Source organism: Streptomyces sp. NPDC048331 (assembly GCF_043201215.1).
Taxonomy (GTDB): Bacteria; Actinomycetota; Actinomycetes; order Streptomycetales; family Streptomycetaceae; genus Streptomyces.
Window position 1 is genome coordinate 1 of sequence record NZ_JBICYT010000026.1, and the last position, 57,671, is coordinate 57,671.

At 72.4% G+C, this 57,671-nt stretch carries 41 protein-coding genes (1 of these 41 running past the window's edge); 21 read left to right on the top strand and 20 right to left on the bottom strand.

Features of this window, described 5'->3' with window-relative positions; all coding sequences use genetic code 11:
• From ACGFYY_RS30210 to ACGFYY_RS30250, 9 genes are all read right to left on the bottom strand, one after another.
• The coding region (locus tag ACGFYY_RS30210; protein WP_393714206.1) for a phosphoenolpyruvate carboxylase at window positions 1–1,553 on the bottom strand (1,553 nt) is incomplete at its 3' end.
• Between the two features lie 80 nt (window positions 1,554–1,633).
• The gene (locus ACGFYY_RS30215) at window positions 1,634–2,491 is read right to left on the bottom strand and encodes a DUF6282 family protein (protein WP_393714208.1); all 858 of its coding nucleotides are present in this window, start codon (window positions 2,489–2,491) and stop codon (window positions 1,634–1,636) included.
• The gene (locus tag ACGFYY_RS30220) at window positions 2,484–4,307 is read right to left on the bottom strand and encodes an isocitrate/isopropylmalate family dehydrogenase (RefSeq protein WP_393714210.1); all 1,824 of its coding nucleotides are present in this window, start codon (window positions 4,305–4,307) and stop codon (window positions 2,484–2,486) included. The genes ACGFYY_RS30215 and ACGFYY_RS30220 overlap by 8 nt, the downstream gene beginning before the upstream one ends.
• Window positions 4,304–5,077: an alpha/beta fold hydrolase gene (locus ACGFYY_RS30225; RefSeq protein ID WP_393714212.1), complete on the bottom strand. Its 774-nt coding sequence runs from the start codon at window positions 5,075–5,077 to the stop codon at window positions 4,304–4,306. The genes ACGFYY_RS30220 and ACGFYY_RS30225 overlap by 4 nt, the downstream gene beginning before the upstream one ends.
• A 2-nt stretch (window positions 5,078–5,079) precedes the next feature.
• Window positions 5,080–6,012, bottom strand: a complete 933-nt coding sequence (locus ACGFYY_RS30230; RefSeq protein WP_393714214.1) for a hypothetical protein — start codon at window positions 6,010–6,012, stop codon at window positions 5,080–5,082.
• A 31-nt stretch (window positions 6,013–6,043) separates the two neighbouring features.
• On the bottom strand, window positions 6,044–7,477 hold the full coding sequence (locus tag ACGFYY_RS30235) for an FAD-binding protein (RefSeq protein WP_393714216.1): 1,434 nt from the start codon (window positions 7,475–7,477) through the stop codon (window positions 6,044–6,046).
• A gap of 47 nt (window positions 7,478–7,524) precedes the next feature.
• Window positions 7,525–8,115 (bottom strand): antibiotic biosynthesis monooxygenase, encoded by a 591-nt coding sequence (locus ACGFYY_RS30240; protein WP_365274200.1) that lies wholly within the window; start codon window positions 8,113–8,115, stop codon window positions 7,525–7,527.
• A 95-nt stretch (window positions 8,116–8,210) separates the two neighbouring features.
• Window positions 8,211–9,191, bottom strand: coding sequence for an NAD(P)H-dependent flavin oxidoreductase (locus ACGFYY_RS30245; protein ID WP_393714218.1), 981 nt, complete (start codon window positions 9,189–9,191; stop codon window positions 8,211–8,213).
• Between the two features lie 363 nt (window positions 9,192–9,554).
• The gene (locus ACGFYY_RS30250; protein WP_393714220.1) at window positions 9,555–10,580 is read right to left on the bottom strand and encodes a LysR family transcriptional regulator; all 1,026 of its coding nucleotides are present in this window, start codon (window positions 10,578–10,580) and stop codon (window positions 9,555–9,557) included.
• Window positions 10,581–10,991: 411 nt separating this feature from the next.
• On the opposite strand from ACGFYY_RS30250, the gene ACGFYY_RS30255 reads away from it, so the two are divergent.
• Entirely contained in the window at window positions 10,992–14,936 is a 3,945-nt protein-coding gene (locus tag ACGFYY_RS30255) for a type I polyketide synthase (RefSeq protein ID WP_393714222.1), read from the top strand.
• A gap of 190 nt (window positions 14,937–15,126) precedes the next feature.
• Window positions 15,127–15,771 carry a TetR/AcrR family transcriptional regulator gene (locus ACGFYY_RS30260; protein WP_393714224.1) on the top strand — a complete coding sequence of 215 codons (645 nt, stop codon included), beginning with the start codon at window positions 15,127–15,129 and terminating at the stop codon, window positions 15,769–15,771.
• Between the two features lie 213 nt (window positions 15,772–15,984).
• On the opposite strand, the gene ACGFYY_RS30265 is transcribed toward ACGFYY_RS30260, so the two are convergent.
• Window positions 15,985–17,265, bottom strand: a complete 1,281-nt coding sequence (locus ACGFYY_RS30265) for an MFS transporter (protein ID WP_393714225.1) — start codon at window positions 17,263–17,265, stop codon at window positions 15,985–15,987.
• Between the two features lie 96 nt (window positions 17,266–17,361).
• Here ACGFYY_RS30265 and ACGFYY_RS30270 point away from each other — a divergent pair, with 96 nt between their 5' ends.
• On the top strand, window positions 17,362–17,742 hold the full coding sequence (locus ACGFYY_RS30270) for an ArsR/SmtB family transcription factor (protein WP_393714227.1): 381 nt from the start codon (window positions 17,362–17,364) through the stop codon (window positions 17,740–17,742).
• Between the two features lie 31 nt (window positions 17,743–17,773).
• Here the strand turns inward: ACGFYY_RS30270 and ACGFYY_RS30275 are convergent, their stop codons facing one another.
• Complete coding sequence (locus ACGFYY_RS30275; RefSeq protein ID WP_393714229.1) at window positions 17,774–19,036, bottom strand: erythromycin esterase family protein; 1,263 nt, start codon at window positions 19,034–19,036, stop codon at window positions 17,774–17,776.
• 62 nt (window positions 19,037–19,098) lie between these two features.
• The gene (locus ACGFYY_RS30280) at window positions 19,099–21,243 is read right to left on the bottom strand and encodes a UvrD-helicase domain-containing protein (protein ID WP_393714231.1); all 2,145 of its coding nucleotides are present in this window, start codon (window positions 21,241–21,243) and stop codon (window positions 19,099–19,101) included.
• Window positions 21,244–21,345: 102 nt separating this feature from the next.
• Between ACGFYY_RS30280 and ACGFYY_RS30285 the strand changes: the two genes are divergently transcribed.
• The 5 genes from ACGFYY_RS30285 to ACGFYY_RS30305 all read left to right on the top strand — a co-directional run bounded on the left by ACGFYY_RS30285 (window position 21,346) and on the right by ACGFYY_RS30305 (window position 27,462).
• Window positions 21,346–23,937 (top strand): DUF262 domain-containing protein, encoded by a 2,592-nt coding sequence (locus ACGFYY_RS30285; protein WP_393714233.1) that lies wholly within the window; start codon window positions 21,346–21,348, stop codon window positions 23,935–23,937.
• A 150-nt stretch (window positions 23,938–24,087) separates the two neighbouring features.
• A complete protein-coding gene (locus ACGFYY_RS30290) occupies window positions 24,088–24,615 on the top strand; it encodes a toxin-antitoxin system HicB family antitoxin (protein WP_393714235.1) in 528 nt (175 codons plus the stop codon).
• 145 nt (window positions 24,616–24,760) lie between these two features.
• The gene (locus ACGFYY_RS30295) at window positions 24,761–25,609 is read left to right on the top strand and encodes a DUF4097 domain-containing protein (protein ID WP_393714237.1); all 849 of its coding nucleotides are present in this window, start codon (window positions 24,761–24,763) and stop codon (window positions 25,607–25,609) included.
• A 45-nt stretch (window positions 25,610–25,654) separates the two neighbouring features.
• Window positions 25,655–26,668, top strand: coding sequence for an ATP-binding cassette domain-containing protein (locus tag ACGFYY_RS30300; RefSeq protein WP_393714239.1), 1,014 nt, complete (start codon window positions 25,655–25,657; stop codon window positions 26,666–26,668).
• Window positions 26,665–27,462, top strand: coding sequence for an ABC transporter permease (locus tag ACGFYY_RS30305; RefSeq protein ID WP_393714241.1), 798 nt, complete (start codon window positions 26,665–26,667; stop codon window positions 27,460–27,462). Before ACGFYY_RS30300 ends, ACGFYY_RS30305 begins: the two co-directional genes overlap by 4 nt.
• A 375-nt stretch (window positions 27,463–27,837) precedes the next feature.
• On the opposite strand, the gene ACGFYY_RS30310 is transcribed toward ACGFYY_RS30305, so the two are convergent.
• Window positions 27,838–28,083 (bottom strand): MbtH family protein, encoded by a 246-nt coding sequence (locus tag ACGFYY_RS30310; RefSeq protein WP_393714243.1) that lies wholly within the window; start codon window positions 28,081–28,083, stop codon window positions 27,838–27,840.
• Between the two features lie 548 nt (window positions 28,084–28,631).
• Here ACGFYY_RS30310 and ACGFYY_RS30315 point away from each other — a divergent pair.
• Window positions 28,632–30,881 (top strand): MMPL family transporter, encoded by a 2,250-nt coding sequence (locus ACGFYY_RS30315; RefSeq protein WP_393714245.1) that lies wholly within the window; start codon window positions 28,632–28,634, stop codon window positions 30,879–30,881.
• 89 nt (window positions 30,882–30,970) lie between these two features.
• Here the strand turns inward: ACGFYY_RS30315 and ACGFYY_RS30320 are convergent, their stop codons facing one another.
• The 4 genes from ACGFYY_RS30320 to ACGFYY_RS30335 form a co-directional block, all read right to left on the bottom strand.
• Window positions 30,971–33,214: a protein kinase gene (locus ACGFYY_RS30320; protein WP_393714247.1), complete on the bottom strand. Its 2,244-nt coding sequence runs from the start codon at window positions 33,212–33,214 to the stop codon at window positions 30,971–30,973.
• Between the two features lie 5 nt (window positions 33,215–33,219).
• A complete protein-coding gene (locus ACGFYY_RS30325; RefSeq protein WP_393714249.1) occupies window positions 33,220–34,155 on the bottom strand; it encodes a serine/threonine protein kinase in 936 nt (311 codons plus the stop codon).
• A 102-nt stretch (window positions 34,156–34,257) separates the two neighbouring features.
• Window positions 34,258–36,357 carry a PQQ-binding-like beta-propeller repeat protein gene (locus tag ACGFYY_RS30330; protein WP_393714251.1) on the bottom strand — a complete coding sequence of 700 codons (2,100 nt, stop codon included), beginning with the start codon at window positions 36,355–36,357 and terminating at the stop codon, window positions 34,258–34,260.
• An 85-nt stretch (window positions 36,358–36,442) separates the two neighbouring features.
• Complete coding sequence (locus tag ACGFYY_RS30335) at window positions 36,443–36,898, bottom strand: Lrp/AsnC family transcriptional regulator (protein WP_365280138.1); 456 nt, start codon at window positions 36,896–36,898, stop codon at window positions 36,443–36,445.
• A 151-nt stretch (window positions 36,899–37,049) separates the two neighbouring features.
• Between ACGFYY_RS30335 and ACGFYY_RS30340 the strand changes: the two genes are divergently transcribed.
• The 10 genes from ACGFYY_RS30340 to ACGFYY_RS30385 all read left to right on the top strand — a co-directional run bounded on the left by ACGFYY_RS30340 (window position 37,050) and on the right by ACGFYY_RS30385 (window position 54,542).
• Complete coding sequence (locus ACGFYY_RS30340) at window positions 37,050–38,051, top strand: asparaginase (RefSeq protein WP_365280135.1); 1,002 nt, start codon at window positions 37,050–37,052, stop codon at window positions 38,049–38,051.
• Between the two features lie 135 nt (window positions 38,052–38,186).
• A complete protein-coding gene (locus ACGFYY_RS30345; RefSeq protein ID WP_393714254.1) occupies window positions 38,187–39,755 on the top strand; it encodes an argininosuccinate lyase in 1,569 nt (522 codons plus the stop codon).
• On the top strand, window positions 39,721–40,701 hold the full coding sequence (locus ACGFYY_RS30350) for a kinase (RefSeq protein ID WP_393714256.1): 981 nt from the start codon (window positions 39,721–39,723) through the stop codon (window positions 40,699–40,701). The genes ACGFYY_RS30345 and ACGFYY_RS30350 overlap by 35 nt, the downstream gene beginning before the upstream one ends.
• A 2-nt stretch (window positions 40,702–40,703) precedes the next feature.
• The gene (locus tag ACGFYY_RS30355; protein WP_393714258.1) at window positions 40,704–42,971 is read left to right on the top strand and encodes a pyridoxal-phosphate dependent enzyme; all 2,268 of its coding nucleotides are present in this window, start codon (window positions 40,704–40,706) and stop codon (window positions 42,969–42,971) included.
• 154 nt (window positions 42,972–43,125) lie between these two features.
• Entirely contained in the window at window positions 43,126–43,350 is a 225-nt protein-coding gene (locus ACGFYY_RS30360) for an MbtH family protein (RefSeq protein WP_365266837.1), read from the top strand.
• Entirely contained in the window at window positions 43,343–45,136 is a 1,794-nt protein-coding gene (locus ACGFYY_RS30365; RefSeq protein ID WP_393714260.1) for a condensation domain-containing protein, read from the top strand. The genes ACGFYY_RS30360 and ACGFYY_RS30365 overlap by 8 nt, the downstream gene beginning before the upstream one ends.
• Window positions 45,133–48,333, top strand: coding sequence for an amino acid adenylation domain-containing protein (locus ACGFYY_RS30370; protein ID WP_393714262.1), 3,201 nt, complete (start codon window positions 45,133–45,135; stop codon window positions 48,331–48,333). Before ACGFYY_RS30365 ends, ACGFYY_RS30370 begins: the two co-directional genes overlap by 4 nt.
• 19 nt (window positions 48,334–48,352) lie before the next feature.
• Entirely contained in the window at window positions 48,353–51,607 is a 3,255-nt protein-coding gene (locus tag ACGFYY_RS30375) for an amino acid adenylation domain-containing protein (protein WP_393714264.1), read from the top strand.
• A gap of 86 nt (window positions 51,608–51,693) precedes the next feature.
• Window positions 51,694–53,232, top strand: coding sequence for an amino acid adenylation domain-containing protein (locus ACGFYY_RS30380; protein WP_393714266.1), 1,539 nt, complete (start codon window positions 51,694–51,696; stop codon window positions 53,230–53,232).
• 47 nt (window positions 53,233–53,279) lie between these two features.
• Window positions 53,280–54,542, top strand: a complete 1,263-nt coding sequence (locus tag ACGFYY_RS30385) for an MFS transporter (RefSeq protein WP_393714268.1) — start codon at window positions 53,280–53,282, stop codon at window positions 54,540–54,542.
• On the opposite strand, the gene ACGFYY_RS30390 is transcribed toward ACGFYY_RS30385, so the two are convergent.
• Window positions 54,536–54,763, bottom strand: coding sequence for a response regulator transcription factor (locus tag ACGFYY_RS30390; RefSeq protein WP_030716619.1), 228 nt, complete (start codon window positions 54,761–54,763; stop codon window positions 54,536–54,538). The genes ACGFYY_RS30385 and ACGFYY_RS30390 overlap by 7 nt on opposite strands.
• Before the next feature lie 245 nt (window positions 54,764–55,008).
• Between ACGFYY_RS30390 and ACGFYY_RS30395 the strand changes: the two genes are divergently transcribed.
• A complete protein-coding gene (locus ACGFYY_RS30395) occupies window positions 55,009–56,043 on the top strand; it encodes a response regulator transcription factor (RefSeq protein ID WP_393714270.1) in 1,035 nt (344 codons plus the stop codon).
• Between the two features lie 97 nt (window positions 56,044–56,140).
• Window positions 56,141–56,758 (top strand): hypothetical protein, encoded by a 618-nt coding sequence (locus ACGFYY_RS30400; RefSeq protein ID WP_393714272.1) that lies wholly within the window; start codon window positions 56,141–56,143, stop codon window positions 56,756–56,758.
• 85 nt (window positions 56,759–56,843) lie between these two features.
• Here the strand turns inward: ACGFYY_RS30400 and ACGFYY_RS30405 are convergent, their stop codons facing one another.
• Both ACGFYY_RS30405 and ACGFYY_RS30410 read right to left on the bottom strand, forming a co-directional pair.
• Window positions 56,844–57,098 (bottom strand): hypothetical protein, encoded by a 255-nt coding sequence (locus ACGFYY_RS30405; RefSeq protein WP_393714274.1) that lies wholly within the window; start codon window positions 57,096–57,098, stop codon window positions 56,844–56,846.
• Between the two features lie 175 nt (window positions 57,099–57,273).
• Window positions 57,274–57,671, bottom strand: the final stretch of a protein-coding gene (locus ACGFYY_RS30410) for an MFS transporter (RefSeq protein WP_393714276.1). It continues 934 nt past the right edge of the window; 398 of the gene's 1,332 nt are visible here — the last part of the coding sequence; the start codon falls outside the window, past its right edge; it ends in the stop codon at window positions 57,274–57,276.

A 57,671-nucleotide genomic window follows, 5' to 3' on the forward strand; every position in this document is an offset into this window, starting at 1 on the left:
TCCAGGAGCGGGACGATACCGATCTTCGCCCAGCCGGTGTGGAGATCGATGAGCCCGGCCTCACGGGCCAGGACGGCGGCCGCGAACACGTCGTCGGCGCCCTGGCACATCGAGATGATGTACGACTCGATGACCTCGGGACCGAAGACGTCCAGGGCCCTGTCCACGGTGTGGAAGACGCCGAGCGTCCGCTCGCCCCAGGCGTCGAGCTCCGCGGGTCCGAGCAGTCGGCGCGAGGTCAGTTCCTTGGCGAGCAGACGCTGCCGGTAGTCGCGCGGCATGTCGGCGTAGCGCCAGGACTCCTCGCCGAGCCGGTCGAAGAGCTGGCCCAGCGCGTGGTGGTGGGCGTCCGCGTGCTCGCGCACGTCCATGGTGGCGAGCTGCAGGCCGAAGGCGGCCAGCGTGCGGATGGTGCGGTCCATGCGGCCGTCGGCGAAGAGCGCGCCGCGGTGTTCGCGCAGGGAGGTCTGGATGAGGGTGAGGTCGGTGAGCAGCTCGGCGGTGCCGAGGTAGTCGCGTCCTTCCTCGTGCGGGGCGCCTTCGGCGAGCCGGCGCTTGGTGTTCTCCAGTTTCTGCCGGACGCAGGTGGCCTTGAGGCGGTACGGCTCCTCGGCGTTCAGCCGCTTGTAGCGCGGGCTGATCTCAGGGAGGCGTTCCAGGTCGTGCTCCAGTGACGTGAGCAGGGCATCGGAAGCGCCGGTGCAGCGGATGGAGTGGGAGAGCAGTCCCCGCAGTTCGTCGATGAGCTCGAGGGCGTCGTTGATGCCGTGTTCGTGCTGGAGGATCAGCACGTCCCAGGTGACGGCGGGGGTGACGTTGGGGTTGCCGTCGCGGTCGCCGCCGATCCAGGTGCCGAAGGTCAGCGGGCGGGTGCCGGCGGGGATCTCGACGCCCACGCGCTCCAGCTCGGCCGCGAGGTCCTCCAGGACGTCGCCGACCGCGCCCGCGTGCAGCTCGTCCAGATAGTAGATCGCGTTGCGCGCCTCGTCGGCGGGCTCCGGCCGCACCACCCGCAGCTCGTCGGTCTGCCAGACGAGGTCGATGTTCTCGGCCAGGCGCAGATCGTGCCGGCGCCGGTCCGATGCGCCGACCGGCGTCTCCAGGAGCTCCGCGATCCGCCGCAGCTTGTTCAGCACGGAACGACGGGCCGCCTCCGTCGGATGCGCGGTGAACACCGGACGCACATGGAGGTTCTCGACCGCGGAGGCGAGGGATTCCGGCACCTCCCGCGCGGCCCGGCGCACGACGCGGGCGAGGGCGGCCCCCGAGCGTTCCCGCTCCGCGCGCAACTCACGCCCGCGGTGCACCTGTTCGGCGACGTTCGCCAGATGGAAGTAGGTGGAGAAGGCGCGGACCAGTCTGGCGGCGGTCTCCAGGTCGATGCCGCCGAGCAGCTCGGCGGCGGCTTCGCCGTCGCTGCGGGTCAACTCACGTACGGTGTCGACGAGTTCCAGGAGTCCAGCGCCCTCCTGCCGGACGAGTGTGTCGTCGAGGAGGTCGCGGAGGCGTCGGATGTCGTCGTGCAGGGCGGTGTGGGAGGTCGGGGCGTTCATCGCTGCTCCTGGGTGGGGTGGTGAAGGTCCGCTCACGGGGTCGACCGTCGACAGGTCCTGGCGTCGGTCGGCCCGTACGCTCACGGCGTCAGCAGATCCGCGGGGCCGGACCGGGTGATCGCCACGATCTGCCGGGCCGTCAGGCCCGCCTCGTCGAACCAGTGCGTGCTCGCGGCCAGCCACCCGGCCACGTCCGGCTGGTCCGGCTGGCCGAGGTCGGAGCTGAACACCACCCGAGGGTGGGCCCGCACGACCTCGCCCAGGTGTCGGGCGTCACGGTGGCCCAACAGCAAGGTGAGCGCCGTGATTTCGACATACAGCCCGGGTACGTCGGCCAGCTCCGTGAGATCAGCCGGCGTGAAGCCCGACATCGGGTGGGTCGCGTGGGTGAGCAACAGGCGTGGCGTGCCGACCCGTACCGCTTCGTCGATCACCCGCAGGGTCGCGTCCCGGTCGCAGTGTCCGGTCGCCACGACGACCGGCAGGTCGCGGGCCGCGCGGAGCACGTCGCTCGCGCCCCGGGCGAGGCGCCCCTCGGGGTCCACCACCGGCTCGCCGCGCCACTGATCGGCGTCGAGCCGGGGGTGGAACGAGGCCCGCCGCAGTCCGGAGGGATGGGCGGGGCCGACCAGCGTGGGCAGGTGTACGACGAGCCGGGCCGGACTGTCCGGTCCGTGTGCGAAGACGGCCTGCTCCACGACGCGCGGCACGACGCCCCCGGCCAGGTCGTTGAGTACGACCGAGCCGGAGACGGGGAGGCCGTCCTGGCGGGCTTCCCAGGCACGGGCGGCCGTGGAACTGAGGTGGCTCTTGAGCACCACCCAGCCCCCGGCCGCCGCGTACGCGAGACCGGCACCGGTGGAGGTCAGCCGCCGCCGGTAGAGGTCGGGCCCGGCGTGATAGTGGACGTCCACCACGCGGTGCGCGAGGTCAGGCATGAGACGGGGTGGGCCGCTCGGAGCGGTCGCTCCACGGGTCGGCGTACCCGAACCGCCGGCGGGCCTCGTCCAGGCGCAGTCCGCCGGCGACGGCCTCGGCGATCGCCGCCTCGGTCCGCTCGACGCGTTCCGCCCGGTCGGCGACCTCGGCGGCGTGCGCGGCCGGTACGACCAGCGCCCCGTTGTCGTCGGCCACGACGATGTCGCCGGGTCGCACGGTGACCTCGCCGACGGCGACGTCCCGGCCGGTCGCCGCCAGTTCCACGCGGTTCTTTCCGCTGACCATCGTGGCGCCCGTGCTGAACAGCGGGTAGCCGGCCGCGCGGATCTCGGAGATGTCGCGGGCCGAACCGTGCACGGCGGTGCCTCGTACGCCGCGCCGCTGGGCCAGCGCCGTCAGCAGCGAGCCCCAGTTGGTGCAGGTGGTGCTGCCCGCGTTGTCGACCACGACGAACGAGCCCGCGGGCACGTCGTCCAGGTAGTTGGCCGCGTTGCGGAATCCCCGGTCGGCACGGGTGTCGACCGGCCGGTAGGTGACGGTGAACGCGCGTCCCGCCGCCCTGGTTCCCGGCACGCGCGGAGCGATCCCCGCCAGGACACCGCCGACGCCGAGGCTGTCGAGCGCGTCCGAGACCGACGCGGTGTCCAGCCGGGCCAGCCGGTCCACGACGTCGTCGGGGACCTCGGGCGCCTCGCCCTCCGCCGCTCCGGTCTCCGATCCGGCCTGCTGTGAGGTCAGCCGGCGGGACACCGCCTCGGCCACCTGTCGGGTGCCGGCGCTGCCGCCCAGGTCGTAGGTGACCGTCGTACGGGCCCGGGCCACGGCCCGTACCGCATGGCGCAACTCCTCCGCCGGGACGGGGATGTCGAGGTGGTCGAGCATCTGGGAGACGGTCAGGAGCATGGCCATGGGGTTCGCCCTGCCCTGACCCGCCATGCCGGGCGCACTGCCGTGGACCGGCTCGAAGTAGCTGCCGTGGTCGCCGATGTTGCCGCTCGACGCGAGGCCGAGCCCGCCCATGACGCCCGCGCCGAGGTCGGAGAGGATGTCGCCGAACATGTTCTCGGCGACCACGACGCCGAACCGCTCCGGTCGGCGCACCATCCACAGGGCGACGGCGTCCACGTTGAGGATCTCGGTCTCGATCCCGGGGTGCTCCCGCGCGATGGCCTCGAGGCGCCGGCGCAGGTGGTCGCTGCTGTTGCGCAGGACGTTCGGCTTGTCCACGAGGGTGAGCAGCCGGTGCCCGTGGGCCTCGGCGTAGGCGAAGCCGTAGCGCAGCAGCCGGTCGATGCCGAACCGGGTCTGCAGCCGCAGCGTGACACTGGTGTCCTCGGCGCCGGACGCCTCGGCGTTGGGGTGGTGGCGGACCACGTTCCACAGTGCCGGGTCCAGCCCGTGGAAGTCGAGGCCGGCGTACAGCCCTTCGGTGTTCTCCCGGATGACGGTGAAGTCGAACCGTCCGTGGTCCAGGTCGGTGACGGGACGGATATTCGCGTACAGACCGAGCCGCTGGCGCAGCTGTACGACCGGCGATACGAACGTCAGTCCCCGGCCCCGCAGCGAGGGCGCGAGTTCGGCCTCGGCCTCGCGCAGCGGCTTGCTGGTGATCGCGCCGAGCAGGCAGGTGTCGGTCTCCTCCAGGAGCTTCCAGGTGCGCTGCGGCACCGGGTCGCCCTCCTGGCGCCAGCACTCCCAGCCGATCTCCCCGAAGCGCAGGTCGAGGGGCAGGCCGAGCCGTTCGACGGTGTCGAGGGCGGCGGAGACGACCTCGGGCCCGATCCCGTCGCCCGGAAGGACGGCGACGCTCTTCATTGGAGTCCCTTCTCCCGCAGGAACGCCCCGATCAGGGCGGACACATGTGCGGCTTGTTCGAAGTGGGGGCGCATGCCCGTCCCGGGGACGACGTGCACCTCGTGATGGGGCGCGGCGGCGGTGTGCCGCCGAGTGACGAGCTGGGACTGCTCTCCGACGATCTGCAGCAGTGGTCCGGGGTGGGCCAGTACGGCCGGCGAGAGGTTGATGCCGCGCAGCAGGCGCATCCCGGCGACCAGTCTCCGGCCGGCGGCCTCGTCGGCCTCCGGCGTCGGGCCGGCGTCCCGCTCGGAAGCCGAGCTGACGGGCAGTACACGCCGGTTGAGCAGGGCCAGGGCCTCGCCAGGGCGCCCCGAGGCGGCCAGGTCGGCGATCTCACCGAGCCGGGCCTCCAGGAGTGCGTCCGTACGCGTGGGACCCGACACGAGCAGGGCCGCGGTGGCCGGACCGACCTCGGGGAGCAGCGCCTGGGCCACGGCGCCACCGAGCGCGTTCCCGCAGAGCAGGTCGACGGGGCCGAAGCCCGGTAGCAGTTCCCGCCAGCGGGCGGTGAAGTCGGCCATCGACCCCACCGTCCCGTCCCACACCGACAGCGTGTCCGCCACCGTCACCCGGAGGCCGGCACCGGCCAGGACCTCGATGACGGGGGTGAAGAACGCGCCTTCGTCCCAGGTGGGCGTGACGGGGGCGAGGACGAGGGCGTGCCCCGTGGCGACGGCGGCCTCCGGTCCGAAGACCGCCGTCGCCACGGGCAGTGCGGTGTGCCTCACCGTCACTGGACCGCTGCGAGGGTCCGCGCGGTGGCGATGCCCTCCCGGTGGCCGCCCAGCAGGTTCTTGCGGTGCTCCACAGACAGGTCGTAGCGGCCGAGTACCAGGTCGGGCAGCGGGAGCGACGGTGCGCCCTCCGGGATGGTGCGGAGCAGCAGGTCCGCCAGTTCCAGGGCGGGCCCCAGGTGGAGCCGGCCCGCGGCCTCGGCGTCGGTCCGGTCGAGGTGCGCCAGCCACTGCTCGGCGATCAGGTTGCCCGGTCCCTTGCCCATGCCCTGGATCGAGGAGTCCATCCAGGTGGCGCCCGCCGCGACGGCGCTGATGGCGTTGGCGAGGGCGAGCCCCAGGTTGTTGTGGGCGTGCAGCCCCACCGGCCGGCCGGTGACCGACTTCGTCAGGGTCGTGAGGTCGGTGGTGTCGACGGGGGAAAGGCTCCCGTTGGAGTCGGCGAGGTAGACGAACTCGGCGCCTGCGTCCGTGGCCGCCGTCGCCACCTCGACCACGTCCCGCCCCGTCCACTGGCTGATCCGGGCGAAGTTGACGCCGACGGTGAAGCCGAGCTCCTTGGCCTGCCGGATGCGGGCCAGCCCCGCCTCGTACCCCTTGGCCGGCAGGATGATCCGTACGAGCCGGGCGCCCGCCGCGTACATCGCGGGCAGGTCGTCGTCCGTGATGTTCTTCGGGTGGAGGATCATCGCGATCCGCTCGGGACCGACCTCCCGTGCCATCGCGGCGATGTAGTCGTCGTCGCCACGGCCGGTGAGTCCCAGGTCCGGCGCCGGCAGCAACGAGCCCTTGCGGTAGGCGATCTCGATCCAGTCGAAGCCCGCCTCCACGCTCAGCTTGGCGTGCTGGAGGGCGTAGGAGAGCGGAAAGTTGAAGCCGTTGCGATATCCCCCGTCGCGCAGGGTGACATCGATGTTGACGGTACGCATGGATCCTCCGGGAAACTGATGAGAGTTCGGGTCAGAGGGACTGCTGGACGGCGGCGTGCGTGCCCGCGAGGCGCCCGAAGATCAAAGAGCGCAGGACGGACGTGGCCGGCGGGTAGGCGTGATAGAAGAGCCCGGTGGCCTCGCCGGCGGCGTACAGGCCGGGGATGGCGGTTCCCGACGGGGTGACGACACGTCCGTCGAGGTCGGTGCGGACGCCGCCGTAGGTGAAGCAGATGGCGGCGGTCACCGGGACGCCGATGAACGGCGGGGTGTCGAGGGCCGTGGCCCAGTTGGACTTCCGCGGCTCGATGCCGACGGTGCTCTTGCCGTCGAGGACGGACGGGTCGAACTCCCCGGGGCCGACGGCGGCGTTGAACTCGGCGACGGTCTTCTCCAGGCCTTCGGCGTCGATGCCGAGCTTGCCCGCGAGAGCCTCCAGGGTGTCCGCCTGCTCCGGCGGCACGTCGCTGAGCAGCGAGTTCATGATGCCGGGGATGGCGAGGGTCTTGCCGTCGGCGATCCAGTACGCCTCCTGGTCCTGGTTCTTCCAGATCTCGTAACCGACGTGCTCGAAGGTGTTGTCCCAGGTGTCGCGGCCCTCGTCGAAGAAGCGCCGCATCCGGCCGTTGACGAAGATGCCGGTGCTGAATCCGTAGAGCACCGCGTCGGCCTGCCGGGTGCGGCGGTCGACCGGCTCGGCGTGGATCCCGTCGAACTGGCCGGCGGTGTCCGCGCCGAGCTCCAGCGCCATGCGCAGCGCGTCGCCCCGGTTGTTCGCGATGCCGGGAGCGATCAGCGGCAGGTCGCAGGCGCGGTCGCCGACGTACCGGGTGAGCATCTCGGTGTTGCCCTGGAAGCCGCCGCAGGCCAGGACCACCGCACGGGCGCTCAGCCGCTGGGTGCGGCCGTCGGCGCCGCGCACCACGACACCGTCGACGGTGCCGTCCTCCCCCGTGGTCAGGCGCAGCGCCTCCGTCTCGTACCGGATGTCGACGCGCGGGTCGTTCTCCAGGGCCGAGCCGAGGTGCTCGACGATGGAGGCGCCGCCGCCCCGGGGGCTCGCGGGCGGTGTCATGGACGGGGTGCCGCCGTCGAAGGTGTGCGGGAGCGGGAAGTCCTCGAAGGCGATCTCGACGCCGTGCTTCTCCACGAAGCTCAGGGTCCTGGGGGTCTCCCGCTCGACGGTGCGGCAGTACTCCTGGTCGGCGAGGCCGGCGGAGACCCGGCCCATGTGCTCGGCCCAGTCGGTGTCCAGACGCCGGTCCTGGGTGATCCGCAGGAAGGCGCCGGTCCAGCGGGTCGCGCCACCGCGCTCCTCCTGGGTGGCGCGTTCGAGCACGGCTATGCGGGTGGGGGTGGCGCGGCCGTCGGTGGCCTCGGCGTAGGACAGGGCGGCGGAGAGGCCGGCGGCGCCGAAGCCGACGACGACGAGGTCGTAGGTACCGTGGGTGGTTGAGGTGGACAAGGTGGCTCCTGGCCGGTGGGAAGGCGGATGGGGAGGGGTGGGGGTGCTCAGCGGGCGGGCGTGATGACCCGGCTGGTGCGGTAGAGCCGGAACTTGGCTCCGGTCGTCGTCTCGGCGAAGGCCTTGTAGCGGCGGCTGAACTCGGAGTCGTCGAAGATGGCGGCGAACCGCTGCTCGTCCGACCACGCCGCGAGGTTGATCACCGCGTCGCCTTCGACGCTGGTCAGCAGGCGGGACCCGAGGAAGCCGTCCGCGGTGGCGGCGACGTGCTCGACGGCGGAGGCGAGCGTGTCCACGGTCTCGGCGGCGTTGTTCGTGGTGGCCACGTTGATGAGCAGGACGCCGGCGTCCGGTTCGGGCGACGTCACGACGCCCGGGCTGGTGCGGCGGGCCTCGAAGGCGGTCCGCTCGTAGGACACGAGACCCAGGACGTGCCACGGGTCGCTCTCGACGAGCTCGCGGACCTGGGTGTCGTCCAGGTCGGCCGTCACGATGACCGCGCCGCCATCCGGGCGGGGACCGCTCAGCAGGATGCGTCCCTTGTCCGCGTGGTCACGCAGCCAGGCCTTGTGCTCGGGCAGGTGCGCGGCGACCACGTCCGACGCGGCCAGGTAGGTGAGGGTCAGGATGTGAATCATGGGATCTCCGCGGGGAGTTGAGGAGGGGAGGGGGACGGGGTGTGGGGACGGGGTGTGGGGGGACGTGATGTGGGGGAAGCGGGGGCGGGGGACGGTCAGGAGGCGGTGAGGCCTGCGAGGCGCGCGAGCACCGCCTCGGCCTCGGCGACGGTGTCGCGCACCACGGCCGCGGCCGGCTGGATGTCCCGGACCAGGTCGAGCACCTCGCCGGCGAACATCGCGCGCTGGCTGGTGTCGTCGCGCGCCACGGCGGCGACCCACTCGGGCTCGACGTCCGCGCGCTGTGCGGCGAGTTCGGCGTCGCGGCCGGTCCAGGTGTGGGTGAAGTCGTTGCCCACCGACCGGGCCTGGTAGACGGTGTCCCAGGGGATACCGCGGACCACGTCGAAGGCACGGGTGTTGACGGTGTCGGTGGTCGACGCCGACACCAGCGTCGTCTTGAAGCCCGTGGTGGCCAGGGACTCCTCGGTGGCGGCGAACCGGGTGCCCATCATCACGCCGTCGGCGCCCAGCGCCAGCGCGGCCGCGAGGCCTCGGCCGTCCGCGAACCCACCGGCCGCCACCACCGGGACGGTGCCCTGGGTGATGTCGAGCACGGCCGGGACGAGCGGCAGCGTGGACTGTGTCTTGTGGTGGCCGCCCGCCTCGGACCCCTGCACGACGAGCACCGAGGCGCCGGCCTGGAGGGCCACGGTGGCCTGCTCGGTGTCGTGCACCTGCACCACCACCTGTGCCCCGGTCCGAGCGGCGGACTCGACGTAACGACGGACCTGCGCCGGGTCGCCGAAGGAGAGGGCTATCACCGGCGGTGCGTACCCGAGGACCTTGTCCCACAGGCCGGGCCGCTCGTCGAAGGTGAACATGACACAGCCGACGCCCCACACGCCGCCGCGCTCGGCGGCGTGGGCCACGTGCTCGTCGATGAAGGCCGGGTCTCCGTAACTGACGCCCACCAGGCCGAGACCCCCGGCCTGGGTGACGGCGGCCGCGAGGTGTCCGCCGGAGACGGAGCCCATCGGCGCGGACACGACCGGATGGTCGATTCCCAGGAGCTCCGTCAGCTTCGTCGAGATCACTTTTCCCCGATTCCTTTCGGTTCCTCCGGGTCGAAAGACCGGAGATGACTGGTTGATGCAGGCGATGTGCGTCCCGAATTATCGCGATGTTCACGCGATGAATTTTGGTCCCCGTCGTGACGGTGAAACCGGGCCGCTTTCACGTTCTGAAGACTAGATACCGAAGGCCGTCCGGGTCCAAGACGGAAAGCGCGTGGCTGCCATCACGCGGAGCCTATGACTCCGGATTTAATCGTTCCGTATAAAGGAAGACGCTTCTCGACGGCGGTGGCAGGCGGGCGCCCGGAGACAGCGGAAAAAGCGGATGGCCCGGAGCTGGGGGAGCTCCGGGCCATCCGCCGGTGTGTGGTGTGTCTACGGGTGTCAGGGGAGGTAGGGCCAGTCGTGTCGGGCGGCGACGCGGCTGAGGACGTGGGCCGCGCGACTGCCGCTGAGAGCCGTCACCGCGAGCCGCTCACGCGGGGCCGCGCCGGCCGGCAGGGGGCGCCAGGTGAGCTGGGGATCGCCCTGGACCGCGAGTCGGGGGCGCAGTGCCACGAGATCGGCGGTCGTCTGGAGCGCGTGCACGAACAGGGCCTGCTGGTCGTGGTCGATGGGGTGCAGCCGGGCGTTCCAGCCGAGACCGGCGAGCTGTGCCGGCACCGTTTCGGCGTAACCCGGGGCGCACCCGCGCTCGTACCAGAGCAGTCGCTGAGTGGCGAGGTCCGCCCAGGTCAGAGCGGTCTGCGCGGCCAAGGGGTGGTCCGGGCGCATGACGATCCCGAGCGGCTCGTCCCAGACGACGGCCCGCACCAGGTGGGGCGCCGGGCACGGCAGTCGGACGATGCCGAACTCGATCTCGCCGTGTCGCAGCAGTTCGAGCTGGTCCACCGTGCCGACGGAGCGCATCCGCAGGCGCGGCCGCCCCGGGTCCTGGCGGGTACGGGCGCAGCCGACCAGGCCGTTCTGCACCTGGGCGAGCACCTCGGCCGGCACTCCGCCGCACACGCCGACCGGCCACGCGCGGGGGGCCGGGGTGGCCGCCGCGATGGCGGTCCGCAACTGGCCCGGTATTCCCTGGATCTCCCGCAGGAACGCCCGACCGCCCGCCGTCAATTCGACACCGCGAGAACTCCTGATGAAAAGCGACGCACCGATTCTCCGCTCGAGCCGCCTGATCTGCTGACTGAGGCTCGGCTGGGATATGTGCAGCTCCTGCGCGGCGGCGGACACGGTCCCCGCACGCACCACGGTCAGGAAATACCGTAAGTGACGCATGTCGAAATCGTCGATGTCTTCGGCGTGGGTGACGGCCTGAATGAATTCGTTGTGCTCCGGGTCCGAGGAGCCCGTTTCGGCGGCCTGCTGTTCCAGCGGGAAGGAGGCGATCCCTTCGTCCAGCACGCTCATCGGCTTCACTTGCCCTTTCGCGATTCTTCCTGGGGTGGAACTGGCTGTCGTGATGCTGGGGGTGTGTGATGTGCCGCCCCGCGTGGGCATGCCGGTGCCGCCTGGTCCCGCGCTGGTCCGCCTTCCGGCGCTCGCCGCGTCGACGCACCTCCCCGCCCTGCTGGATCGCAGCGGCGACTGCCCCCTCTTCCGTCTACGCAAGACCAAAGTTATACCAGCAACCATTTTTGATCCATGATCTATGACGTACGCCACATCGAGCCCGGGGTGGAGGTGTGGGGCGTCAAAAAAAGTTGACCTTGAGTCCAATATTGGATCAGAATCTCGACTGCTGGACCCCTCATCCACGTCACTCGTGCCATCCGCGCCCGCGGCGGTTCTGCCTACTTCACCCTGAAGGTGTGCTCTCTCGTGAACGCGTTAAATCCTGATATATCCATCGCTGTCGTCGGCTTGGGGTGCCGGTTCCCCCAGGCCGCGGGGGTCGGCGAGTTCTGGCGGAACCTCATGGCCAACACGGACTCCGTCGTTCCCGTGCCCGGTGACCGCTTCGACGTGGAAGCGGTGCACTCCCCGACGCCGGGGATGCCCGGGCGGACCGTCTCCCGGCACGGCGGGTTCCTCGACGATCCGTTCGCGTTCGACGCGGCCTTCTTCGGTATCTCTCCCGCGGAAGCCACCTCCGTGGACCCCCAGCACCGCCTGCTGCTGCCGGTGGTCTGGGAGGCGCTGGAAGACGCGGGCATCGTCCCCTCGTCCCTCGCCGGCAGCCGCTGCGGCGTCTTCATGGGCCAGGCGACCTCGGACTACGCCCGTGAGAACGGCGCGGCCGAGCACTCGCTCCGCGAGGCCGCCGGAAGCCACCTGCGGGCCATGGCCGCAGGCCGGGTCTCGTACGCCCTCGACCTGCGCGGGCCGAGCATCACCCTCGACACGGCCTGCTCCTCCTCCCTGGTCGCGGTCCACGCGGCCCGGCAGAGCCTGCTCACCGGAGAGTGCGACGTGGCCGTCGCCGGCGGCGTGAACCTCATCCTGTCTCCGCAGGACGCCATCGCCTACTCGCAGGCCGGGATGCTCTCCCCGGACGGTCGCTGCAAGTTCGGCGATGCCGGCGCGAACGGGTTCGTCCGCAGCGAAGGCGTGGGGGTGGTCGTGCTGAAGCGGCTCGACGACGTACGCGCAGGGGAGCGCGTCCACGCGCTCCTGCCGGGCAGCGCCGTCACCAACGACGGCCGGGCCGGCGGACTTCTGCTGCAGCCTGCCGTGGCCGGGCAGGTCGAGATGCTGGAGGCCGCCTGGCGCGGCGCCGGGCTGAGCCCTGCCGACCTGGACTACGTCGAGGCCCACGGAACGGGAACCTCGGTCGGCGACGGCGTCGAACTGCGCGCTCTGGCCCAGGCCCTGCGGCAGAACGGCCCAAGGCGCGGGCGCCGTACCAGGACCGGCTCGGTCAAGAGCAACATCGGGCACACCGAGGCCGCCGCGGGCATCGCGGGTCTGATCAAGTCGATCCTCGTCGTCCGCAACGGCGTGATCCCCGCCTCGCTGCACGTCACCACGCCGACCCCGCTGCTCGCCGAGGACGACTGCCCCGTCGAGCTCGTGACGGGCAACACGCCGCTCGACCCGGCCGGGGAGCGGGCCGTGGTCGGCGTCAGCTCCTTCGGCCTCTCCGGCACCAACGCCCATGTCGTGGTGGCGGAACACGTACCGGCGGAGCGCGAACCGGAGCACGAGGCGACCCAGCTCCCTCCGGGACGCCCCACCCACCTTCTCGTCCTGAGCGCCCGCTCGCCCCGCTCCCTGCGTGAACTTGCCCGTAAGTACGCCGACTTCCTCGGCCCCCGCGGCCCGGGCCGGAACCTCCCCCTGTGGGACCTCTGCGCCTCGGCCGCACTCCGACGCGAACACCACGCCTATCGACTCTGGGCGGTCGGCGCCGACCACCAGGAACTCGCCGCCACCCTCCGCGCCCAGGCCGACGGAGAGGAGAGCGACCGGGCCGGATCCGGCGAGGCCGGCTTCGGGGCGGCTCGCCGCACCGCCTTCGTCTTTCCCGGACAGGGCTCCCAGTGGCCGGGCATGGGGCGTGCGCTCCTGGAGTCGTCCGGCGCGTTCCGTGAGGCCATGCTTCGATGCGACCGGGCGATCACGGAGGAGACCGGCTGGTCGGTGATCGACCTGCTCACCGCGGCGCACCAGGAGTTCCCGGTGGAGGTGGAGAAGGTCCAGCCCGCGCTGTGGGCGATGCAGGTCGCTCTCGCCGCGCACTGGAAGGACATGGGGGTGGAGCCCGAGCTCTGCCTCGGCCACAGCATGGGGGAGGCCGCGGCGGCCTGCGTCTCGGGAGCGCTGACACTGCGCGAGGCGGCGGCGGTGATCTGCCGGCGCAGTCGGCTGATGCGGCGCCTCGCCGGACAGGGCGGCATGCTGGCCACCGAACTCTCGGGCGAACAGGCGCGGCGGACGGCCGGAGCCACGGCCGGAGCGGTCTGTGTCGCCGCCGAGAACGGACCGAGCTCGACCGTCCTCGCCGGCGAGAGCGCGGCTCTCGACGCCATACGTCGACACCTCGACAGCACCGGAGTGTTCAGTCGCCCGGTACAGGTGAACGTCGCCTCCCACTCGCCCGCCATGGAAGGGATCAGATCCGAACTCCTCGACGCGCTGGCCGACCTCGCTCCGGCCGCGCCCCGCACCGCCCTGTACTCCACCGTGCGTGCCGCGCCCGTCGAGGGGCCGGAGCTCGATGCCGCGTACTGGATGGACAACCTGCGCGAACCGGTCCGCTTCCACGAGACCGTCCGGCAGGTGGCGGAGCAGTGGCCCCACGTCTTCGTCGAGGTGAGCCCCCACCCGGTCCTCGAAACCTCTCTGCGCGAGACCCTGCGGACCCTGGGGGGCGAATCGGCCACGGTCACGTCCACCCGGCGCCACCAGGACGAGCACCTGCTGATGGCCCAGGCGCTGGGCCGACACTTCGCCCACGGCGGGCCGGTGCGGTGGGCGCGCTGGTTCCGTACGGAGACCCCGGCCGTCGAACTGCCCACGTACGCCTGGGACGAGGAGCACCTGCGACGGCCCCCGGTCGGCCGGGAGGCCTCCGCGCCGGGTCGGCATTCCGCGCAGGTCGTCCTGGACCGGCGGGCCGCAGGCGTACGACTCCACGGACTCGCCCCGCTCCCGCCCGCCGCCCACCTGCGCATCCTGCACGATCTGGCCGTCTCGGCCGGGCCGGGGACCGTGGGCACGGGCATCGTCGTCGAGGACGCGCGGGTCGGCGAGGTGTTCGTGGACCTCGGCGCGCGCCGCGACGAGACGGTCACCTTGCGGGCCGTTCTGGGTGAAGCGGTGCGAGGCGGTCGCCCCGCCTCCGTGCACGCCCTGCCCGACGAGGAGGGAGGCGAGGCCGAGCTGTGCCTCACGGCCTCCGTACGCGTCCTCCCCGAGGACGAGCCGCCCCTGGCGCGCGCGGAGATGGACGCCGCGCTGGCGCAGTGCCGCACGTACCGCTCGGAGCGGGAGTTCACCGGCGACCTGGAGGCCCGGGGCTACGAGGTGGACCCCTCGTTCCGGGCGGTGCGACACATCTGGTCCCGCGGCGGCGAGGCGATCGCCCAGTTGCGCCGCCCGGCCGGCTTCCACCAGGCGAGCTGGGAGATCTGCCTGCACCCGCTCCTGGCGGCGCTGCCGGAGACGGACGCGTACTTCCCGATCGGCTTCGAGCGGGTCCGGTTCCGCGCCGAACTCCCCGAGAACTTCTGGGTCCACGCGCGGCGCACCTCGGGCGCGCAGACCGCGACCGTGCGGGCCGATGTCGTCGCCGTCGACGACGAGGGTCGCGTACTCGCCGAATTCCTCGGCGTCCGCCTGCGCCGGGCCGAGCGGCCGCAGCGCCCGTCCGTCGACCCCGTCGGCCTGGTGCTGAGGGCTCCCGAACTCGCCGTCCGCCTGGTGAAGGACGGCAGCCGGCTGCCCCGCCGGATCGCGTCCTCCGTTACGGACGCGCTGCGCACCCTGGCCACCGTGCCCCAGCCGCTCCCCGCCGGTCCGCCCCCGGGTGACGTGGCGCCCCCTCCGGGGCGGGAGGCACCCCCGCGACCGACGGGCGGGAGCGATGTCCTCGTCCGGAACGCGGCACGGCTCCTGGGTACGTCGCCCGAGCGGATCGACGCCCGGCGACCGCTCAGTGCGTACGGTCTCGACTCGCTCATGGCCATGCGCCTGAGGGCGCAGCTGCGGAAGGACCACGGACTTGACGTGTCGGTCGACCGGCTCCTGGGGGAGGAGAGCGCGGCCCGCCTGACCGAGGCGCTGTCGGCCCAGATGCGAGAGGATCCGGACGACGCCGCATGAGGGGAACGAGTGGGGGTATCGGCCGGCCGGGCCCCTCTTTGCGCCCTACCTCGATCCGTGTACTGGCGACCAATGATAGATCGTGGTACACGTAGTTCAGGTGGGCTCATCGCGTGGAGTTCCGCCGTGCCTTCGCGTGCCGCAATGCGCGGTTACGAGGCCCGTGCATTTAAAAGCAAGCAGGGACAAAATGACCGACTCAGCCACCTCTGCCCAGACTCTCCCCGGACGGCGTGAGCGCAATAAGCAGAGGGTCAAGAATCACCTCTACGAATCCGCGATCAAATTGATCACGGTGAAGGGGTACGAGCACACCTCCGTCGACGAGATCGCCGAAGAGGCCGACGTGGCCCGTGGCACCTTCTTCAACCACTTCCAGCGGAAGGAGGATCTCATCACGGCCTGGGGGGAGCGGCGCCGGGTCCGGCTCACGCACGGCCTCGGCGGCGCGGAGGCTGAGCCGCCGGTGTGTCTCCAGTCCACGTTGGAGCGATGTGTGGACGTCCTGTGCGAGATCAACGAGGAGGAACGGGATGTCACTCGGGCCATGCTGATGGCCTGGGTGAAGGCCGGCCGTCCGATGCAGGAAGAGCCGTTCGCCGGCGAAATATTCGCACGCGTGATCGAGTCGGCGCGAAAGCGGGGCGAGATTCCCGGTGAGACCAACTCCCTGCGTGTCGGATTGCTGCTCAGGGACGTCTACCTGGGCACGCTCTATCGCTGGTCGCAGGAGAAAGGGGGAGAAATGGACTTGCGTGCCGAGTTGAACGCCGTGTGCTCGATCATCCTGCACGGAATCGAATGCGCCCCGAAAGTGCAACGGTCCGTCCGCTGATGAGTGGATTTCTCGGCGGGTGAAAGTGCGCGGGGCAGGGTGACTGTCGAACGGGCCGGACTCGCCCCGGAAGCGGAAGGGCCGCTGACCGGGGGGAGTCCGGCCCGTTCGGCGATCCCGGACACGGGACGGGCGTGACGCGGGACCGGCATACGGCAGTGCACCGCAGGGGGCTGCGGTGCACTGCCGTACGGCGGTCTGCGGTGGAAGGACTCAGGCCGGCTCGGGGGCCCGACGGCGTGTGCTGATCACCACGAGGCCGCCGATGACCGCGAGGGCCGTCAGGACGGCGGCGAAGACGGTCGCCCCGTCGGTCAGTCCCACGGCGTCGCTCAGGTAGCCGGCGGAGACCGGAAGGATGCCGGCGGGAAGGTAACCGCCCACATTGAGCGCCGCGTTGGCCTCGGCGAGACGCTGCGGCGGCACGGTGGAGTTGAGCAGCGAGAGCCCGCCCAGCTGCCCCATTCCCTGCCCGGCGCCGGCCAGCAGTGCGGAGGCGATGAGGACCGCCACCGACGAGGAGTGCACGGCGCCGGCAAGGGCGGCCATGCTGAGGGTGGTGGCGGCCGCCCCGGTGATCAGGATCGTGCGGCGGCGCAACTTCTGGACGGCGAACTGCACGCCGGTGGCCGAGAGGAACATCGCGAAGGCCATGACCCCGGCCACCACCCGGCTGGTGGTGCCGAGCAGGCCCGACAGGAGCGAGGGGCCCAGCGAGAGGACGAATGAGGTGGCGGTGATGCCGGGGGCGAACACCGCGATGCCCAGCAGGAGTTGCAGGCCGTTGCCCTTCGGCACGCCCGGGATGCGGACCCAGGCGCCCTTCGGGGGTGCGACGGGTCGACGTACGGGCATGCGCAGGACCGCGAGGAACGCGGTCGTGAGCAGCGCGATCTCGACGACGAAGACGGTGACGGTGGGGGCCGGGGCCGTCTCGGACAGGACGCCCGCGAGGAGCGGGCCGAGGCCCGCGCCGAAGACCATGGCGCAGGAGGCGAGCAGGGCGGCGAGACGCTTGCGCGCCTGCCCGGCCACATCGGTCACCGCGGCCATGCCGGCGGAGACGACGGCGCCGACGGCGATGCCGGTGAACAGACGGGCCACGATCAGTGCGGCCACCGACGAGGCCGTCGCGAAGATGACGCATGCCGCGACGCCGAGGGCGAGAGCGGGCAGGAGTACGGGCTTGCGGCCGAGCCGGTCCGAGACCACGCCCGAGACCAGCAGGGACCCGAGCAGTCCGACGATGTAGAACGCGAAGATCACGGTCAGGGTGCCCTTGGAGAAGCCGATGTCCTTCTGCCACAGCACGTACAGCGGGGTGGCCGCGTTGGACAGGATGAACACCGCGGTGACGGGCCAGGCGGCCAGCCAGACCCACCAGGTGGGCGCCAGGGTGGCGGTGGCCGGACCCGATCCCTGTGCCGGCTGCGCCGTTGTGGTGTGCCGCGCTCCGCTCGCCGCGTGTGCGGGCACCGTTCGACTTTCCGACATGAGCGTTCCTCCGTCGAGGTATGTACGAGTTAAGTCGAACTTAGCATGCGGTACGATTAAACTCGTACATAGGATTCGGGTTATAAGGAGTGGCCTATGTCGGCGACGACGCGATCAGCGACCACCATCAAGGTGCTGCCGGAGCCCGCCGGGCTGCCGGAGCCCCTGGCCGAACCGGCGGTGGGTGAACTGCGACTCGAAACGGTGCTGGGCGCGCTGAGCGACCCCCTGCGCCTCGGGATCGTGCGCAAACTCCTCCTGGAATCGGAGGAGTTCGACCATTCCTGCGGGTGGTTCGGCCTGGACCGCCCCAAGTCCTCCCTCACCCATCACTTCAAGGCGCTGCGCGAGGCGGGCGTCACGCGACAGCGGCAGTACGGTCTGGAGCGGCGCAGCCACGTACGGGTCGCCGACCTCGACGCGCGCTTCCCCGGACTCCTCGACCTCGTCGCGGACTGGACACCGGCCCCGCGGTGACGGGACCGCCCGGGGCAGGGGTCTCGTGGAGTCAGCGGCTCTCGGGGTCGAGGTCCGGCAGGGGGCGGGAGCAGGTCGAGCGGGAGACGAAGGCGAGTCCGTCGTAGTCCTCGGCCGGTGTGAGCGGGGCGGTGTGGAAGCGGTAGGTCAGGCGCGGCACGGCGGCGCCGAAGCTGCGTTGGGCGGACGGCTCGTGCAGCCACCGGGCGCCTTCGGCGGACGGGTCGGCGGCCCGCAGGTCGACGTAGTAGTTCCCGGGGGCCGCGGCCGCGAGCCGGCCCTCCACGCTCCGCAGGCTCGTGCCGATCCGGTGACGGACGCCGGGGCCCTGGGTCCGGTTGGCGCTCCGGGCCCGGAAGGAGCCCTTCCCGAACAACAGGCCCAACGCGTAGTAGCCCTCGCCGAAGCGGGCGCGCAGGTGGCTGCCGAGGGAGGGCACGCCGTTGCCGTACGCGCCCTTCACGATGTGGCCGTTGTGCGCCCAGAGCGCCACGGGGCCCTGGGCCCCGGCGCCTTCCGCGTGTCGGGCGACGGCCTCGGCCATGTAGCGGTCGCGTACGGCGAACACGTTGTCCTCCGGGGACCCGGGATCCAGGGAGCGGGTCACCAGGTCGGCGGCCCGGCACAGGATCCGCGCGTGCTCGACGGCCCCGGCCGCCGCCTCCGGTGAGGTGAGCTCGGCGAACTTCGCGCGGTTGTCGTCGAGGAAACCGGCGACGGCCCGCGCCCGGTGCAACAGGCGCTGCTCCGGATCGGGGCCGGAGCCGGGCCGGGCCCGCGCGAGGACCTCCAGCTCCGCCAGGTCCGCGGCCCGCTCCGGCGCGACCTGCTCCAGGTACGAGCCGACCGCCGCGACCGAGTCGGCGCCCAGCTGCGGATCGATGCCCACGAACCGCACGCGCCGCTCGGCGGGCACGCCGCCGTTGTGGGCGCGCATCCACTCGACGATGTCGAGCATCTCCTCGGTGCGCCACGTCCAGAAGCCCAGCCGGGCGATCAGCCGGACGGGATCCCCGACGCCGTGGCACACGTACGCGTCCACGGCGCGGGCCGCCGACTCACTGGCTTCCATCGCGAGCGTGGTGCATCCCATGTCCCGCACCAGGAACTCCAGGACGCGGTGCTTGAGCCGGAAGAACTCCCGGGTGCCGTGGGTGGATTCACCCAGCCCCACGATCCTCACGTCCCGGAGCACCTCGCGCAGCGGTGCGAGGTCCTCGTACGGAGCGCCCGGGTCCAGGGTGTCCAGGGTCCGCGCGTGCGCCGCTAACCAGCCTTCGATGCCGTTCGACATGGTGATGTCCCCTTCTTCGTGCCGGTGCGTGCCGGTGCGTGCCGATGTGTTTCCGTGTGTGCCTACTCCTGCCCCCGCCACGGGGCGAGGAACGGGCTGGGCTCCCCGCTCCAGGAGACCCGCAGGGCCTCGCGTGCGCGGGTACAGGCGACGAACAGAAGGCTCAACTCGCCCGAGCGGTCCTCCTGGTGCTGTTGAGCGTCCACCTCCGCGGGTGTCAGGGCCGACGTCAGCGGAACGATGCCGTCGCTCACACCGGCGACGGCCACGCAGCGGAACTCCAAGCCCTTCATCCGGTGCATGGTCCCGATGCTGATGCCGTCACCCGACCCCTGCGTACCACCCAGGAGCCGGACCGGCAGATCGGCCTGCTCCAGCGCGTATGCGATCTCCTTGCCCAACTGCATGTACCGGACGGCCACCCCGATGTCGCCCGCCTCCACCCCGTCGGCCATCCACTCGGCGACGCGCTTCGTGAGCTCCGCGATCTCCTCGGCCTTGCCGCTCGCCGCCCGCAGTTCGGGGTGCGCGCCGTTCAGTACGGATCGGTAGCCCGCCAGCGACTCGGTCCCGCCGTCCATGTCGTCCGGGTTCTCCCGGTCGAGCAGGGACGTCGACCACCGCAGGATCTCGTGCGTGGTGCGGTAGTTGATCCGCAGCCGATGGGACCTTCCGGTCACGTTCACGCCCAGGCCGCGCAGCGACACCTTGTTCCCGTAGATGCGCTGGTGCGTGTCGCCCGCGATGAACAGATCGTCCGGACCGGGCGCGACCGACGCCCGCAGCAGACGCCATTGCACCGGATGGAGATCCTGGGCCTCGTCGATCACCACATGACGGAACGGACGGTCCGTACGCGGCTCCAGCAGCCGGGTGGCCTCCGCGCACACCTGGAGGAAGGTCCACTCACCGGCCTGGCGCAGTTCCCGCGTGAACGCCTCGACGGCACGCCAGACGTGGGCCCGCCGCAGCGGGCTCAGCGCGGTGCCCCGACCGCTGCGCGACGCCTTGAGGTAGGCCTCGGGCGAGCGCAGGTCCTGGGCCAGGACGACCTGCCGCCACTCCTGGTCGAGAAACACGTCGCTGTGGTCGAGACCGAGCCTGCGGGCGAGCGCGTTCCAGCGGGCGTTGATCTCCTTCTGGCCGGTCAGGATCGTCAGCGGACCGCCCCGGTCCTCGCGGACGAGCTGATGGGCGAGGGCGTCGACGTTGACGACGCGGATCTTCGCGCGCAACGCCTCGTCCGGGATGAGCAGTTCGAGTCCGTGGCGCAGGTCGGCGGCGAGGTTCCTGGTGTAGGTCGTGAGGAGCACCGATGCGTCGGGCGCGTCCTCCGGCAGCTGCCGCGCCAGATGGAGCGCGCGGTGCAGGGCCACCACGGTCTTGCCCGTGCCGGGGCCGCCGGTCACCCGGGCCGGCCCGTTGTAGGAGGGGTGGTAGGCGATGCGCCGCTGGCTGGGGTGCAGGAAGACCCGCCACGCGTCGAACGGCCGGGACAGGACCTCCAGCAACTCCTCGGGCCCGGAGAGCAGGGCGATCCGCCCCTGCGAGCCGGCCATCGCGGCGGCGAGCTCGTCCCCGGCCGGCGCCTGCTGCGCCGCGCCGGCGGCGCGTTCGGCCTGCGCGGCCACCGACTCCCGCCAGACGTCCTCCGGGCTCAGCCCCGCCGCCAGGCCCGCGAGTACGTCGTACTGCTGCTCGGGGAGGATCTTGCGGAGCGCGTCGAGGTGGGCCTCGGTGCCGAGGTTCCGTACGAGGGGCAGCAGATCGGGGTCGATGCCGAGGCGGGTGAGCTCCTTGTCGGCGACGTCGGCGAAGAGCCGCGCCTCCGCCGCGTACGCGGAGTGCCGCACATCGGCGGAGGCGCGCTCCAAGGCGATGTCGTCGCGCAGCTCGATGCCCTGGGTCGCCGAGTTGACCGTCGCCCGGTGGCTCAACGCCCAGGCGATGGCGTCGTCGTGCGCCATGACCTTCAGGAGGAGGAAGCTGTCTCCGGCATCCGGTGCGAGAACGACCCCGCGCATGAACTTGGTGACGCGCAGGGTGCGGATCCGCGGATCGCGGGGGTTCTCCAGTTTTTCCAGGTGGAGCCCGGCGTGACGGTGCTCGCGGAACTTGTCGAAGACCTCGTGGACCCGCTTCTGGACGGTCTTCTCCAGCCGGGCGAACTCCAGGAGGAAGTCCTTGTGGATTCCCAGCGTCGCCATCTGTGCCCCCGGGTCGTACGCGTGTCGACGTTTCGACTGATCACCGTACGGTACGGCGCGACAATGGCTCGTCGACAGCGAGGGTTTGACGAGAGGACGGGCGTGCACGCTCAGGAGACGACCTTCAGCAAGCTGGTCCAGGGGGAGCAGCAGTTCCAGGTACCGCTCTACCAGCGCACCTACAGCTGGCAGCGCGACGAGCTACGGCAGTTGTGGGACGACGTGCAGGAGCTGGTCGAGGACCGACAGGAAGGGCGCCCCGGCTCCGGCCACTTCCTCGGCTCGGTGGTATTGGCACCCGAGCGCGTCGCCGCGGGCGGCATGCAGCGTTGGCTCGTCGTGGACGGGCAGCAGCGGATGACCACCCTGATGCTCGCGTTCACCGCCCTGCGGGACCACCACCGTGGCCGGGGCTCGACGAAGAAGGCCGCCCGCATCAACGACCTGATCCTGGTCAACGCCTACCAGGACGGGCACGACAGCTACCGGTTGCTGCCGACGCAGGCGGACCGCGAGGCGTACACCGCCTGCCTGGACAGCCTTCCGAAGGCCGGCGGCGCCGGGAACGTGGGCGCCGCCTACCGCTTCTTCGTGGCGGCCCTGGCGGAGGGGACGGAGAGCGGGGGTGAGGCCTGGGTGGACGCGGTCGAGTCCGTCCTCGGCGACTGCCTGTCGATCGTCGCGATCACCGCCGCGGAGGGCGACAACGTCTACCGCATCTTCGAGTCCATCAACAACACCGGAGTAGGGCTCAGCCAGAGCGACCTGCTGCGCAACTACCTCTTCATGTGCCTACCCACCAGGGGCGAGGACGTCTACCGCAAGCGGTGGCTCCCCATGCAGGAGCTGCTCGGCCCCGCTCATCTGGAGCTGCTGGTGTGGCTCGACCTCGTCGTCGGAGGGAACGGCCGAGCGCGGCAGAGCGAGATCTACCGGGACCAGAAGAAGCGCCTGGAGCCGCTGAGCGGCGACGAAGCCGCGCTGGAGGCCGAGATCGCCCGGTTCTCGCTGCGCGCCGACCGCCTCATGCGGATCCTGGAGCCCGAGCGGGAGAACGACCCGGAGCTGCGGGCGGTACTGGAGCGCCTGTCGCGCTGGGGCGGCCAGACCCACTACCCGCTGACCCTGCACCTCCTCGACCTCGTGGACACGGACCGGACCACGGCCGCGGAGGCGGCGGCCACCCTCACGTTCGCCGAGAGCTACATGGTGCGGCGCCTCTTCGCGGGCCTGTCCACGACGGGCAGCAACCGGGTGTTCATGGAACTCCCCAAGGAACTGGACAAGGACGGCTCGCCGGCCGACGCGGTACGCCGCTTCCTCTCACGGCCCCGCACGGGCGCCCGTGTCTGGCCGAGCGACGAGGCGGTCCGTGAAGCCGTCCGCACCCGCCCCTTCTACAAGACCGGCCGCAGCAACCAGCGCTTCCAGATCCTGCGCCGGCTGGAGGAGAGCTATGGGTCGAGCGAGCCCGTCGACTACGACAAGGCACCGCTGACCGTGGAACACGTACTGCCGCAGCGGCCGGCGCAGCAGTGGTTCGACCTGCTGGCCGAGGAAGCCGCGGACGGCGAGAGCCCCGAGGAGATCCACAACCTGCTCGTGCACACCCTCGGCAACCTCACCCTCTCGGGCGAGAACGCACGACTCTCCAACCACCCCTTCCACCGCAAGCAGGAACTGCTCGACTCCAGCGCGCTCCGGATGAACCAGCACATCGCCGCACAGGAGCGCTGGGGTCGCACCGAGATCCTCGCGCGGGCCGAGGAACTGGCGGATCGGGCCGTGCGGCTGTGGCCCGGACCCCTGGAGGGCGTCGTGCGGGCGGACGACGAATGGGCCGGCTGGCGGGAGCTGAGGGAGACCCTGCTCGCGGTTCCGGCCGGGACCTGGACCTCGTACGGCGAACTCGCCGCCCTGATCGGGACCAGCGCCATCGCCGTCGGCAACCACATGGCGGCCAGGACGGGACTGCACTGCGCGTACCGCGTGCTGACCGCCGACGGCCGGATCGCGGGCGGGTTCCGGTGGACGGACGACCGGTATTCCGGCGACCCCCAGCTGGTCCTGGAGGCCGAGGGCGTGCCCTTCGACGAGAACGGCCGTGCCTCGAAGGCGCACCGGCTGAGCAGCGCCGACCTGGCCGTCCTGGTGGGCAGGGAGATCCCGGAGGAGAGCCCGGCGGGGCCGCCGACGGCGTCGCCGGCCGGCGGTGACGAGGCGGCCGTCCGCTTCGAGACGCTGCTGCGCGCGAACCAGACGCCGCAGGTCGTCGAAGGCGTCCTGGGCGCGCTCCGGTTCTGGGAGGAACAGGGCGGCCACCAGGTCTACGGCAAGGCGAGCGAGACCAGCTGCTTCCCGACCTTGGACGCGGGCGCCGCGCATGCGCCGCGCACGCTGTGGCCGATCGGCATCTACCCGGTGAGCGGCACGGCGGAGGTCGTCTTCCAGTACCTCAAGCGACGTCCGCCGTTCGACGACGAGCCGCTGCGGCGGGCCCTGATGGAGCGGCTCAACGCCATCGAAGGCATCGACCTGGCGGAGGCCAAGCTGGACCTGCGTCCCTCCTTCCCGCTGGAGGTGTTCGCCGCCCATGGCGCGGAGATCCGTTCCGTACTGGAGTGGTTCGTCCACGAGGTCGCCTTGGCGGAAGCCCGCCGCCCGATCGAAGACGCCGATCCGGCGATGTGCTGACCCGTGCGGTAAGGCGGGGCGGCCGCGGCGCCCCGTTGGCTCAGGATGGTGCCTGCATGGCACACGCTCTGACCTGCGAGTTCGATGTGTGTGACATCTGAGGCGCCACGTTGGCTCGTCATGGCGCCAGATGTGTGTCATGCTAGGGCTATGGACCTCACGCCCTATGTCGCCAGCCTTCGCAACGAGCTCGCGGTAGCCGCCGAAGCCGGTGGCGAAGATGCCCGCGCTCTCGCCGAGCGCATCACCGCGCCGCTGGAGTCGGCCACCAGACTCATCCTGTTGAGCGCCCTGTCGGACGCCATGGGTGAGGTCACCCGGGAGCTGGCACCGGGGTCGGTGGACGTGCGGTTGCGCGGGCTCGAGCCCGAGTTCGTCGTGACCGCGCCGCCGAAGGAGGAGCCCTTCGCGGCGCAGGGCTTCGAGGAGATGCACGCCCCGTCCGCCGTTCCGCCCCTGCCGGAAGGGGAGGACAGCGGCACCGCACGTATCAACCTCCGACTCCCCGGCCACGTCAAGACCCGTGCGGAGCAGGCGGCCGCGCGGGAGGGGCTCTCGCTCAACGCCTGGATCGTCAGAGCCGTCTCGGGCGCCCTGGAGCCCGGCGGACGCCCGGGCGACGGGACGGCGCCCCGGCGGAGCGGCGGCGGCAAGAGCTTCACGGGCTGGGTGAGCTAGGGCCTGATCCGAAGACAGGCCCTGGGGCGGGCTACGGGGTCGGTCCCCTGGCACCACGTCGGCGGGCGAGGGGCCGATCACTCTCGCGACATCTTCACGTCCCCGCGGCGGGGGCGACCACCAGACCCACGAGGACGGGACAGCCATGCCTTCTTACGACACCGAGGGACCCATCACCGCGACCATCCACGTCGAGGTCGGAGTCGCCCGGATCAGTGCCACGGACCGCACCGACACGGTGGTCGAGATCCACCCGCGCACCGCCGGCAACAAGGACGACATCCGCGCCGCCGAGGAGACCAGGGTCGAGTTCGACGACGGCACCCTGATGATCCGCACCCCGAGGTCACGCGGGCTGTTCAGCGCTCGCGGTTCGGTCGCCGTCGATGTCGCCCTGCCCGAGGGCTCGCGGCTCCTCGGGACGCTGGAGCTGGGCGACATCAGCTGCAAGGGGACGCTGGGCCGATGCGAGGTCCGCACCAGCGCCGGCAACATCCGGCTCGACCGGACCGGCCCGGTGCGGCTGAAGACGCAGCACGGGGACGTGCTGCTGGACGCGGCGGCGGGCGATGTCGACATCACCACCGGATCGGGCGAGGTCCGGGTCCGTACGGTCGGCGGCAAGGCCGACATCAAGAACTCCAACGGCAACACGTGGCTGGACGAGGTGGAGGGCGATCTGCGGCTGAAGGTCGCCAACGGAAACATCACGGTCGGCCGCGCGCAAGGGTCTGTGTCGTCGAAGAGCTCGAACGGCCACGTTCGCCTCGAGGACGTGGCGCGCGGCACGGTGGAGCTCCAGACCAAAGCGGGCAACATCGAGGTCGGCATTCGCCAGGGGACCGCCGCCTGGCTCGACATCAACTCCCAGGCCGGAACGGTCCACAGCACCCTCGGCTCCGCCGAAGGCCCCGCAGCGGGCGCGGAGACCGTCAAGGTGCACGCGAGGACCAGCCTCGGTGACATCACCGTCCAGCGTGCGCCCGGCGCCTGACGCCAGAGCTCTGCCTCGTGACAGCTACGGAACGGAGGGGGCACGATGAGTGCCGCGACGGAACAGATGGCCCCGCCCACGGGGATCAGCGCAGTCGGCCTGCGCAAGTCCTACGGCGAGAAGGTCGTACTCGACGGGATCGACCTGCGGGTACAGGCGGGCACGATCTTCGCGCTGCTCGGTCCGAACGGGGCCGGCAAGACCACCACGGTCCAGATCCTTTCCACGCTCATCGCCGCCGACGGTGGCGCGGCGACCGTGGTGGGCCACTCGCTGGAACGGAGCCCGGATGCCATTCGTGCCCGGATCGGCGTCACCGGCCAGTTCGCGGCGGTGGACGGGCTGCTGACCGCCGAGGAGAACATGCTCCTCATGGCGGACCTGCACCACCTGGACCGGGCGGAGGGCAGGCGCCGCACAGCCGAGTTACTCCGACAGTTCGAACTCACCGACGTGGCGACCAAGATGGCCTCCACCTTCTCCGGCGGCATGCGCCGCAAGCTGGACCTGGCGATGACCCTCGTCGGCAACCCGAGTCTGATCTTCCTCGACGAGCCGACCACCGGTCTCGACCCGCGTAGCCGACGCACCATGTGGCACCTGATCCAGCAACTCACCGCCCAGGGCGTGACCATCTTCCTCACCACCCAGTACCTGGAAGAGGCCGACCAGCTCGCGGACCGGATCGCCGTCCTCGACAAGGGCAAGATCGTCGCCGAGGGCACCGCGGACGAGCTGAAGCGCCGTATCCCCGGCGGGCACATCCGACTCCAGTTCTCCGACCTCTCCGGACTGGACGCCGCCGCGAGCCGGCTGGACCTCGCTGCCGCCGCCCGCGACGAGGAGAAGCTCGCCCTGCAGATCCCGAGTGACGGCAGCATCCCCGCATTGCGCGCCGTGCTCGACCTGCTGGAGAGCGCCGGTGTCGAGGCGGACGCGCTGACCGTGCACACGCCCGACCTGGACGACGTCTTCCTCGCCCTCACCGGTGACGGGTCCCGCCACCACGCCGCCACCGCTCCCAGCTCGGCCGACACGGTGCGGGAGGCCCGCCGATGAGCACCACGTACGCGATGCGCGACTCGATGACGATGCTGCGCCGCAACCTCAAGCACGCCCAGCGCTACCCCTCGATGACGATCTCGATCGTCGCGATGCCGATCCTGATGCTCCTGCTGTTCGTGTACGTCTTCGGCGGCGCGCTCGGCGCCGGCATCGAACTGCCGGGCGGAGGCACGGGCGACCGTGGCGACTACACCAACTTCGTGGCCCCCGGCATCCTCCTGATGGCCGCGACCGCCGGTGCGGTATCGACCGCCGTGTCGGTGTGCACGGACATGACCGAAGGCATCATCAACCGCTTCCGGACCATGTCGATATCACGGTCCTCCGTACTGACCGGGCACGTCGTGGGCAATGTCGTCCAGACCATGATCAGCCTGGTCCTGGTCATCGGTGTCGCCCTGCTGGTGGGCTTCCGGCCCAACGCCACCGTCGTCGAGTGGTTCGCGGTCATGGCCATCCTGGCCCTGCTCGCCTTCGGCCTCAGCTGGCTGTCCGCGGCGATCGGCCTGGGCTCCAGCAGCGTGGAGGCGGCGAGCAACGCGCCCATGCCGCTGACCTTCCTGCCTTTCCTCGGCAGCGCGATCGTCCCGCCGGAGTCCATGCCGGTCGGACTGCGCTGGTTCGCCCAGTACCAGCCCTTCACCCCGATGACCGACGCCCTTCGCGGCCTGCTCATGGGCACGGAGATCGGCAACAGCGCGTGGCTCGCACTCGGTTGGGGTGTCGTCCTCAGCGCCCTCGGCTACCTGTGGGCCCGCTCGGCCTTCAACCGCGAGGCGAAGATCTAGCGCCCGACGCCGGTCTGCCCTCGCTGATGGTGCCGCTGTCCCGTCGACGGGACAGCGGCACCATCGCCGGTTCACGCGGCGCCGCCGGGACGCCTCGTGGTGGCTCGGCGGCCGGCTCGTGTACGGGAACGACCACTGCACCGACCGCTACCAGTGCGGCATCCGCGCTGCCGGACTGCCGTACCTGACCCTGCGCAACTACGCCTGGGTCGCCCGTCGAGCCGACGGGTCGGCTGGAGGTGCCGGGCGGTCGGCTCCGGTGGTGGCACAAGGCGGCGGAGCGGTCCGGCGCGGGTCGACAGGCGGACATCGGTGCCTGAACCGGGCGGCGCCCGTCCCGCCCGTCACGTCCTTCCGTGGCCGTGCCGCGTCCCCTCAGGCGGAGCCGACGGGGCCGACGGATACAGCGTCCGCGGTCATCGCGTCGCGCAGGCTCCTCGGCCGTAGATCGGTCCAGTTCGCCTCGACGTGTTCGAGGCACCTCTCGCGGCTCTCCTCGCCGAACACGACGCGCCAGCCGGCGGGAATTGCGGTGAACGAGGGCCACAGCGAGTGCTGTTCCTCATCGTTCACCACGACGTAGAACCGGCCGTCGGCATCGTCGAACGGGTTACTGCTCATGAGTCCACTCCAATGCAAGCCGTTCACGATTCGAGTCCCGGCCGTCGATGTTCCCTCCCCGTCTTCCTGTTGACGGGGCAGCGCTACACAGTGCCCTGAATCCTCGCCGTTCCGCACCGAATTCGCGGGAATGGGCCGTCGGTCTTCCCCGTCGCGACCGAAGCCGAACGGTGTCTCCGATCATCCACTGTGGCGCCATGATGGCATCACGCCTGCCGTAGTGGTGTCGATGTGGGTGCCGCGGCCGGGTGTGAGGTGGTGGTCAGGGGCGAAGGCCTCCACGATCTGGCCAAATTGCCTACAGGCGAACGCGCTTCCGGTGATGCCATCGTTGGCGTCCGACCTGGCCTGTGAGCGGTCGGCGCCCGCGTCCGACCGACTCCGGCGCTCGCGGCAGAGCACCACTTTTCAGCCACCTTGACGGAGTGGCGCAGTTATGGCGCGACTGTGGCGCCATATGTGTGCCATTCTGGTGTCATGGAGTTCGGGGGCGCAGCCCACGACATCACCTCCTCGTTCCGTACCGATCCGCAAGGAGTTCGTGTCCCATGGCCACCTTCCTTTACCAAGTGGGCCGTCTCGCCTTCCGGCGACGAGGCCTGGTGTCACTGCTGTGGCTCGCCGTCCTGGTCGGAGTCGGCTTCGCCGCCTCCACCGCCCCGCCTCCGCCCACCGACACGTTCTCGATGCCGGGGACGGAGTCGCAGAAGGCTTTCGACCTGCTGAAGGAGGAGTTCCCGGCCATGAGCGTGGACGGCGCGACCGCCCGCGTCGTGGTCCGCGCACCCGCCGGCGCGAAGCTCTCCGATCCCGCCGAGAAGGCCAAGGTCGAGAACCTCGTCGGCGCGCTGGCCGAGGCGCAGGACGTCGCGTCGGCCTCCGACCCCTTCAAGACCGGTGCACTCAGCCAGGACGGCACCACGGCATACGCCGTGGCCACGTACAAGGTCTCCGCCCTCGAGGTGAGCGACGAGGCGCACAAGGGCCTCGACGCGGCGCTCGCGGAGGCTCGGACGACCGGGCTGGTGGTCGAGGCGGGCGGTGACGCCGTCACGGTGGAAGGAGCGCCCGGAGGCGGTGCCGAAGGGATCGGCATCCTCGTCTCCGCCTTCGTCCTGGTCCTCACCTTCGGCTCGATGATCGCCGCCGGGATGCCCCTGCTGACGGCCGTCATGGGTGTCGCCATCGGCGGCGCGGCCATCACCGCACTCGGCAGCACCCTCGGACTGTCCAGCACGACCTCCACCCTCGCGCTGATGATCGGCCTCGCGGTCGGCATCGACTACGCCCTGTTCATCGTCTCCCGCTACCGCTCCGAACTGGCCGAGGGCCGGGAGCGCCAGGACGCCGCGGGACGGGCCGTCGGCACGGCCGGCTCCGCCGTCGTCTTCGCCGGACTCACCGTCATCGTCGCCCTCGCCGGCCTCGGCGTCGTGAACATCCCGATGCTCACCAAGATGGGTCTCGCCGCGGCCGGCACGGTCGCCGTCTCCGTACTCATAGCGATCACCCTCGTCCCCGCGCTGCTCGGCTTCGCACCGATCAAGGTCATGCCCCGCAAGGAACGCAAGCGGTTCTACGGCACGCCGCTCACGGAGCGTCAGCAGCGCAAGGCCGACGAGCGGGCCGCGCGCCGGAAGCCGAATCTGGGCACGCGCTGGGCGAGCTTCGTCGTCCGCCGCCCGCTGGCCGTCCTGCTCCTCGGTGTCGTGGGCCTCGGCGTCGTCGCCGTGCCCGCCACCGGCCTCCAGCTCGGCCTGCCCGGCGAGGGCACCATGGCTCCGGACACCACACAGCGCAAGGCGTACGACATGCTGTCCGAGTCCTTCGGTGCCGGGTTCAACGGGCCGCTGATGGTCACCGTCCAGGCCGAGGACGCGGCGACGGCGGCCGCCACCGTGGGCAGGGAGCTCGCCACGGTCGAAGGGGTCGCGGCGGTCACCCCGGCCACGCCCGACGACAACGGGGACACCGCGGTCCTGACCCTCGTCCCGAAGACCGGCCCGGCCGAGCCCGAGACCGAAGAACTCGTCGCGAAGATCCGCGGCATCGCGGACGGCCTCGGGACCGACCACGGCGCCGAGATCCTGGTGACCGGTCAGACCGCCCTGTTCATCGACTTCTCCCGAACCCTCGACGACGCGATGCTGCCGTACCTGGGCCTGGTGGTCGGACTCGCCTTCCTCCTGCTGGTGCTCGTCTTCCGCTCGCTGCTCGTCCCGCTCAAGGCGGCGCTCGGCTTCCTGCTCTCCGTCAGCGCGGCCCTCGGCGCGGTCGTGGCCGTCTTCCAGTGGGGCTGGCTCTCGGACGTCTTCGGCATCGACCAGCCGGGACCGATCATGAGCACACTCCCGATCTTCATGATCGGTGTGGTGTTCGGTCTCGCGATGGACTACGAGGTCTTCCTCGTGACCCGGATGCGGGAGGCCTACGTGCACGGGGCGCGGCCCGACGAAGCGGTGATCACCGGCTTCCGCTATGGCGGCCGGGTGGTCGGCGCCGCCGCGATCATCATGGTCAGCGTCTTCTCCGGCTTCATCATGGAGGTGAACGTCTTCGTCAAGATGGTCGGCTTCAGCCTCGCGATCGCGGTCCTCTTCGATGCGTTCGTCGTCCGCATGGCCCTGGTGCCCGCCCTGTTCGCCCTGCTCGGCCGGTCGGCCTGGTGGCTGCCCCGATGGCTCGACCGACTGCTGCCGAACATGGACGTCGAGGGCGAGAAGCTGAACCACGTGCTCGGGACCGCCCCGCTCCCGGCCCAGCAGTGCCGGGAGCAGCAGATCCACATCCCCGGCTGATGATCCGTCGACAGGAACCCCCGTACGCCGCCGGCCCCCGGAGCCGGCGGCGTACGGGGGTTCGCGCTTCCTCCGACCCGCGCCGCCGGCTACGCCAGCGGGAGGGTGATCAGCGTGCGCTTCTCGCGGAGGTACAGCTGCTTCCCGTTCGGGTCCGGCGACAGGAGGTAGGCGCTCGTCTCGTAGCGCCATACTGCGCGGCGGGTACGGATGTCGACGGCCCGCAGGCCCGCCGCGTCCATGCTGTAGACGTGGCTCGCGGTCACCACCGGGGCGATCTCTCGATTCGGGGCCGTGTCCTGCGCCGTGCCGCCCGCTGTGCCGCCTGCCGTGCCCTTCGTCGTGCCGTCCGCCAGGATCTCCGCCCAACGCTCCGCGCCGTTGCGCGCGTCGAGTGCGACGATGCCGCGCGTGCCCTCCACGGCGTAGACCACCCCGTCCCGGACGGTCGGCATGCCGTACCGGCGCTGGGCGATCACCTTGCCCACGTCGCGGCCCTCGCCGAAGGACCAGGCCTGCTTGCCGTCGGTGAGCCGCAGTGCCTGCAGGGTCTGCGCGCCGATGTACACGTGCGCGTCGTCCGTGGCCGGCTGGTCCGGCGTGTCGCCCAACGCCTCCAGCGACGCGGCCCAGCGCTCCGCGCCGCTCCCGGGGTCGTGCAGGGACACCCGCAGGGCGTCGCCCGTCTCGGCCCGCTGCCACAGCAGCACCCCGCCGCGTACGACCTTGGCGCGGACGAGGGACGGGTGTCCCCACTCCACCTGGCTCGCGGTGGGGGCCGCCGTCGGCTGCCGCCACAGCTCCTTGCCGCTCTTCAGGCTCGCCGCCACCACGGACCACTGGCCGCTTCCGGCCGCCTTCGCGCAGAGGAACACGGTGTCGCCGTTCACGCCCAGGATCTGGTTGAGCGCGTTCGTACCGTCGTACGCGGGCAGTCGGACGAGCGGCGTCTGCTCCTTGCCGTTCTCCTGAGACAGGGGTACCACCGCGAGGGCTTTGTCCGCGGCGTCCGGCTTCCTGACCCCGTACAGGACCTTGCCGTCGGTGGCGAGACGCCAGACGTCCGAGAAACCGTAGAAGTCCGTCAGGTACGCGCCGTCCCGCGGGGAGATCCCGACGGTCGTGATCCCACGGGCCATCACGAGCATGCCGTTCACCGACAGCGGCGTGCCGCCCACCTGCGGACGGCCCCCTTCGTCCTGCCACAACGGGTCCGGCGGCGACTGCAGGGCCGGCTGCTCGGCATCCGCCGCCGCCTCCCCGTCGCGGCCGCCGAGCCAGGCCCACAGCCCGCCTCCCGCCGCGAGTGCCACCGAGCCGGCCACGCCACCACCGACGGCCAGCAGCCTGCGGCGCGACATGTCGCCGCTGCCGCCGTCGGCGACGACGGTGTCCGGCTCCACGGCGGGCGCCGGCAGCCGCTGCGGCGGCTCGTGCCACACCGCCGCGGCGCGCCGGGCGATGTCCGCGAGCACCGGCTGCGGCAGCCCGTCCGCGAACGGGCCTTCACCCGGAGCCAGCAGTCGGGCCAGTTCAGCCGTCGTGGGCCGTCGGGTCGGGTCCTTGTCCAGGCAGCGGGCGAGTACGGACGCCAACGCCGTCGGTACGCCGCCCAGATCGGGCTCCGCGTACCGCACCCGGTACAGCAGGTCCGCGGCCTGGCCCCCGCCGAAGGGACCGTGTCCGGAGGCCGCGAAGACCAGTACGCCGCCCAGTGCGAACACATCGCCGGCGGGAGAGTGTTCGAGACCACCGGCCTGCTCGGGCGACATGAAGGCGGGCGTGCCGGCCGCGGCCCCGGTGCGGGTCAACCGTACGTCGCCGAGGGCACGCGCGATGCCGAAGTCGATGACCTTGGGCCCCGCCGCCGTGACCATGACGTTGGAGGGCTTGAGGTCGCGGTGCACCACGTCCGAGGCGTGCAACTGGCCCAGCGCCTGTGCGAGGTCCGCGCCCAGGGCGCGGACGCACGGCTCGGGCAGCGGGCCGGCGAGCCCCACCGCCTCGTCGAGCTGCGGCCCGATGACGTACTCGGTGGCCAGCCACGGCGTGGCGGCCGAGGCGTCCGCGGCGAAGACCCGGGCCCCGTGGCGGTCGCCGATGATCCGGGCCGCGTCCGCCTCCAGCCGGAAGCGGGTACGGAAGGTGGTGTCGGCGGCGATCCGGGCGTGCACGGTCTTGAGCGCGACCGTCCGTCCGGCCGCCGAACGGGCCAGATAGACCGTGCCCATGCCGCCGCTGCCGAGCCGGGCGAGCAGGCGGAAGTCACCGAGGGTCTGAGGATCGTCGTGGGTGAGTGGCGCGAGCGGTGCGCGCGGAGGCAAGGCGGACATCGGGGTCAGTGGACCTTCTGGGGCGAGGCGAACGGCTGCTGCGCGGCGGGGAGTTCCGCGGCGAGCAGCGCGGCGGACTGGGCGGCGAGCGCGGCGACCACCCGGCCCGGCAGTGGCACGGCCGCGTGGTCGAGGGCGGTTCCGGCCGGTGGGTACGCCTCCCCGCCGAGGTCCCGGCCCGCCGCCGGGGACACGAGCTCGCGCAGCAACTCCTGGGCGGACCGCGGCCGCGCAGAAGGGTCGGACGACAGACAGGACCCGATCAGCCGGCGCAAGCCCGGCGGCAGTTCGCTCTGCTCGGGCACGGTGTGCCCGGTCGACGCGTAGGCCAGTACGGCGCCGAGCGCGAAGACGTCCCCGAGCGGCTCGGGCCGGCCGCCGGACGCCTGTTCCACGGCCAGGCAACCGGGGTCGAGCCCGGGCAGCCCCGACCGCCGCACTCCGTCGGGAGCCGCTGCCCGCACCGCACCGACGCAGGTCAGTAGCGGCCCGCCCGCGGTGACCAGCACGGCGGCCGGCGACAGCCCCGCGTGCGTCACCCCCTGGGCGTGCACGGCGACCAGCGCCTCCGCGAGCGCGGCGCCGAGCCTGCGGACGGTCGCTTCGGGCAGCGGCCCGCCGTACGCGGCGAGCACGGCCGGCAGCGGCAGCGCCGGCGTGTACGGGGCGGCGTACCAGGGGAATCCGGCCGTGCCGCCCACCTCCGCGATGCCGAGGAACCGGGGCACGGACAACCGCCGGGCGCCCTCGGCCTCGATCGCCCACCGGGACGGGTCGGCGCCGACACGCGGCACGCAGACGAGGACGGTGCGCCGCCCGTCGGCGGTGCGCCCGAGGTAGCGGCGTTCGGGAACGGTGCGCTCGGTGGAGTCGGCGTCCAGCCGGGCCAGGACGACGTACGGCCCGATGTGCGACGGGTCGTCCTGCCGAAGGCGTTCCATGCGCGGGCTCTCCCAGGTCGGTCGGTGGGCTCCGAGCCTAAGCGGTGCGGCTCGGGGCGACGGAACGGGGCGGGCGGGGCGCGTGTCGGGAAGGGACAGCCCTCAGATGATGGTGGGCATGGCCGTGAGCTTCCCGTCGTTGACGAGGAAGACGCGATTCCCGGCCCCGGACATGCCCCAGGGCCCGCGCGACGCGGGGGACCAGATCCAGAACCGGCCGCCGTCGATGGTGGAGTGGGCCGACACCCCCTGCCCGTCCCCCTGGACGATCCACACCGTGCGGCCCTCCAGGACCGGGGGAGTGTGCGGCACCGGTCCCTTCGCGCTGCGGTTCTGCGGAAGGTACGACCCGCTCTTCGGATTCACCTGGTTCAGCGCCGTACCGTTCATGGCGTACACGTAGGTGCCCTTGAAGGCGGCCACGCCCCAGCCGCCCGCCCCCGGTTGCGGGGTTTCGGTGGCCTTGATCTCCTCCTTCCACACCGCGTCGCCCGTCCTGATGTCAAGGGCCGTCATGCTCCGCCCGCCGAGGTAGACGACGTCGTCCGAGACCAGCGGCTGCAGGGCGGACCTCGCCTGGTTGCCGACCCGCCAGACCGAGGCTCCGGAAGCGGTGTCGAAGGCGATGACATCGCCGTCGGCGCCGAAGAAGACGAGCCTGCCGGTTCCGACCGCGGCTCGTGGGCCGGGTGCTTTTACCGCCGCCGTCGCAAGCGGCACCGTCCAACGGACCTTGTGCGCGGCCGTGTCCACGGCCCGCAACTTCCCGCCGCGCGTCACCAGGTAGACCGCCGATCCGTCCGCGGCCAGGATGCGGCCGGTGTCGGCTCCCGCCACCGACCACTCCTGCCTGCTGGTAGAGGCCTCGAAGCCGAGCAGTGCCCCGCCGGAGCCCGCGGTCGCGAACCGATCGCCGGGCAGTTCGACGAGGCCGGCGGCCGGACGGACGTCGGGCAGCCGCCACTTCTCCTTGCCGTCGGTCGTCAGCCGGGCCGCCAGGCCACCGCCCGCGGCTGCGAAGATGACCACGTCGAGTACGGGCAGTGGGGTGGTGACCTGCCCGTCCACGGCCTTCGCCGCCACGGGCAGCGGACCCCACAACTCACGCGGTGCCGTGTCGTGGTCCCCGAAAGTCAGCGGCAGCGCCTCCGCCTGGTGGGCCAGTCCGGCCGCCGGGATCTTGCGCGGCTCTTCGCGCAGCAGCCACCAGGCGCCCGTGGCCCCGCCCGAGGCGGCCAGTACGCCCCCCGCCGCGACCGCGGTGCGCAGCACTCGCCTGCGGGACGGCCCGGTCCCGGACTCCTGCCCGACGACGGTGGCCTGACGGTCGGCCTCGACTTCCCGGCGCTCGATGTCCTTGGCCAGCGCTCCGGTGCGCCAGATCCGGTCCGCTCCCGGCCGCGGGGCGAAAGCGCCCATGATCTGCTCCGGGGCCGGCCGGTGCGCGGGATCCTTGGCGAGGCAGGGTGCGATCAGCTGTCGCAACTCGGGCGGTACGGAGTCCAGTCGCGGCTCCCCGTGCACCACCTCGTACTGCACGGCGGCCACATGGGTGCCGTCGAAGGTGCGCTGTCCGCAGGCCGCGTACGCGAGGACCGCGCCCAGCGAGAAGACGTCCGCGGCCGGGCCGACGCGTTTGCCGAGCACCTGCTCGGGAGCGCCGTACCCGGGGGTGACCGGCACCTGGCCCGTGGTGGTCAGCGTCAGCCCGTGCTCGGGGCGTGCGATGCCGAAGTCGATGACGCGCGGTCCCTGCGAGGTGAGGACGATGTTGGCGGGCTTCAGGTCGCGGTGGATCAGCCCGGCCGCGTGGATGTCGCGCAGGGTGGCGGCGAGCGAGGCGGCGAGCGCGCGCACGCCGTCGGCGGCGAACGGCCCGTGGTGGCGCACGGCTTCCTCGAGGGTGGGTCCGGACAGGAACTCGGTGGCGATCCAGGGCTGGCCTCCATGGTCGTCGATCCGCGCGTTCAGGACGCGGGCGACGCCGCCGCTGGTGACCGCCTGGGCGGTCTGCACCTCACGGAGGAAGCGCTGGACGAGGTGCGCGTCGTGCGCGAGCTCGGGCAGCAGCACCTTGACGGCCGCGGTGCGGCCGCCGTCCTCCCGGGCGAAGTACACCTTGCCCATGCCGCCCTCGCCGAGGACGCCGAGTACGCGGTACGGGCCGAGCCGGATCGGATCACCGGTGCCGAGGGGTTTCATGTGGTGCTGCTTCCTGTTCCTGTCGCTCCCGGCCCGCCGTACGGGCCCGCGGATTCGAGGGCGAGTGTTCGAAGGCTCGCCGACGTCAGTGACCGACGGGCAGGCCGTTCGGTTCCTTGATGCGCTTCATGATGATCTGCGAATTGACCTCGGTGATGCCGGTCAGGGCCGTCAGCTTCTCGATCCACAGGCGCTCGTACGCCCGCAGGTCGGCGACGGCGATCCGCAGCAGGCAGCCGGGGCTGCCGAAGAGGCGGTAGGCCTCGATGACGTCCGGGATGTCCTGGAGGGCCGCCTCGAAGGCCTCGACCGCCTCCCGGTCGCGGCGCACCTCCACCGAGACGAGCACCTCGAAGCCGCGGTCCACCGCCTCGGGGGAGATCACCGCGCGATAGCCCTGGATCACCCCGTCCTGCTCCAGCTGGCGCACCCGGCGCATGCAGGGGGAGGGGGTCAGTCCCACGCGCTGGGCGAGTTCCTGGTTGCTCAGGCGTCCATCGGCCTGGAGCTCACGCAAGATATCTCGGTCGATGTCGTCCATGGCGCAATTATCCCCCAGTGTTCATGGACGGGCCTGGGGCAAAACGCAATCACATTGCGCGTAGATCGCTCTATCATTGCTGCTTTGAGTACATATGTACGAGTGACGTACTAGTGACACGAGTGACACGAGTGAAGGGCGGCCACGGCCGATGGGACGGATCGTCGTGATCAGCACCGGCGGGACGATAGCCAGCCGCTGGCAGGGTTCCGGCTTCGCAGCGGACGCCGACGGGAACGAGGTGATCGCCACCGCACCACTGCCCGAGGGCGTCACCGTCGAACTGGTCGACCTGTTCAGCGTGAACAGCCCGCGTCTCACCACCGCACACCAGCTCACCCTGCTCCGCACCGTCCACGAGGTGCTCGCCGACCCCGGCGTCGACGGCATCGTCGTCACGCACGGCACCGACACCCTCGAGGAGTCGGCGTTCCTCCTCGACCTCCACCACCACGACCCGCGCCCGGTGGTCTTCACCGGCTCGCAGCGCCCCATGGGCACCGCCGACGGGGACGGCCCGGGGAACCTCTACGACGCCCTGCTCACCGCCGCGAACACGCGCGGGCTCGGCGTGCTCATCGCATTCGCCGGACGGGTGCACGCCGCCCGCGGCACGGTGAAGACCCAGGCCGTGGAGCTGGACGCGTTCGCCGACCCCTCGAAGGAACTCTTCGGGAAGATCGGCTTCGGCAAGGTCACCATCCTGCGCACCCCGCAGCGCCCGGCTCCGCTCCCGCTGCCCGCCATGCCCGAACTCCCGCCGCGCGTGGACGTGGTGGTGCACCACGCCGACGGCGACCCGGTCCTGTTGAACGCCGCCGTCGAGGCGGGCGCGCGCGGCATCGTCCTCGTCGGCACCGGCGCCGGCAACGCCACCCCGGAGATCGTGGAGGCCGTCCGGGCCGCCGTGGGCCGCGGGGTCCTCGTCGCACTGACCACCCGGGTCATGGCCGGACCGGTCACCGAGATCTACACGCACGGCGGCGCGGTCGACCTCGTGGCCGCCGGAGCCGTCCCGACCGGAACCCTGCGCGCCGGCCAGGCCCGCATCGCGGTCCTCTCCGCGCTGCTCGCCACGGACAACAAGGTCGAACAGGCCCGCATCCTGCGCGAGGCACTGGGCGCGGACGGCTCGGTACTCGTCGGGGCATAACCCTGCGGGGGGGGGCCCCCCGGGGGCCCCCCCGCCCCTTCCACCCCGCCCCAGCCCTTCGCGCGCCGCGCGCCGACGAGGCGTGCCCCGGCACGCCCCCGCGCCCCGCACCAGAACAGGAACGGAACACACCACGTGACGAGTGACACCCCGGGGCCCGCCCCCGAGCTGAGCGGCCGGATCCGCGGCGGTCCCGCCGAACTCCTCCACGATGAAGTGCTCGCCCCGCAGTTCGGGTTCGAGTCCCGCCACCTGCTGCGCCACTACGTCGCCATCGAGAAGACCCTGGCCGCCGAGTACGTCCGCATGGACCTGATCACCGCCGAGGAGGCCCACCGGATCGCCGCCCTGCTGGACTCCGTCGGGCCCGACACCCTCAGCGCGCAGCCCGGCGCCAACATGTCGGACATCGCCTTCGCCCTCGAACGGCACGTGGAGGCGGGCCTGCCCGCCCCGGTCACGCGCTGGCACGCCGACCGCAGCCGCAACGACCTCCAGGCCTGCGCCCAGGTGATGTACGGCCGCGACCAGCTCGCCCGCTTCGCCGACGCGCTCCTCGAACTCGGAGAGGTCGTGCACGAGTTGGCCCAGCGCACCTGTGACCTGCCGATGCCGGGGTACACCCACTTCCAGGCCGCCCAGATCATCACCCCGGGCTTCCACCTCGCCGCGCTCTCCGAACACCTGCTGCACACCCACGCCAGGCTGCTGAACGCGTACGACGGCATCGACACCTGTCCGCTGGGCGCCGGCGCCATGGCCGGACAGGAACTGCCCTGGGACCGCGATCGGATGGCCCGGCTGCTCGGGTTCTCCCGGCCGCAGCCCCACGCCCTGACCGCCGTGGCCTCGCGCCGCTGGAGCGCCGAACTGACCGCCGAGCTCAGCCTGCTGGGCACCGCGCTGAGCCGCTTCACCACCGACCTGCTCACCTGGGGCGGCAGCGAGTACGGGTTCATCGAACTGCCCGACGAACTGTCCGGCATCTCCTCCGCCATGCCGCAGAAGAAGAACTACCCGGTCCTGGAGCGCATCCGGGGGCGCACCGCCCACCTGACCGCCTTCCACGTCGACGTGCTCCTGGGCCAGCGCAACACCCCCTTCTGCAACCTCGTCGAGGTGTCCAAGGAGGCCGGCACCCACCTGCTGCACGCCTTCGACTCGGCCCACGGCACCGTCCGCCTCCTCACCGAGGTGCTGCGCAGACTGACCTTCCGCGCCGACCGCATGCGCCAGGTGTGCGAGCGCGAGTTCCTCGGCGGGTTCAGCCTCGCCAACGCCCTCTGCCTCACCGAAGGGGTGCCCTGGCGCACCGCCCAGGTCGTCGCCGGGAAGTACGTCGTGCTCGCCGCGACGGCGGGCGCCGCCCCCGCCCCGGGCGAACCCGCCCTGCTGGCCGAGGCGGCCGCCGGACACGGCATCACCCTCGCCGACCCCGCCCGGCTCCTCGCCGAGGCCTTCGACGTCGACCGTGGCCTGGAGCGCATGGTGTCCGCCGGATCGGCCCGCCCCGACGCCGTCCGCGCGGTCCTGCGCACCCAGCGGGAGACGTACGAACAGCTGCGCGCCGACTGGCGGGTGCGCGCCGCCACGCTCCGCGCGGGCGCCGAGGAGGGCGACCGCGCCCTGTACGGAGCGACCGGCGACACGAATCAGGAGGAGGACGGCGATGGCACCCGCACCCACGTACAGCACGCCCACTGACAGCGTCGCGGCGGCGACCGCCGCCCCCGTCGGACCCGGCTCCGGCAGTGCCTTCGGCACCTTCGGCGAACTGCTCCAGGGCGCCCTGCCCCACCCGCAGGGGGACTTCCTGGTCACCTTCCCCCTCGCCCGCTGGGCCACCGCCGTGTTCCGTCCCGAGCCCGGCCGCCGCGAGGTCCAGGTCCACCCGGCCCACAAGGCCAAGTCCCGTCGCGTCGCCGAGGCCGTCCTGGCCGCCCTCGGCACGACGGACGGCGGTCTCCTGGAGGTCGCCGGGGACCTCCCCGAGGGCAAGGGCCTCGCCAGCTCCTCCGCGGACCTGGTCGCCACCGTACGGGCCGTCGGGGCCGCCCACGGGCGCGCCTTCACCCCGGCCGAGACGGAGGACTTCCTGCGCGGCATCGAACCGGCCGACGGGGTCATGTACGACGAGATCGTCGCCTTCCACCACCGCGAGGTGCGCCTCGGCCGCCGGCTCGGCGTACTGCCGCCCCTCACCGTGGTCGCCCACGACGAGGGCGGCCAGGTCGACACCGTCGCGCACAACCGGGTCGCCCGGGCCATCGGCGCCGCCGACCGGCAGGAGTACGCACGCCTGCTGGACCGGCTCACCGACGCCGTGGCCCGCGGCGACCTCGCCGAGGTCGGCGCCGTCGCCACCCGCAGCGCCGAGATGAACGCCCACCGCCGCCGACGTGCCGGATTCGCGGAACTGCACGCACTGTGCCGCGAGGTCGACGGGCTGGGCCTGGTCCTCGCCCACAGCGGCACCATGCTCGGCGTCCTCCTGGAGGCGAACGATCCCGCCCTCGCCGGCAAGACCGAGCACATCCGGGCCGGCTGCGCCGCTCTCGGCGGAGAGGTGTCCGTGCACCGCTCCCTCGGCGCCGACGACAGCTGGAGCCCGCAAGGCCCGCCCGCCCACCCCACCGAGCTGGAGATCTGAGCATGCTGTTCGACACCGTGACGGACGCGATCGGCGGGACCCCACTGGTCCGGCTGCGTCTGGGCGAGGCCCGCGGCGTGGAGGTCTACGCCAAGCTGGAACTGCAGAACCTCTTCGCGATGAAGGACCGCGTCGCCCGCAACATCCTGCTGGAGGCCAGGCGGCTGGGCACCCTGAAGCCGGACGCGCCCGTCATCGAGAGCTCCTCCGGGACGATGGCCCTCGGCGTCGCCCTCGTCGGCCGCTCGCTCGGCCACGAGGTGCACATCGTCACCGACCCGCGCATCGACCCCGTCACCCTCGCCAAACTCCGCGCCCTGGGCTGCCGGGTGCACGTCGTCGAGGCCATGACCAGCCACGGCTGGCAGAGCGCCCGCCTGGAGCGGCTCGCGGAGCTGCTGGACGAACTGCCGGGTGCCTTCTGGCCACAGCAGTACACCAACCCCGACAACCCCGGCGCCTACCGCACCCTCGCCGGTGAACTCCTCGCGGACCTCGGTCGGTTCGACACCCTCGTCGGAGCCGTCGGCAGCGGCGGATCCCTGTGCGGCACCTCCCGGGCGCTGCGCGAGAGCCTGCCCGCGCTGCACGTCGTCGGCGTCGACTGCGTCGGCAGCGCCCTCTTCGGCCAGCCCGACGTACCGCAGCGGCTGCAGAGCGGGCTGGGCAACAGCCTCCTGCCCAAGAACCTGGACCGCACCCTCATCGACGAGGTGCACTGGCTCAACGACCACGAGGCCTTCGCCGCGACCTGGGACCTCGCCCGCGAGCAGCAGATCTTCGGCGGCAACACCTCCGGCTCCGTCTACCGGGTCCTCACCGGCCTCGCCGACCGCGCCGAGCCCGGGACCAGGATCGTCGGCATCCTGCCCGACCGCGGCGACCGCTACGCCGACACCGTCTACAACGACGAGCACTGGGACGCGCACCGGCTGCGCGAGGTGCCCACCGCCACCGCGCCGGCCGCCCTCGGCGCCGACGGGACCGCCCGCACCTGGTCCAGCCTCGCCTACAGCCCGCCCGCCGGGATCGAACGGCACCTGCTGTTCGTGGAGTCCAACACCACCGGCACCGGCATGCTCGCCCTGGACCGGGCACGCGAACTGGGCACCGTACCGGTCCTGCTGACCGGCGACCCCGACCGCTACCGGGGCCTCGCGGAGACCGGCACCGAGGTGGTGCGCTGCGACACCAACTCCGACTCCGCCCTGCGCGCCGCCGTGCAGGAGCGGTTCCGCCGCGAGGAGATCGCCGGGGTCACCACCACCAGCGACTTCTACGTACCGGCCGCCGCCCGCGTCGCCCGCTGGCTCGGCCTGCCCGGCAACCCGCCCGAGGCGGTGGCCCTCTGCCGCGACAAGTCCGCGCTGCGCGAGAGGCTGCGGGAGGCGGGGGTCCGCCAGCCCCGCTACGTGCCGGTCCGCGAGCCGGCCGAGGCCGCGGCCGCCGTCGCCCGCACCGGACTGCCCTGCGTGGTCAAGCCGGCCGACGACTCCGGCTCCACCAACGTCCTGCTCTGCGCCGACGAGGCCGAGGTCCGCGCCCAGATCGCGCGGATCCTCGCCATCGACACCAACGTGCGGGGCATGCCCACCGCCCGCACCGCCCTCGTCGAGGAGTACCTGGACGGGCCGGAGTACAGCGTCGAGATGTTCGGCGGGGAGGGGCAGGCCGTCTGCGTCGGCATCACCGCCAAGTCCGTGACCACCGGCCCGCACTTCGTCGAGCACCGCCACATCTTCCCCGCCCCGCTGCCCGCCGCCACCGCCCAGCTGATCACCGACACCGTGACGGCGGCCCTGGACGCGGCCGGGATCCGGCTGGGCGCCACCCACACCGAGGTCAAACTGACCGCCGACGGGCCCGCCCTCGTCGAGATCAACCCGCGCCCGGCCGGCGGCATGATCCCCGAGCTGATCCGGCTCGCCACCGGCGTGGACCTCCTCGACGCGCAACTGCGCGCCGCCCTCGGCCTGCCCGCGCACCTCAAGGCCGAGGAGACCGGCCACGCCGGGATCCAGTTCCTCCTCGCCGACGCCGACGGCACCCTCACCGCCGCCCAGGGCACCGAGACCGCGGCAGCCGTCGACGGGGTCGAGTCGGTGCTGGTCACCGCCGCGCCCGGCACGCCCGTCCGCAGGCCCCGCAGCGCCTCCGACCGGCTCGGGCACGTGATCGCCCGCCATGCCCAGCCCGCGGGTGTGCACGCCGCCCTCGACGCGGCGCGCGCCCTGGTCCGCCTCGACATCGAGGCCGCGCCCCGCTCCTGATCCTGCGCCGCCCCGATCCTGCGCCGCCCCGATCCTGCGCCGCCCCGATCCTGCGCCGCCCCGATCCTCGCCGCTCCCGATCCTCCGCCGTACCTGTTCCGACGACGCGCCGTACGACCCGTACGACCGCACCCGACCCGAAAGGTGAACCGCCATGAGCAACCCCTTCGAGAACGACAACGCCTCCTACGTCGTGGTCCGCAACGACGAGCTCCAGCACTCCCTGTGGCCCGCCACCAACCCGGTCCCGGCCGGTTGGACCGTCGTGCACGGCCCCGACGGCCGCCAGGCCTGCCTGGACCACGTCGAGCGGGTCTGGACCGACATGCGCCCCGCCTCCCTGGTGGCCGCCCTCGCCGGGAACGCCCCCCGTGGCTGAGCCCGTCCACCGCACCGAGCACCCGGCCGGACCCGACCCCGTACGGATCCTGCGCACCCTCTTCGCCGAGATCCTCGGCCGCGCCGAGGTCGACGCGGGCCACAGCTTCACCGGGCTGGGCGGGGACAGCATCCAGGCGATCCAGGTCGTCAGCCGGGCCCGTGCGGCCGGCCTGGTGGTCAGCACCCGCGACGTGCTCCGCGCGGAGAGCGTGAGCGCGCTCGCCGCCACCGCCCGCGCCCAGGGCCGGGTGCGCGAGGGAGCCGGACCGACCACGCCCCCGCGCCGGCTGGGTCCGCTCGCACCCACCCCGATCATGGGCTGGCTCGCCGAACTCGGGGGTCCCGTCGACACGTACAACCAGTCGCTCGTCCTGCGCACCCCGCCGGGCTTCGGGGCGGCCGCCGCCGAACGCACCGTCCAGGCCCTCCTGGACACCCACGAGATGCTCCGACTGCGGCTGCCCGACGGGATCGGTGCCACCGGCACCGATCCGGTCGTACCGCCCGCGGGCTCCGTCGACGCGGCGGACCTGCTGGAGCACGTGGACGCCCGCGCGACGGGCGAGGCGGAACTCCCCGCCCTGACCCGCGAGCGGATGCGGGCCGCGCGGCGGCTGCTCTCGCCCCGCGACGGCCACATGCTGCGCGCCGTGCTCCTGGACCGGGGCGCCGGACACCAGGGACGGCTCGCGCTCGTCGTCCACCACCTCGTGGTCGACGGCGTCTCCTGGCGGATCCTCCAGGACGACCTGCGCAGCTGCTGGACGGCCCTCGGCGAGGGCCGCGAGCCCGTCCTGGAACCGGCGGCGACCCCCTTCGCGCACTGGGCCGACCTGCTGCGCGCGGAGGCCACCTCCGGCCGCCGGACCACCGAGGCCGACCGCTGGGCCGCCGCCCTGCGCGAGGCCCCGCAGGCCCTCGCCGGGGTCCGCGCGCCCGGCGGCCTCGACCCCGAGAGCCCGGAGAACACCCTCACCCTGACCCTCGGGCCGGACGTGACGGGCCCCCTCCTCACCACCGCGCCCGGCCTCGTCAACGGCACCGTCAACGACGTGCTGCTGACCGCCCTGGCTCTCGCCGTGCTCGGCCGGCGCGGCGCCGACGACGCGGACGGGACGGACGAGGAGGGCGCCGTGCTCATCGACGTCGAGGGCCACGGCCGGGAGGACATCGCCGACGGCACGGACCTGTCCCGCACCGTCGGCTGGTTCACCACCGTGTTCCCCGTCCGCCTCGCCCTCGGCCGCCCGGACCTCGACGAGGCCCGGGCGGGCGGACCCGCGGTCGGCGCCGCCCTACGGCTGGTCAAGGAGGAACTGCGCGCCGTACCCGACAAGGGCATCGGCTTCGGGCTGCTGCGCCACCTCAACTCCCGCACCGGGCCGGAGCTCGCCGCCCGCGGCATCCCCCAGATCGGCTTCAACTACCTCGGCCGGTTCCCGATGGGCGGCGAAGCCCCCTGGGACGCCGCGCCCGGCCACGACTTCGCCCTCGACGACGCCGACGAAGGCCTGCCCATGGCCCACGCCGTGGAGGTCAACGCGGCCGCCCACGAAGGCCCGGACGGCCTCACCCTCAGCGCCACCTGGACCTGGGCGGGCAACGCCTTCCCCGGGCGGTGGGTCCACGACCTCGCGCAGGAGTGGTTCACCATGCTGCGCGCCGTCGTCACCCACGCCGCCCGCCCGGACGCCGGCGGGCTGACCCCCTCCGACGTGCCCCTGGCCCAGGTCAGCCAGGCCGACCTCGACACCTTCGAATCCCAGCTCGGAGCCCTGCTGTGATCCCTCTGTCCCATGCCCAGCAGCGGCTGTGGTTCCACGCCCGGGACAGCGCCGACGGCGCGCTCTACCACATCCCCGTCGGACTACGGCTGCGCGGCACCCTCGACCGCCCCGCCCTGCGTGCCGCGCTCGCGGACCTGAGCGGCCGCCACGAGGCGCTGCGCACCGTCTTCCCCGACGAGGCGGGCCGCCCCCACCAGCGGGTCCTGGCCCCCGCGGACGCCGTACCGGTGCTCGCGGTCGTCGAAGGTCCGCCCGCCGAACGCGCCCGGCGGGCCGAGGAGGCCTCGTCCCGGCCCTTCGACCTGGGCACCGAACCACCGCTGCGCGCCCACCTGTTCACCGACGGCGCCGAGGACCACTACCTGCTCCTGGTCCTGCACCACATCGCGGGCGACGGGCACTCCGTGAACATCCTCGTCCGCGACCTCGCCGCCGCCTACACCGCCCGGTGCGCCGGCCGGCCGGCCGAGTGGCCCGAACTGCCCGTCCAGTACCCGGACTACGCCCTGTGGCAGCGCGAACTCCTCGGCCCGGCCCAGGACCCCGCCTCCCTGCACGGCACGCTGCTCACCCACTGGACGGCCGTCCTCGACGGCCTGCCCGAGGAACTGGCCCTGCCCGCCGACCGGCCGCGCCCCGCCGTGGCCGGCCACCGGGGCACACTGGTGGAGGCGCGGACCGATGCGGCCGTCCACGCGGGACTGGCCGCGCTGGCCCAAGGCGCCCGCGCCACCCCGTTCATGGCCGTCCAGGCCGCCTTCGCGGTCCTGCTCACCCGGCTGGGCGCCGGCACCGACCTGCCGCTCGGCTGCCCCGTCGACGGCCGTGAGGACGAAGCGCTCACCGACCTCGTGGGTCTCTTCGTCAACACCCTGATCGTGCGTGCCGACACCTCGGGCGACCCCACCTTCACGGAGGTGCTGGGCCGGGTGCGCACCGCCGCGCTGGATACGTACGCCCACCAGGAACTGCCCTTCGAGTCGCTGGTCGAGCGACTCAACCCGGCCCGCTCGCCCGCCCGTCACCCGCTCTTCCAGGTCGCCGTCTCCGCCCAGCGCACCGAGCCCCTGACCCCCGCCTTCACGGGCCTGCGGGTCGAGGTGGAGGCGGTACGCACCGATACCGCCAAGTTCGACCTCACCCTGGAGGTCGAGGAGGTCCACGACCCGGCCACCGGGCAGCCCCTGGGCCTGGCCCTCGGCCTGGAATACGCGAGCGACCTGTTCGACGGGACCACGGCCCGGCGGCTGCTGGACCGCCTCGTCCACCTCATCGGAGCCGTCGTCCGAGAGCCGGGCGTCCCGCTGTCCGCACTCGACGTCCTGCTGCCCGGGGAGCGCGCCGACCTCCTGGAGCACTGGCAGGGCGCACCCGTCGCCCCGGACGCCCGTACCGTCCACGGGGCCTTCGAGGAGCGGGCCGCCGCCCACCCGGACCGCCCCGCCGTGCTCTGCGCCGGCCGGGAGACCACGTACGGCGAACTCGACGCCCGGGCCGACCGGATCGCCGGACGGCTACGCGGCCTCGGCGTCCGCCCGGGCGAGTCCGTGGCCGTACTGATGGACCGCTCCGCCGACCTGGTCGCCGCCTGCCTCGGCATCCTCAAGGCGGGCGCCGCCTACCTGCCGCTGGACGCGCGGGCTCCGCGCGCCCGTACCGAGGCCGTGCTCACCGCGGCCGCGGCCGCCGTCCTCGTCACCGACGTCCCGGACGGCGCACCCGTACCGGCGGGCCCGCGCCACGTCCTGCGTCCGGACGGCCGGCCCGCCGAAGGGGACCCGGCGGACGGGTCGGAGGGGCACGCCGACGCGCTCGCCTACCTGATGTACACCTCCGGCTCCACCGGCACCCCCAAGGGCGTGGCCGTCTCCCACCGTGAGGTCGTCGCCCTCGCCACCGACCGGCGCTGGTGCGGCGGCGCGCACGAGCGGGTGCTGTTCCGCTCCCCGCACGCCTTCGACGCCTCCACCTACGAGATGTGGGTGCCGCTCCTGAACGGCGGCCTGGTCGTCGTCGCCCCGCCCGGCGAGCTCGACGTCGACGCGCTGGCCCGGCTGATGTCCGAGGAGAAGGTCACCGGGACCTTCCTCACCGCCACCCTCTTCAACGTCCTCGCCGACCGCTGCCTGCCCGCGCTCGGCACGCTGCACGAGGTGATGACCGGTGGTGAGGCCGCCTCGCCGTCCATGGTCCGCAGGGTCCGCGAGGCCTGTCCCCGCACCACCGTCACCAATGCCTACGGACCCACCGAGACCACCACCTTCGCGGCGACCTTCGCGATCGGCCCGGGCCAGGAGGCCCCCGTCGGGCAGGTCCCGATCGGCCGCCCCCTCGACGGCACCCGGCTGCACGTCCTGGACGAGCGGCTCGGCCTCGTGGCGCCCGGCGTCGTCGGCGAGCTCTACATCGCGGGTGCCGGACTCGCCCAGGGCTACCTCGGCCGGGCCGCGCTGACCGCCGAACGCTTCGTCGCCTGCCCGTACGGCCCTCCGGGCACCCGGATGTACCGGACCGGCGACCTGGCCCGTTGGACCACCGACGGCCAGGTCGCGTACCTCGGCCGCGCCGACCGGCAGGTGAAGATCCGCGGACTGCGCATCGAACCCGCCGAGATCGAGCACGTGTTGGCCGGCCACCCGGCGGTGGGCCAGGCCGCGGTCACCGTCGTGGACACGGCCGCCGGTCCCGCGCTCGCGGGCTACGCCGTCCCCGCCGAGGGAACCCCCGCACCCGATCCGGGGGAACTGCGCGAGCACCTGCGCGCCCGGCTGCCCGACTACATGGTGCCCGCCACCCTCACCCTGCTCGACGCCTTCCCCGTGACCGCGAACGGAAAGACCGACCTGGCCGCGCTGCCCGTGCCGGGCCCGGCGACGGCCGGCATCGCGGGGGTCCGGCAGGAGCCGCGCACCGACGACGAGCGCGCCCTGTGCGCGATCTGGGAGCAGGTCCTGGGCGTGCCGGACATCGGCGTCCACGACAGCTTCTTCGACCTCGGCGGGCACTCCCTGCTGGCCACCCAGCTGCTCGCCGAGGTCCGGGACCGGTTCGGCGGTGCCGTCGGCATGCGCCAGTTCTTCACCGGCCCCACCGTCGCCGAACTGGCCGCCGCCCTGCCCGCCGCCGCGGCCGCCGGCGCCGGTGACGAGGACCCGCCGATCATTCGCCGCGCCCGCCGCACCCAGACCGTCTGACCACCGAAGGAACACCACCGTGAACCACCCGCCGTCCGCCCCCGCCGCCACCCCCGCCGCCACCCCGGCCCCCGCCGCCCGCTCCCTGGTCGAGGACGTCCTGCCGCTCTCCCCGCTCCAGGACGGCATCCTCTTCCACGCCCTCTTCGACGAGGAGGAACGCGACGTCTACGTGGCCCAGCTGCTCCTCGACCTCGACGGCCCCCTCGACGCGGACCGGCTGCGCGCCGCCGCCGACACCGTCCTGGAACGGCACGCCAACCTCCGCGCCGGCTTCCTGCGCCGCGCCACCGGCGAACCCGCCCAGGTCGTCCGGCGCGGCGTACGGGCTCCCTGGCAGGAGATGGACCTGTCCGGGCTCGGCGAGAGCGAGCGCACCGCCGCCGTCGACACCCTCCTCGCCGAGGACCGGGCCACCCGCTTCGACCTGGCCCGGCCGCCGCTGCTGCGCTTCACCCTCGTCCGCACCGGCCCGCTGTCCCACCGACTGCTGCTGACCTACCACCACATCGTGATGGACGGCTGGTCCTGGCCGGTCCTGGTCCGCGAACTCCTCGCCCTGCACCACGCCGACGACGCCCCGCTGGGGCCCGTCACCCCGTACTCCGCCTTCCTGAGCCGGCTCCACAGCCGCGACACGGCCGCCGCCCAGGACGCCTGGGCCCGCGCCCTCGACGGCCTGGCCGGCGGAACCCGTACCGCGCCCGTGTCCCCGCCGCCCGGCTCGGTCCTGCCCGACCGCGTGGAGACGTACCTCCCCGAGTCCCTGACCGAACGGCTCGGCGCCCTCGCCCGCGGCCACCGGATCACTTCCGGAACCCTGCTCCAAGGCGCGTGGGCGCTCCTGCTCGGCCGGCAGATCCGCTCCGAGGACGTGGTCTTCGGCGCCATCGTCAGCGGCCGCGACCCCGAACTGCCCGGCGTCGCCGACATCGTGGGCCTGTGCATCAACACCGTGCCGGTCCGCGTGCGGATCGACCCGACCGAGTCCCTCGTCGCGCTGTTCGAGCGGCTCCAGGACGAGCAGGCGCGCCTGATCGACCACCACCACCTGGGCCTGGTCGAGATCCAGCGGCTCGCGGGAGCGGGCGAACTCTTCGACTCCTGCGTCGCCTTCCAGAACTACCCGGTCGACGCGGCCGGCCTGGCCGCCCTCGGCGCGGGCGGGCTCCAGGTCACCGGAGTGGACCCGTACGACGCCGCCCACTACCCGCTCTCGCTGACCGCCATCCCCGGCGACCGACTGCGGCTGCAGATCGACTACCGGCCCGACGTCTTCGACCGCGACACCGCCCAGGCCCTGATCGAACGCCTCGCCCGGCTCCTGGAAGCCGTCGCCGAGGACCCCTCGTGCCCGGTGGGCACCGTGGACCTGCTCTCGCCCGCCGAACGCCACCGCGTCCTGGTCGAATGGAACGACACCGCCCGCGACGAGGACTACGCGGAGGTCGTCGAGCGCGTCCGGCAGCAGGCCGAGCGCCGCCCCGACGCCGTCGCCACCACCGACGACACCGGCCGAGAGGTCGGCTACGCGGAGCTCATGGCCCGCGCCGACGCCCTCACCCTCGCCCTGCTCGCCGACGGGGTACGTCCCGGCGACCTGGTCGCCGTACTCAGCGAGCCCACCGCCCGCGTCCCTGTCGCGATGCTCGGCATCCTCGGCTCCGGTGCGGCCTACGTCCCCCTCGACCCCGAGGGACCCGTCACCCGTACCGCCGACCTCCTGACGAGCGGCGGGATCGCCCGCCTGCTGGCCGCTCCCGAACAGCGGGCCCGCGCCGAGGAGATCGCCGCCGCCGTCCCCGGAGGCCTGCCCGTCCTGGTGATCGACGACGCGGCCGCCGCGGCCCCGGGCGAGCGCCCGGCGCCGGCCGGCGGTCCCGACGCCCTCGCCTACGTCTGCTTCACCTCGGGCTCCACCGGCAAGCCCAAGGGCGCCATGGTCCACCGCCGGGGCATGAACAACCACCTCCTGGCCAAGGTGGAGGACCTCGGACTCGGCGACGGCGACCGCGTGGTGATGAACGCCCCGCTCACCTTCGACATCTCCGTGTGGCAGATGCTCGCCCCACTGATCACCGGCGGACAGGTCCACCTGGTGACCCGGGACACCGCCCGCGACCCGGCCGCCCTCTTCGACGACGCCGCCCGCCGGGGGATCACCGTCCTGGAGACCGTGCCCTCCTTCGTCCGCGCCGCCGTCGACCTGTGGGACACCGGCGTACTGCCGCCGGCCCTGCCCGAACTGCGCTGGTTCATCGTCAACGGCGAGGTGCTGCCGCCCGAACTGTGCACCCGCTGGTACGCGCGACACCCGCAGGCCGCGATCGTCAACGCCTACGGCCTCACCGAGTGCTCCGACGACAACACCCACGCCTTCATCGGCCCCGACGTCCACGCCCAGTTGGAACACGGCCGACTGCCCGTCGGCCGCCCGCTGCGCAACAACACCCTCTACCTGCTGGACGCCGCGCTCGCCCCCGTACCCCCCGGCGTGCCCGGCGAACTCTTCATCGGCGGCACCGGCGTGGGCCCCGGATACCTGCGCGACCCGCGCCGCTCCAGCGAGCGCTACGTCCCCGACCCGTTCTCCGCCCTGCCCGGCAGCCGCATGTACCGCACCGGCGACCTCGCCCGGATGCGGGCCGACGGCCAACTCGACTTCCTCGGCCGCCAGGACCACCAGGTCAAGGTCCGCGGCAACCGCATCGAACTCGGCGAGGTGGAGACCGCGCTGCGCGCCGTCCCGGGCGTCGGCGAGGCCGTCGTCGCCGTCGACCGGGACCACGCGGGCCAGCAGCGGCTCGTCTGCTACTTCACCGGCACCCCCACCGCCGAGGAGGTCCGCACGGAGCTGGGCCGCAACCTCCCCAACTACATGGTCCCGTCGCTGTTCCTGCACCTCCCGCACTTCCCGCTCACCGTCAACGGCAAGCTCGACCGCAAGGCGCTGCCCGACCCGGCGACCGTGCACCGCCCGGCCGGACGGCTGCCCGCCACTCCTGCCGAGAAGACCGTCTGCGAGATCTTCGCCTCCGTCCTCGGCCTCCAGGCGGCGGGCATGGACGACGACTTCTTCGCCCACGGCGGCCACTCGCTCCTCGCGACCCGGCTGGCCGGCCGCATCGGCACCGAACTCGGCGTACGGCTGAACATTCGCGACCTCTTCGAGACGCCCACCCCCGCGGGCATCGCCGCCCGCCTCGCCGAGGCCACCACTGCCCCCGCCCCCGCCCGCCCCGCGCTGCGCCCCCGCTCCCGCGACCAGGACTGATCACGCCTGACCAGGCATGACCAGGCCTGATCACGCCTGACCGCGCCGCGAAGAGCCCGACCGCACCCCCAGGAGACACCACCACCATGAGTCCGACCGAGACCACCCCCGTGCCCCTGCGCATCGCGCAGCGCGCCGCGCTCACGCCCGAAGCCACCGCGGTCCGCGCACCCGAGGGCGAGCTGACGTACCGCCAGTTCCACCGGCGGGCGCGCGCGGTGGCCGAGGAGCTGCGCGCCGCCGGCGCCGGACCGGAGGACACCGTGCTCCTGGGGGTGCGCCGGGGCATCCACTGGGCGGTGGGGCTGCTGGGCATCTGGTACGCGGGCGCGGCCCCCCTCCTGGTGGACCTCGACGCCCCGGACGAGCGGCTGCGCACCCTGCTGCGGGCCGCCGGCACCCGGCACGCGGTCGCACCGGACACCCAGGCCGCCGCGCTGCTGCAACGCCGCACCGGGAGCGAACTGTTCTGGGCGTCCACCACGACCACGACCCCCACGTCGGCGACCCCGCCCACCGATGTCGCCCCGGGATCCCTCGCCTACGTGCTCTTCACCTCCGGATCGACCGGGCAGCCCAAGCCCGTGGCGGTCGGCCACGCCGGACTCGCCGCACAGGTCGCCACCCTGGCCGAGCGCTACGGGCTGACCGACCAGGACGCGGTCCTGCAGTTCGCGGCCCCCGCCTTCGACGTCAGCCTGGAGGAGGCCCTGCCCACCTGGTTGACCGGCGGCGCGGCCGTCTTCGTCGAGGACAACGTCCTCTCGCCCGCCGAACTGGAGCCGTTCCTGGCCGCGGAGCACGTCAGTGTCGTCAACCTCCCCACCCCGTACTGGTCGCAGTGGGCCAAGGACCTGGAGCGCGCCCCCCGCCCGCTGCCGTCCGCACTGCGCCGCGTGGTGATCGGCAGCGACGCGGGCCGCACCGCGGACCTCACGCGCTGGACGACGGCCGGCCACCCCCCGGTGATCAGCTGCTACGGCCTCACCGAGTCCACGATCACCGCCACCTCCTACGAACCGGCACCGGCCGAACTGTCCGGCTTCAGGGGCGACGAGCTGATACCGCTCGGCGAACCCCTGGCCGGCGTACGGGCGTACGTCCTCGACGAGGAGCTGCGCGAGACACCCCCCGGTGCCGCCGGCGAGCTGTACCTGGCCGGTTCCTGCCTGGCACGCGGCTACCACGGCCGGCCGGGCCTGACCTCCGAGCGGTTCGTCGCCGACCCCTTCGCCCACACACCGGGCGAGCGCATGTACCGCACGGGCGACCGGGTCACCCGCACCCCCGGCGGGCCGCTCGTGTTCCTCGGGCGTGCCGACGACCAGGTCAAGATCCGCGGTCACCGCGTCGAACTCAAGGAGGTGGAGGCGGCCGTGGCCGCCCACCCCGACGTCGTCGACGTGGTCGTCCGCGCCGTCGCGGCCGCCGACGGACCGCAGCTCGCCGCCTGGGCCGCCGTCACGGTCGGCAGCAACCTCACCGCGGACGAACTGCGCCGTCACCTTCTGGCCACCATGCCCGGGTACCTCGTACCGGCCGTGGTGACACTGATGGAGCGGCTGCCCCGTACCCCGGGCGGCAAGCTCGACCCCGAAGCGCTCCCCGCGCCCGCCCTCCGATGAACCCGCACCCCGCGGACCCCGTCCGCGACCAGACAAGGAACACACCCGTGTCCGTCACCACCGACGAGTCCACCGAGACAGGTCAGGCCGTGGAGCGCCGGCAGCGCCGGGACTTCCGTCTCTTCATGTCCTCGCACATCTGCAACGAGCTGGGCGGCAGCATCACCTACGTCGCCCTGCCGCTGATGGCGGTGCTCACCCTCGACGCCTCGGCGATGCAGGCGGGTCTGCTGTCCGCCGCGGAACACGCCGCGTTCCTGGTGCTGGGTCTGCCCGCCGGGGCCTGGGTGGACCGGATGCGCAAGCGGCACGTGATGATGGCCGCCGACCTCGCGCGCGCCGTCCTGCTGACGGCACTGCCGGTGGCCTACCTGCTGGACCTGCACTCGATGCCGCTGCTGTACGTGGTCGCCCTGCTGCTGGGCTGCGCCCGGCTGTTCGGTGACGTCGCAGATCAGAGCTATCTGCCGACCCTCATCGGCAAGGACACCCTGATCGCGGGCAACTCGAAGCTGGAGACGGTGCGTTCGGGGGCCGAGTTCGCGGGCCCCGGCATCGCCGGCTTCCTGGTGCAACTGCTGGGCGCGGCCGGCACGCTGGCCGGCCAGGCCGTCACCTCCCTGGTCTCCGTGGTCCTACTGGGGCGCATCGCGGCCCGGGAGGAGAAGCCGGCACCCGCGCCGCCCCGGCACCTGCTGCGCGACATCCGTGAGGGGTTGAGCTATGTCCTGAGCCACCGGATCCTGCGGCTCATCGCCCTGAACACGGCCGCCGTGAACCTGTTCCTCAGCGCGGTGATGGCCATCGAGGTGCTCTTCCTGACCCGGACCGTGGGGCTGCCGCCCGCGGCCATCGGCTGGGTGCTGACGACGGCCACGATCGGCTCGGTGCTGGCGGCCACCGCCGCGGACCGGGTGACCCGGGCCGTCGGCGCGGCCCGGCTCACGTGGCTGTCCCTGCTGGTGACCATGCCCTTCGGGCTGCTGCTGCCACTGGCCGACAAGGACTGGCGGATCGGCCTGTTCGTACTCGGGTCGCTCGTCCAGTCGGCCGGCGTCACCCTGTACAACATCTGCCAGGTCACCTACCGGCAGACGGTCTGCCCGCCGCACCTGCTCGGCCGGATGACCGCCACCATGCGCTTCCTGGTGTGGGGCGTACTCCCCCTGAGCGGCCTGCTGGCGGGACTTCTCGGTCAACTGCTGGGTGTGCGGGACGCGCTGTGGGTGTGCGCCGCCGCGCTGTCGGCGGCCCCGCTGGTCCTGCTCTGCTCCCCGCTGCGGCGGATGCGCACGTTCGAGGCTCAGTAGCCCATCCGGAAGGCGATGTGGGTGAGCTGGGTCCGGTTCACCGCACCGGTCTTGCTACGCAGCCGGCGCAGGTAGGTGTCGACGGTGTGCGGGCTCAGACCCATCCGGCAGGCGATCATCCGATACGTGTCCCCCTGCGCGAGGTAGGCGAGCACCTCCTGCTCGCGGGGGGTCAGGGCGGGCAGCTCCGGTGCGCGGGCGGTGAGCGTGGTGTGCAGCATGTGGGGCTCCGGATTCCGGATCGAAGGAGAAGGGCAGCGGCGGGGTTCGGCACCCTCGGTGGCGGTTCGATCACTTTGGGTGTGATCGCACCGTTTCGGACGTCCGGGGCCTGAAGTGGCCGGACACCCGCTGCTGTTCGTGGGGTCCAGCCTTTCGTCCTGCTTATCCTGACGCCAGGGGGCGGGCACCTCACCAAAGTGCCTGGCAGTAAAGCGACCAGGGGCGAAAAAGGCAAAGTGGGGCAATGCAAACATCTGATGTGGTGCCGGATCCGAACAACGCCGATGTTGACATCGATGTCTACGGCTGGGTGCTCGAACACCGCACGGTGGACGTGGACGCGCTGGCCGCCGGTACGGGGCGCGAGGTGGACGAGGTCCGGCGCAGCGTCTCACGCCTGCGCGCCTCACGTCTGCTGCACGTGAGCCCGATCGACCCGACGGTCGCCTTCGCGGTGGCCCCGGACACCGCCGCCGAGCAACTCGTGGCGCCCATGGAGGCGCAGATCCGCGAGCAGCAGCGGGCGATCAGCGGGATCCGCGAGGACCTGGGTCGCTTCCTGCCGCACTACCTGGGCCGCCGCTCCACGGGGGAGTCGCTGGAGGTCCTGGAGAGCCTGGAGGACGTGCGCGGGGCACTCAACAGGGCCTCCCTCAACTGCACGACCGAGATGCTCAGCTCACAGCCCGGCGGCGGCAGCAGGGTGCCGGAGGCCATGCAGGAAGCGTTGCGGCGGGACGAGACGATGCTCCAGCGGGGGATCTCGATCCGGACCCTCTACCACCACACGGCCCGCTTCAACGGGCCGAGCCAGGCGTACGTCGCGGCCACCTCCGTCCTGGGGGCGCAGTACCGCACCGCGCACGAACTGTTCGGCCGGCTCATCGCCTTCGACCGGGAACTGGCCTTCATACCGGTCTCCGACGGCAGTTGGGGCGCCGTGGTCATCCGCGAGCCGTCGACCGTCGCGTACCTCTGCAACATCTTCGACCAGACCTGGGACCTGGCCTCGCCCTTCTCGGCCGCCGCGGGCCAGGGGCTCGAGGAGGTGGCCCGGGAGATCCACGAGACGATCATCCGGCTGCTCGCCGCCGGGCTGAAGGACGAGGCCATCGCCCGGCGCCTGGGCATGTCGCTGCGCACCGCCCGGCGCCACATCGCCGACATCATGCAGGAGCTCGGCGCGGGCAGCCGCTTCCAGGCCGGTGTGGCCGCCGCCGCGCGCGGGCTGCTGGACCTGGGCGACGAGGCGGACGGCGACCCGGTACAGCCTTCCTGACCTGGTGTCACGCGTTTTCGTGTCTGTCGCGGTCGGCGGGCGTGTCGCATGCTGCTGGGATGGGAGCTGTGGAGCCGCCGAACAAGAGGGGCACGTGATGGACATGCCGGATGAAGCCTGGGAACGGGAGGCCCCGCATCTGCGGGAGATCGTCCTGTTCCTCTCGGTCCACCTGGACCGGGCGCCGGGTGTGCTGTGGCCCGAGTACGACAACCCGGCGTTCGGTGACGCCGCCGCCGCCGCCGCCGCCGACGCCGACGACGTCGATGACATCGACGACGGAGCCGACGTCGACAACATCGTCGAGGTCGAGGTCGAGGTCGAGGCCGAGGACGTCGACGACAGTGGGGCGGGCCCGGCGGGTGGCGGTGTCTGCCCGGCGCAGGTGGACCGGTTCACCGCCGAACTGGCCAACCTGACCGGCCTGTCCGTCCGGCTGGACCGGGTGGAGACGGCCGGGACCGGCCCGGGCGTCGGGGTGGACGCCCTCCGGACCGGACCGGCCGGGGAGCGGGAACACCTGCTGATCCACCAGATCGCCGGTGCCGTGACCTGGCGGCTGGCCGGGACCGGCGAGAGCGGCCGGCCGGAGTCCTTCCAGTGCCGACTGCTGCCGGGCGAGATGCTCTACGTACCGGCCGGCTGGTCACGCTGCCGCGTGGGCGCATCCGCGGCTCGGTACGCGATCATCTGTATGAGTGATCAAGACAGTTGACGGCATGACAGGTGAAAGGGGGAGGGAGGATCGCATCGCGATCCTCCCTCCCCCTTTCGGCGGCTACCCTTGCGGGCCGGCGCGATCAGCCGCCCCAGGAGCTGTCGGCCGTGTCGCGGTTCCGGCCGCCCAGCGTGGTGCCGATGGTCGCCACCCGGCCGTCGGGCAGCGCGATCTGACGGGGTGTCGTGGTGGTGGTGCTGCCCTGGCCCGTCGTGGTGGTCGTCACGGTGGTCGCGGCCGTGTCGCCGTCGGCTGCCTGAGCGGCGCCGGCGGCGGGCAACAGCAGCGCGGACGCGGCCGCGGCCGCGGACAGGGCGATGACGTAACGCTTGAGCATGGGATCCCCAGGAGTGCGAGCGGTCTGGTCGCGGCGCGAACCACTTCGTGGGTTGTCCGCGCCGGTCGGTGTAGGACCAACCTTGCCGTGCCCCAGGCCCCTCGGTGATCGATCAGGCTGCTCATCAAGCTGCCTGGCGCGATGGTGAGGGGCCGCAAAGCAATATAAATGCCGGCTATTCGGTCATGATTCCCGGCCCTACGGCAACGGGAGGGCCTTGCTCCGGCCGGGCCGGCACCTCCACGCGCTCCACCGGGCCCCGGGCGTCGAGCTCCCGCCACACCGGGAAGACCAGCGGGGCCAGGGTGACCGTGAGGTACAGCGCCCCCGTACCCAGCAACGCCGGCACCAACCCCGCGCCGTCCAGGGCGAGCCCCGCACCGAGCATGCCCAGCGGCGTCGCCGCCAGCGCGGCGGCGACCAGCAGACCGAAGACCCGCCCCCGTACCGCCTCGGGCACCCGCTCGTAGGCGACCGACATCATCAGCGGCCCCACGATCCCCGACCCGATGCCGGACAGGGCCAGGACCGCCAGCAGTACCGCCGGCCGGGGCTCGGCGGCCAGTGCGGCGC

Excerpts from the sequence above, each read along its gene's own strand:
- ACGFYY_RS30215 (WP_393714208.1), bottom strand. The coding sequence starts at position 2,491 with ATGCCTGACCTCGCGCACCGCGTGGTGGACGTCCACTATCACGCCGGG.
- ACGFYY_RS30220 (WP_393714210.1), bottom strand. The coding sequence starts at position 4,307 with ATGAAGAGCGTCGCCGTCCTTCCGGGCGACGGGATCGGGCCCGAGGTC.
- ACGFYY_RS30230 (WP_393714214.1), bottom strand. The coding sequence starts at position 6,012 with ATGCGTACCGTCAACATCGATGTCACCCTGCGCGACGGGGGATATCGC.
- ACGFYY_RS30240 (WP_365274200.1), bottom strand. The coding sequence starts at position 8,115 with ATGATTCACATCCTGACCCTCACCTACCTGGCCGCGTCGGACGTGGTC.
- ACGFYY_RS30250 (WP_393714220.1), bottom strand. The coding sequence starts at position 10,580 with ATGAGCGTGCTGGACGAAGGGATCGCCTCCTTCCCGCTGGAACAGCAG.
- ACGFYY_RS30260 (WP_393714224.1), top strand. The coding sequence starts at position 15,127 with ATGACCGACTCAGCCACCTCTGCCCAGACTCTCCCCGGACGGCGTGAG.
- ACGFYY_RS30265 (WP_393714225.1), bottom strand. The coding sequence starts at position 17,265 with ATGTCGGAAAGTCGAACGGTGCCCGCACACGCGGCGAGCGGAGCGCGG.
- ACGFYY_RS30270 (WP_393714227.1), top strand. The coding sequence starts at position 17,362 with ATGTCGGCGACGACGCGATCAGCGACCACCATCAAGGTGCTGCCGGAG.
- ACGFYY_RS30275 (WP_393714229.1), bottom strand. The coding sequence starts at position 19,036 with ATGTCGAACGGCATCGAAGGCTGGTTAGCGGCGCACGCGCGGACCCTG.
- ACGFYY_RS30280 (WP_393714231.1), bottom strand. The coding sequence starts at position 21,243 with ATGGCGACGCTGGGAATCCACAAGGACTTCCTCCTGGAGTTCGCCCGG.
- ACGFYY_RS30290 (WP_393714235.1), top strand. The coding sequence starts at position 24,088 with ATGGACCTCACGCCCTATGTCGCCAGCCTTCGCAACGAGCTCGCGGTA.
- ACGFYY_RS30295 (WP_393714237.1), top strand. The coding sequence starts at position 24,761 with ATGCCTTCTTACGACACCGAGGGACCCATCACCGCGACCATCCACGTC.
- ACGFYY_RS30300 (WP_393714239.1), top strand. The coding sequence starts at position 25,655 with ATGAGTGCCGCGACGGAACAGATGGCCCCGCCCACGGGGATCAGCGCA.
- ACGFYY_RS30305 (WP_393714241.1), top strand. The coding sequence starts at position 26,665 with ATGAGCACCACGTACGCGATGCGCGACTCGATGACGATGCTGCGCCGC.
- ACGFYY_RS30310 (WP_393714243.1), bottom strand. The coding sequence starts at position 28,083 with ATGAGCAGTAACCCGTTCGACGATGCCGACGGCCGGTTCTACGTCGTG.
- ACGFYY_RS30315 (WP_393714245.1), top strand. The coding sequence starts at position 28,632 with ATGGCCACCTTCCTTTACCAAGTGGGCCGTCTCGCCTTCCGGCGACGA.
- ACGFYY_RS30320 (WP_393714247.1), bottom strand. The coding sequence starts at position 33,214 with ATGTCCGCCTTGCCTCCGCGCGCACCGCTCGCGCCACTCACCCACGAC.
- ACGFYY_RS30325 (WP_393714249.1), bottom strand. The coding sequence starts at position 34,155 with ATGGAACGCCTTCGGCAGGACGACCCGTCGCACATCGGGCCGTACGTC.
- ACGFYY_RS30330 (WP_393714251.1), bottom strand. The coding sequence starts at position 36,357 with ATGAAACCCCTCGGCACCGGTGATCCGATCCGGCTCGGCCCGTACCGC.
- ACGFYY_RS30335 (WP_365280138.1), bottom strand. The coding sequence starts at position 36,898 with ATGGACGACATCGACCGAGATATCTTGCGTGAGCTCCAGGCCGATGGA.
- ACGFYY_RS30340 (WP_365280135.1), top strand. The coding sequence starts at position 37,050 with ATGGGACGGATCGTCGTGATCAGCACCGGCGGGACGATAGCCAGCCGC.
- ACGFYY_RS30350 (WP_393714256.1), top strand. The coding sequence starts at position 39,721 with ATGGCACCCGCACCCACGTACAGCACGCCCACTGACAGCGTCGCGGCG.
- ACGFYY_RS30355 (WP_393714258.1), top strand. The coding sequence starts at position 40,704 with ATGCTGTTCGACACCGTGACGGACGCGATCGGCGGGACCCCACTGGTC.
- ACGFYY_RS30360 (WP_365266837.1), top strand. The coding sequence starts at position 43,126 with ATGAGCAACCCCTTCGAGAACGACAACGCCTCCTACGTCGTGGTCCGC.
- ACGFYY_RS30380 (WP_393714266.1), top strand. The coding sequence starts at position 51,694 with ATGAGTCCGACCGAGACCACCCCCGTGCCCCTGCGCATCGCGCAGCGC.
- ACGFYY_RS30390 (WP_030716619.1), bottom strand. The coding sequence starts at position 54,763 with ATGCTGCACACCACGCTCACCGCCCGCGCACCGGAGCTGCCCGCCCTG.
- ACGFYY_RS30395 (WP_393714270.1), top strand. The coding sequence starts at position 55,009 with ATGCAAACATCTGATGTGGTGCCGGATCCGAACAACGCCGATGTTGAC.
- ACGFYY_RS30400 (WP_393714272.1), top strand. The coding sequence starts at position 56,141 with ATGGACATGCCGGATGAAGCCTGGGAACGGGAGGCCCCGCATCTGCGG.
- ACGFYY_RS30405 (WP_393714274.1), bottom strand. The coding sequence starts at position 57,098 with ATGCTCAAGCGTTACGTCATCGCCCTGTCCGCGGCCGCGGCCGCGTCC.